The sequence below is a fragment of the Bacillus sp. PS196 genome, assembly GCF_037963555.1.
GTDB lineage: Bacteria > Bacillota > Bacilli > Bacillales > Bacillaceae > Bacillus > Bacillus subtilis.
Genome location: NZ_CP150159.1, coordinates 1,841,403 through 1,897,601, shown reverse-complemented (window position 1 = coordinate 1,897,601; position 56,199 = coordinate 1,841,403). Strand labels below are relative to the sequence as shown.

68 protein-coding genes (2 of these 68 running past the window's edge) are annotated in these 56,199 nt (G+C 41.2%); 11 read left to right on the top strand and 57 right to left on the bottom strand.

The window, feature by feature from the left end; translation table 11 throughout:
- The 39 genes from NST79_RS09720 to NST79_RS09530 form a co-directional block, all read right to left on the bottom strand.
- Nucleotides 1-626, bottom strand: partial view of a phage tail family protein gene (locus NST79_RS09720; RefSeq protein WP_072693023.1) — the 5' portion only. The gene continues 214 nt to the left of window position 1, outside the view; only the first 626 of its 840 coding nucleotides appear in the window; it begins with the start codon at nucleotides 624-626; the stop codon falls past the left edge of the window.
- Nucleotides 620-5,107: a phage tail tape measure protein gene (locus NST79_RS09715; RefSeq protein WP_212060533.1), complete on the bottom strand. Its 4,488-nt coding sequence runs from the start codon at nucleotides 5,105-5,107 to the stop codon at nucleotides 620-622. Before NST79_RS09715 ends, NST79_RS09720 begins: the two co-directional genes overlap by 7 nt.
- Before the next feature lie 199 nt (nucleotides 5,108-5,306).
- Nucleotides 5,307-5,684, bottom strand: coding sequence for a hypothetical protein (locus NST79_RS09710; RefSeq protein ID WP_212060535.1), 378 nt, complete (start codon nucleotides 5,682-5,684; stop codon nucleotides 5,307-5,309).
- Nucleotides 5,685-5,749: 65 nt separating this feature from the next.
- Entirely contained in the window at nucleotides 5,750-6,361 is a 612-nt protein-coding gene (locus tag NST79_RS09705; RefSeq protein WP_072693020.1) for a major tail protein, read from the bottom strand.
- A gap of 14 nt (nucleotides 6,362-6,375) precedes the next feature.
- The gene (locus tag NST79_RS09700) at nucleotides 6,376-6,768 is read right to left on the bottom strand and encodes a hypothetical protein (protein WP_212060537.1); all 393 of its coding nucleotides are present in this window, start codon (nucleotides 6,766-6,768) and stop codon (nucleotides 6,376-6,378) included.
- Entirely contained in the window at nucleotides 6,765-7,163 is a 399-nt protein-coding gene (locus NST79_RS09695) for an HK97-gp10 family putative phage morphogenesis protein (protein ID WP_212060539.1), read from the bottom strand. Before NST79_RS09695 ends, NST79_RS09700 begins: the two co-directional genes overlap by 4 nt.
- The gene (locus tag NST79_RS09690; RefSeq protein WP_059335735.1) at nucleotides 7,163-7,477 is read right to left on the bottom strand and encodes a phage head closure protein; all 315 of its coding nucleotides are present in this window, start codon (nucleotides 7,475-7,477) and stop codon (nucleotides 7,163-7,165) included. The genes NST79_RS09695 and NST79_RS09690 overlap by 1 nt, the downstream gene beginning before the upstream one ends.
- Nucleotides 7,467-7,769 carry a head-tail connector protein gene (locus NST79_RS09685; protein WP_019846973.1) on the bottom strand — a complete coding sequence of 101 codons (303 nt, stop codon included), beginning with the start codon at nucleotides 7,767-7,769 and terminating at the stop codon, nucleotides 7,467-7,469. The genes NST79_RS09690 and NST79_RS09685 overlap by 11 nt, the downstream gene beginning before the upstream one ends.
- 17 nt (nucleotides 7,770-7,786) lie before the next feature.
- Nucleotides 7,787-8,248: a collagen-like protein gene (locus tag NST79_RS09680; RefSeq protein WP_212060541.1), complete on the bottom strand. Its 462-nt coding sequence runs from the start codon at nucleotides 8,246-8,248 to the stop codon at nucleotides 7,787-7,789.
- A 22-nt stretch (nucleotides 8,249-8,270) separates the two neighbouring features.
- On the bottom strand, nucleotides 8,271-9,566 hold the full coding sequence (locus tag NST79_RS09675) for a phage major capsid protein (protein ID WP_032725456.1): 1,296 nt from the start codon (nucleotides 9,564-9,566) through the stop codon (nucleotides 8,271-8,273).
- A gap of 38 nt (nucleotides 9,567-9,604) precedes the next feature.
- Complete coding sequence (locus tag NST79_RS09670; RefSeq protein ID WP_041057326.1) at nucleotides 9,605-10,231, bottom strand: HK97 family phage prohead protease; 627 nt, start codon at nucleotides 10,229-10,231, stop codon at nucleotides 9,605-9,607.
- A complete protein-coding gene (locus tag NST79_RS09665) occupies nucleotides 10,194-11,474 on the bottom strand; it encodes a phage portal protein (RefSeq protein WP_212060543.1) in 1,281 nt (426 codons plus the stop codon). Before NST79_RS09665 ends, NST79_RS09670 begins: the two co-directional genes overlap by 38 nt.
- A 4-nt stretch (nucleotides 11,475-11,478) precedes the next feature.
- Nucleotides 11,479-11,649: a hypothetical protein gene (locus tag NST79_RS09660; RefSeq protein WP_212060546.1), complete on the bottom strand. Its 171-nt coding sequence runs from the start codon at nucleotides 11,647-11,649 to the stop codon at nucleotides 11,479-11,481.
- Between the two features lie 13 nt (nucleotides 11,650-11,662).
- On the bottom strand, nucleotides 11,663-13,372 hold the full coding sequence (locus tag NST79_RS09655; protein WP_212060548.1) for a terminase TerL endonuclease subunit: 1,710 nt from the start codon (nucleotides 13,370-13,372) through the stop codon (nucleotides 11,663-11,665).
- Entirely contained in the window at nucleotides 13,369-13,884 is a 516-nt protein-coding gene (locus tag NST79_RS09650; RefSeq protein WP_019846969.1) for a phage terminase small subunit P27 family, read from the bottom strand. The genes NST79_RS09655 and NST79_RS09650 overlap by 4 nt, the downstream gene beginning before the upstream one ends.
- Before the next feature lie 227 nt (nucleotides 13,885-14,111).
- Nucleotides 14,112-14,477 (bottom strand): HNH endonuclease, encoded by a 366-nt coding sequence (locus NST79_RS09645; RefSeq protein WP_212060550.1) that lies wholly within the window; start codon nucleotides 14,475-14,477, stop codon nucleotides 14,112-14,114.
- 60 nt (nucleotides 14,478-14,537) lie between these two features.
- Nucleotides 14,538-14,798 carry a hypothetical protein gene (locus NST79_RS09640; protein ID WP_072693012.1) on the bottom strand — a complete coding sequence of 87 codons (261 nt, stop codon included), beginning with the start codon at nucleotides 14,796-14,798 and terminating at the stop codon, nucleotides 14,538-14,540.
- Nucleotides 14,799-14,850: 52 nt separating this feature from the next.
- Nucleotides 14,851-15,165: a hypothetical protein gene (locus tag NST79_RS09635; RefSeq protein WP_088325960.1), complete on the bottom strand. Its 315-nt coding sequence runs from the start codon at nucleotides 15,163-15,165 to the stop codon at nucleotides 14,851-14,853.
- Nucleotides 15,166-15,420: 255 nt separating this feature from the next.
- Nucleotides 15,421-15,828 (bottom strand): hypothetical protein, encoded by a 408-nt coding sequence (locus tag NST79_RS09630; RefSeq protein WP_043858639.1) that lies wholly within the window; start codon nucleotides 15,826-15,828, stop codon nucleotides 15,421-15,423.
- A gap of 158 nt (nucleotides 15,829-15,986) precedes the next feature.
- A complete protein-coding gene (locus NST79_RS09625; protein ID WP_041056299.1) occupies nucleotides 15,987-16,307 on the bottom strand; it encodes a CotD family spore coat protein in 321 nt (106 codons plus the stop codon).
- Between the two features lie 328 nt (nucleotides 16,308-16,635).
- Entirely contained in the window at nucleotides 16,636-16,920 is a 285-nt protein-coding gene (locus NST79_RS09620) for a hypothetical protein (RefSeq protein WP_339225828.1), read from the bottom strand.
- 180 nt (nucleotides 16,921-17,100) lie between these two features.
- Entirely contained in the window at nucleotides 17,101-17,598 is a 498-nt protein-coding gene (locus NST79_RS09615; protein ID WP_339225827.1) for a hypothetical protein, read from the bottom strand.
- A 676-nt stretch (nucleotides 17,599-18,274) separates the two neighbouring features.
- Complete coding sequence (locus NST79_RS09610; protein WP_212059542.1) at nucleotides 18,275-18,901, bottom strand: hypothetical protein; 627 nt, start codon at nucleotides 18,899-18,901, stop codon at nucleotides 18,275-18,277.
- 145 nt (nucleotides 18,902-19,046) lie between these two features.
- On the bottom strand, nucleotides 19,047-19,460 hold the full coding sequence (locus tag NST79_RS09605) for an ArpU family phage packaging/lysis transcriptional regulator (RefSeq protein ID WP_060399192.1): 414 nt from the start codon (nucleotides 19,458-19,460) through the stop codon (nucleotides 19,047-19,049).
- A gap of 85 nt (nucleotides 19,461-19,545) precedes the next feature.
- Nucleotides 19,546-20,301: a DNA cytosine methyltransferase gene (locus NST79_RS09600; protein ID WP_212059540.1), complete on the bottom strand. Its 756-nt coding sequence runs from the start codon at nucleotides 20,299-20,301 to the stop codon at nucleotides 19,546-19,548.
- A 171-nt stretch (nucleotides 20,302-20,472) separates the two neighbouring features.
- On the bottom strand, nucleotides 20,473-20,988 hold the full coding sequence (locus tag NST79_RS09595) for a putative metallopeptidase (RefSeq protein ID WP_212059539.1): 516 nt from the start codon (nucleotides 20,986-20,988) through the stop codon (nucleotides 20,473-20,475).
- A 33-nt stretch (nucleotides 20,989-21,021) separates the two neighbouring features.
- Complete coding sequence (locus tag NST79_RS09590) at nucleotides 21,022-21,561, bottom strand: ERCC4 domain-containing protein (RefSeq protein ID WP_212059538.1); 540 nt, start codon at nucleotides 21,559-21,561, stop codon at nucleotides 21,022-21,024.
- Entirely contained in the window at nucleotides 21,558-21,995 is a 438-nt protein-coding gene (locus NST79_RS09585; RefSeq protein ID WP_212059537.1) for a hypothetical protein, read from the bottom strand. Before NST79_RS09585 ends, NST79_RS09590 begins: the two co-directional genes overlap by 4 nt.
- Before the next feature lie 238 nt (nucleotides 21,996-22,233).
- A complete protein-coding gene (locus NST79_RS09580; protein ID WP_212059718.1) occupies nucleotides 22,234-24,654 on the bottom strand; it encodes a phage/plasmid primase, P4 family in 2,421 nt (806 codons plus the stop codon).
- Between the two features lie 60 nt (nucleotides 24,655-24,714).
- Nucleotides 24,715-25,155, bottom strand: coding sequence for a DUF669 domain-containing protein (locus NST79_RS09575; RefSeq protein WP_059335752.1), 441 nt, complete (start codon nucleotides 25,153-25,155; stop codon nucleotides 24,715-24,717).
- Nucleotides 25,156-25,183: 28 nt separating this feature from the next.
- Nucleotides 25,184-25,381, bottom strand: a complete 198-nt coding sequence (locus tag NST79_RS09570) for a hypothetical protein (RefSeq protein WP_212059722.1) — start codon at nucleotides 25,379-25,381, stop codon at nucleotides 25,184-25,186.
- On the bottom strand, nucleotides 25,371-26,309 hold the full coding sequence (locus NST79_RS09565) for an AAA family ATPase (RefSeq protein WP_212059716.1): 939 nt from the start codon (nucleotides 26,307-26,309) through the stop codon (nucleotides 25,371-25,373). Before NST79_RS09565 ends, NST79_RS09570 begins: the two co-directional genes overlap by 11 nt.
- A gap of 3 nt (nucleotides 26,310-26,312) precedes the next feature.
- On the bottom strand, nucleotides 26,313-26,867 hold the full coding sequence (locus NST79_RS09560; protein ID WP_212059714.1) for a host-nuclease inhibitor Gam family protein: 555 nt from the start codon (nucleotides 26,865-26,867) through the stop codon (nucleotides 26,313-26,315).
- A gap of 98 nt (nucleotides 26,868-26,965) precedes the next feature.
- Nucleotides 26,966-27,193 (bottom strand): hypothetical protein, encoded by a 228-nt coding sequence (locus tag NST79_RS09555; protein WP_212059720.1) that lies wholly within the window; start codon nucleotides 27,191-27,193, stop codon nucleotides 26,966-26,968.
- Complete coding sequence (locus NST79_RS09550; protein ID WP_212059713.1) at nucleotides 27,183-27,458, bottom strand: YqaH family protein; 276 nt, start codon at nucleotides 27,456-27,458, stop codon at nucleotides 27,183-27,185. Before NST79_RS09550 ends, NST79_RS09555 begins: the two co-directional genes overlap by 11 nt.
- Nucleotides 27,455-27,694: a hypothetical protein gene (locus NST79_RS09545; RefSeq protein ID WP_033881116.1), complete on the bottom strand. Its 240-nt coding sequence runs from the start codon at nucleotides 27,692-27,694 to the stop codon at nucleotides 27,455-27,457. The genes NST79_RS09550 and NST79_RS09545 overlap by 4 nt, the downstream gene beginning before the upstream one ends.
- A gap of 12 nt (nucleotides 27,695-27,706) precedes the next feature.
- Nucleotides 27,707-28,018 (bottom strand): helix-turn-helix domain-containing protein, encoded by a 312-nt coding sequence (locus tag NST79_RS09540; RefSeq protein WP_160216210.1) that lies wholly within the window; start codon nucleotides 28,016-28,018, stop codon nucleotides 27,707-27,709.
- A gap of 14 nt (nucleotides 28,019-28,032) precedes the next feature.
- Nucleotides 28,033-28,794: a phage regulatory protein/antirepressor Ant gene (locus tag NST79_RS09535; protein WP_212059712.1), complete on the bottom strand. Its 762-nt coding sequence runs from the start codon at nucleotides 28,792-28,794 to the stop codon at nucleotides 28,033-28,035.
- 106 nt (nucleotides 28,795-28,900) lie between these two features.
- On the bottom strand, nucleotides 28,901-29,137 hold the full coding sequence (locus tag NST79_RS09530) for a helix-turn-helix transcriptional regulator (protein ID WP_059335915.1): 237 nt from the start codon (nucleotides 29,135-29,137) through the stop codon (nucleotides 28,901-28,903).
- 95 nt (nucleotides 29,138-29,232) lie between these two features.
- On the opposite strand from NST79_RS09530, the gene NST79_RS09525 reads away from it, so the two are divergent.
- From NST79_RS09525 to NST79_RS09515, 3 genes are read left to right on the top strand one after another with little or no spacing between them, the layout of a single operon-like run.
- A complete protein-coding gene (locus NST79_RS09525) occupies nucleotides 29,233-29,574 on the top strand; it encodes a helix-turn-helix transcriptional regulator (protein ID WP_059335756.1) in 342 nt (113 codons plus the stop codon).
- Nucleotides 29,571-30,629 carry an ImmA/IrrE family metallo-endopeptidase gene (locus tag NST79_RS09520; protein ID WP_339225826.1) on the top strand — a complete coding sequence of 353 codons (1,059 nt, stop codon included), beginning with the start codon at nucleotides 29,571-29,573 and terminating at the stop codon, nucleotides 30,627-30,629. Before NST79_RS09525 ends, NST79_RS09520 begins: the two co-directional genes overlap by 4 nt.
- A gap of 20 nt (nucleotides 30,630-30,649) precedes the next feature.
- Nucleotides 30,650-31,804 carry a site-specific integrase gene (locus NST79_RS09515; protein WP_212060446.1) on the top strand — a complete coding sequence of 385 codons (1,155 nt, stop codon included), beginning with the start codon at nucleotides 30,650-30,652 and terminating at the stop codon, nucleotides 31,802-31,804.
- Between the two features lie 112 nt (nucleotides 31,805-31,916).
- Here NST79_RS09515 and glnA read toward each other — a convergent pair whose 3' ends face one another.
- The 5 genes from glnA to spoVK all read right to left on the bottom strand — a co-directional run bounded on the left by glnA (nucleotide 31,917) and on the right by spoVK (nucleotide 37,473).
- Nucleotides 31,917-33,251: a type I glutamate--ammonia ligase gene (glnA, locus tag NST79_RS09510; protein ID WP_003231737.1), complete on the bottom strand. Its 1,335-nt coding sequence runs from the start codon at nucleotides 33,249-33,251 to the stop codon at nucleotides 31,917-31,919.
- A gap of 58 nt (nucleotides 33,252-33,309) precedes the next feature.
- The gene (gene glnR, locus NST79_RS09505) at nucleotides 33,310-33,717 is read right to left on the bottom strand and encodes a transcriptional repressor GlnR (RefSeq protein WP_003238341.1); all 408 of its coding nucleotides are present in this window, start codon (nucleotides 33,715-33,717) and stop codon (nucleotides 33,310-33,312) included.
- Between the two features lie 109 nt (nucleotides 33,718-33,826).
- The gene (locus NST79_RS09500) at nucleotides 33,827-35,092 is read right to left on the bottom strand and encodes an aminotransferase class I/II-fold pyridoxal phosphate-dependent enzyme (RefSeq protein ID WP_029317829.1); all 1,266 of its coding nucleotides are present in this window, start codon (nucleotides 35,090-35,092) and stop codon (nucleotides 33,827-33,829) included.
- 17 nt (nucleotides 35,093-35,109) lie between these two features.
- Nucleotides 35,110-36,372, bottom strand: a complete 1,263-nt coding sequence (hflX, locus tag NST79_RS09495; RefSeq protein WP_044052528.1) for a GTPase HflX — start codon at nucleotides 36,370-36,372, stop codon at nucleotides 35,110-35,112.
- A 132-nt stretch (nucleotides 36,373-36,504) separates the two neighbouring features.
- Nucleotides 36,505-37,473, bottom strand: a complete 969-nt coding sequence (gene spoVK / locus NST79_RS09490; RefSeq protein ID WP_003231746.1) for a stage V sporulation protein K — start codon at nucleotides 37,471-37,473, stop codon at nucleotides 36,505-36,507.
- A 640-nt stretch (nucleotides 37,474-38,113) separates the two neighbouring features.
- Between spoVK and cwlC the strand changes: the two genes are divergently transcribed.
- The gene (gene cwlC / locus NST79_RS09485) at nucleotides 38,114-38,881 is read left to right on the top strand and encodes a sporulation-specific N-acetylmuramoyl-L-alanine amidase (RefSeq protein ID WP_038429004.1); all 768 of its coding nucleotides are present in this window, start codon (nucleotides 38,114-38,116) and stop codon (nucleotides 38,879-38,881) included.
- A gap of 63 nt (nucleotides 38,882-38,944) precedes the next feature.
- Here the strand turns inward: cwlC and NST79_RS09480 are convergent, their stop codons facing one another.
- The 9 genes from NST79_RS09480 to NST79_RS09440 form a co-directional block, all read right to left on the bottom strand.
- Complete coding sequence (locus tag NST79_RS09480) at nucleotides 38,945-39,565, bottom strand: hypothetical protein (protein ID WP_212060448.1); 621 nt, start codon at nucleotides 39,563-39,565, stop codon at nucleotides 38,945-38,947.
- Nucleotides 39,566-39,614: 49 nt separating this feature from the next.
- The gene (gene nrdF / locus NST79_RS09475; RefSeq protein WP_003231754.1) at nucleotides 39,615-40,604 is read right to left on the bottom strand and encodes a class 1b ribonucleoside-diphosphate reductase subunit beta; all 990 of its coding nucleotides are present in this window, start codon (nucleotides 40,602-40,604) and stop codon (nucleotides 39,615-39,617) included.
- Between the two features lie 17 nt (nucleotides 40,605-40,621).
- Nucleotides 40,622-42,724, bottom strand: coding sequence for a class 1b ribonucleoside-diphosphate reductase subunit alpha (gene nrdE, locus NST79_RS09470; RefSeq protein WP_014479842.1), 2,103 nt, complete (start codon nucleotides 42,722-42,724; stop codon nucleotides 40,622-40,624).
- On the bottom strand, nucleotides 42,684-43,076 hold the full coding sequence (gene nrdI / locus NST79_RS09465) for a class Ib ribonucleoside-diphosphate reductase assembly flavoprotein NrdI (RefSeq protein WP_128737875.1): 393 nt from the start codon (nucleotides 43,074-43,076) through the stop codon (nucleotides 42,684-42,686). The genes nrdE and nrdI overlap by 41 nt, the downstream gene beginning before the upstream one ends.
- A gap of 242 nt (nucleotides 43,077-43,318) precedes the next feature.
- Nucleotides 43,319-43,549 carry a hypothetical protein gene (locus NST79_RS09460; protein ID WP_003245262.1) on the bottom strand — a complete coding sequence of 77 codons (231 nt, stop codon included), beginning with the start codon at nucleotides 43,547-43,549 and terminating at the stop codon, nucleotides 43,319-43,321.
- 81 nt (nucleotides 43,550-43,630) lie between these two features.
- Nucleotides 43,631-43,903 carry a YmzC family protein gene (locus NST79_RS09455; RefSeq protein ID WP_014479841.1) on the bottom strand — a complete coding sequence of 91 codons (273 nt, stop codon included), beginning with the start codon at nucleotides 43,901-43,903 and terminating at the stop codon, nucleotides 43,631-43,633.
- 195 nt (nucleotides 43,904-44,098) lie between these two features.
- Nucleotides 44,099-44,320, bottom strand: a complete 222-nt coding sequence (gene hfq / locus NST79_RS09450) for an RNA chaperone Hfq (protein WP_003221097.1) — start codon at nucleotides 44,318-44,320, stop codon at nucleotides 44,099-44,101.
- 39 nt (nucleotides 44,321-44,359) lie between these two features.
- Nucleotides 44,360-45,304 (bottom strand): tRNA (adenosine(37)-N6)-dimethylallyltransferase MiaA, encoded by a 945-nt coding sequence (gene miaA / locus NST79_RS09445; RefSeq protein ID WP_033883779.1) that lies wholly within the window; start codon nucleotides 45,302-45,304, stop codon nucleotides 44,360-44,362.
- A gap of 99 nt (nucleotides 45,305-45,403) precedes the next feature.
- On the bottom strand, nucleotides 45,404-45,817 hold the full coding sequence (locus NST79_RS09440; protein ID WP_003231769.1) for a YmaF family protein: 414 nt from the start codon (nucleotides 45,815-45,817) through the stop codon (nucleotides 45,404-45,406).
- Between the two features lie 88 nt (nucleotides 45,818-45,905).
- Between NST79_RS09440 and NST79_RS09435 the strand changes: the two genes are divergently transcribed.
- From NST79_RS09435 to ebrB, 3 genes are all read left to right on the top strand, one after another.
- Entirely contained in the window at nucleotides 45,906-46,181 is a 276-nt protein-coding gene (locus NST79_RS09435) for a hypothetical protein (RefSeq protein WP_029317825.1), read from the top strand.
- Between the two features lie 136 nt (nucleotides 46,182-46,317).
- Nucleotides 46,318-46,635, top strand: a complete 318-nt coding sequence (gene ebrA / locus NST79_RS09430; protein WP_009967307.1) for a multidrug efflux SMR transporter subunit EbrA — start codon at nucleotides 46,318-46,320, stop codon at nucleotides 46,633-46,635.
- A gap of 13 nt (nucleotides 46,636-46,648) precedes the next feature.
- A complete protein-coding gene (ebrB, locus tag NST79_RS09425; protein WP_003245163.1) occupies nucleotides 46,649-47,002 on the top strand; it encodes a multidrug efflux SMR transporter subunit EbrB in 354 nt (117 codons plus the stop codon).
- A 13-nt stretch (nucleotides 47,003-47,015) separates the two neighbouring features.
- Here ebrB and NST79_RS09420 read toward each other — a convergent pair whose 3' ends face one another.
- From NST79_RS09420 to NST79_RS09410, 3 genes are all read right to left on the bottom strand, one after another.
- On the bottom strand, nucleotides 47,016-47,468 hold the full coding sequence (locus tag NST79_RS09420; protein ID WP_003231775.1) for an OsmC family protein: 453 nt from the start codon (nucleotides 47,466-47,468) through the stop codon (nucleotides 47,016-47,018).
- 69 nt (nucleotides 47,469-47,537) lie between these two features.
- Complete coding sequence (locus NST79_RS09415) at nucleotides 47,538-48,245, bottom strand: poly-gamma-glutamate hydrolase family protein (protein WP_003245758.1); 708 nt, start codon at nucleotides 48,243-48,245, stop codon at nucleotides 47,538-47,540.
- Between the two features lie 279 nt (nucleotides 48,246-48,524).
- A complete protein-coding gene (locus NST79_RS09410; RefSeq protein WP_014476869.1) occupies nucleotides 48,525-48,758 on the bottom strand; it encodes a hypothetical protein in 234 nt (77 codons plus the stop codon).
- Between the two features lie 224 nt (nucleotides 48,759-48,982).
- On the opposite strand from NST79_RS09410, the gene aprX reads away from it, so the two are divergent.
- The 4 genes from aprX (at nucleotide 48,983) to NST79_RS09390 (ending at nucleotide 53,118) form a co-directional block, all read left to right on the top strand.
- Entirely contained in the window at nucleotides 48,983-50,311 is a 1,329-nt protein-coding gene (gene aprX, locus NST79_RS09405; protein ID WP_212060450.1) for a S8 family peptidase, read from the top strand.
- Nucleotides 50,312-50,410: 99 nt separating this feature from the next.
- Nucleotides 50,411-51,235, top strand: coding sequence for an MBL fold metallo-hydrolase (locus NST79_RS09400; protein ID WP_128740346.1), 825 nt, complete (start codon nucleotides 50,411-50,413; stop codon nucleotides 51,233-51,235).
- A 78-nt stretch (nucleotides 51,236-51,313) separates the two neighbouring features.
- Nucleotides 51,314-51,670, top strand: coding sequence for a hypothetical protein (locus NST79_RS09395; RefSeq protein WP_003231786.1), 357 nt, complete (start codon nucleotides 51,314-51,316; stop codon nucleotides 51,668-51,670).
- A 230-nt stretch (nucleotides 51,671-51,900) separates the two neighbouring features.
- Nucleotides 51,901-53,118, top strand: coding sequence for a cytochrome P450 (locus tag NST79_RS09390; RefSeq protein ID WP_212060452.1), 1,218 nt, complete (start codon nucleotides 51,901-51,903; stop codon nucleotides 53,116-53,118).
- Between the two features lie 44 nt (nucleotides 53,119-53,162).
- Here NST79_RS09390 and NST79_RS09385 read toward each other — a convergent pair whose 3' ends face one another.
- Nucleotides 53,163-56,199, bottom strand: partial view of a beta-ketoacyl synthase N-terminal-like domain-containing protein gene (locus NST79_RS09385; protein ID WP_212060454.1) — the 3' portion only. It continues 4,595 nt past the right edge of the window; 3,037 of the gene's 7,632 nt are visible here — the last part of the coding sequence; the start codon falls outside the window, past its right edge; its stop codon occupies nucleotides 53,163-53,165.

Below are 56,199 nucleotides of genomic sequence, written 5' to 3'. Positions count from 1 at the left end.
AACGTTACATTTTTACCTGCTGCATTTAACAGAACATTGTAATCATGGTCCAATGGATTTATCTGTACGTCACCGGGATTAAACACAGAGAAACGTTTCTGATTCTTAAAAGAATAGTTCAACTGGTCATTAGGCGGAATGTTCATACCGAAAGTTCGCTTTGCTCTAGTGAAATACTGCTTATCTTTTGTTGTAAAAGTTGATTCCGCCATTCCTGTAATATTAGTGAACTCAACAGAGAAATCATTGTAGGTTTTCTCCTTCTCTTTTTGGATGCTGAAATTCCCGTCACAAGTGACAAGGAAACGACGATTCGGCCAAAGATCAGAAGAGATGTAATAAGGAAACGGCTTAACCAATAGGGCATATAACTGATGTCGGTACATATAAAAATTCTCATGCTTGAGAGCATTTAAATAAAACTCAACATTTATCTTTCTTTCCCCGTAAGTGACATCGCGTGGATGCTGCGGCAAAATCAGCCCGTGCCGCCGAGGGATCGTAATTGTTTCCCGATTAATATTTGGAGCTTCCGGCAAAAAACTTAATACTTCAAATTGAGGGAGTAAGCTGTCAAGGCTTTGCTCCCCTAGTCCATTATTGAAATCAATAAACAGTTTTACCATGCAGGCTTACCCCCGTTTCTATAACGTTTTTTGTTATATCGGTCCGCACTGGTTTGATCAACTCTTGTTCCGTCTATATACGTGTGATTGTCTTTCAAAACAAGCTGCTGTAACAGCTGAATGTTTTGCTGGAGAGCATCTATTTGCTGGCTCATCATGTTGATTTGCTTCTCTTGATTCTCAACCACACGACTCATGTCAACATTTACATTGGTCTGTGGCGCTTTGTCAGCTGTAGCCATTGAAGCTTTTTGAAGCAACACAAGGGCTTTTGAAATCATCCCTTGTTGAAGTGACGGAAGAACACCAAGCTCACGGCCTACACGCGCCCATAAACCGATGTTACGTTCCCGATACGTCGGGTCTGTTGTAATCGTGGTCTCATCAAAGCCCCGTTCGTTTAGAATCGCCCATTTAGAGCCGCCGCGCCCTGGTGAAGTTCCTCCTTTTGCGTAACCCACATACGGGCCGCCGCGAGCCATTGATTTTAAACCAGGGTGATTGGATATATCTCCATAACGCCCTTTGATGTAATTGATGGCAGCTAGTATATTATCAACCGGATTAAAAATGTTATTGTGCCCAGGAAACGCGTTAGATGAAAATGTACTTGGAATAGTCTGCATCAGCCCCCGAGAAGGATGCCCGGCTCTTGCATTTGAGTCAGTAAGGTTTATTGCATTGGGATTTCCGCCAGACTCCTTCATTGCAACGGTGATCAAGCCAGGAAGCCACGAGAATGGTACGCCGGCAATGCCAACAGCTTCCGCTACCCATTTTTGAACATGGGCAGACCCTGTCGCTCCCTTATAGGCATCTGCTGTGAAAAGCCCGGCATCCGGAAGAATGCTTTTTAAAAACTGACCAGCCCCATTTTTCAATGTTTGGAGGATTCCAGTTCCTAATGAGTCCACACCTTTGCCTGACTTAAAAGGGATAAAGCCCTTAAACAAGTTCTTAATCATTTTCTCGGGGCCATTCAAGATCATTTCCATAGCACCCGATGCAACATCTTTCGCTTTATTGACAACGCCCTTCCCTGCTGAAATCGCTCCTTTCACAAGCTTCTTGGAGCCATTAAGGGCGTCTTTGAAGAAGCTCCCGACACCTCCTGCATAACCAGGAAGACCAGTTGCCATAACTTCTTTTGACTGACTATGTGGGAGAACCGATGTACCACGCGGTAGATCCCAAACCTGCGGGCCGCCCATTCCAACCACATAAGTTCCGATGCCTGGTGTATGAGCAAGTTCAAAACCTTCTTCACCGACTAACGCCCTTCCGCCTGGGTGAAAGTCTGTCCCTTTTGCATAAGCTCTGCCTGGCGCTACCTGCATTTCAGAGTTGCCGCTGTACCCTTTAGGCTTCCATTCAGGAATTGTAGGAATGTGCATGAACTCAAGAACAGTATTGATCCCGCCGGTAATTTTATTAACAACACCTGCTAGATCAACGAGAAAAGTATCCCATTTCCCGAGCACTTCCCCTGTCTCCCAATCTACTTCTTTTACATGCCCGGCAGCCTGCATTTTCGCTTCACTTACTACGCCTTTATGAGTTTTTTCAGCCTGTTTCACAACCTGATCTTTTTGGCTCTTCGCAGAGCTAACTGTATCATCATGTTGTTTTTTAGTGATAGAACCCTTGACGTAATACTCTAGATCAGCGTTTTTCACTACTTCTTTATATTGCTTTTCAGCATTCTTGACCACATTGTCTTTTGCTTTTTTGCTGTTTTTAACTGTGGCAGCTGCTTCTTTTGCAGAAAGTTGAGTTTTGTTGTCTTTTAATTTTCCGGCGATAATTGTCTGCTCCTCTTTACTTTTAGTAAGAGCAGATTCAACATGGCTATTCATTTTCTTAATAATCTGTTCTATTTCCTTACGTTCGTCATCTGTGATATCTCGGTGATCTTTAGCAGCATTTTCCCAAATCTTTTTGATGCGTTTGGTATATCCGGATATTTCTTTATGTTTGTCCTTATTGTTGTCTTTTATATTCTGTAATGTTTCTGTCTTCTCTTTTTCAGACATTTCTTTATTAGAAGCATAAAAATCACTTAACACTTTCAAAGATTTATCAGTGCTCTTTTGATAACCGTCAAGTATGGTTTTGCCCATCTTCTCATACTCGGTGGACATGTTATCAGCAATTTTTTTCGTGATCTTTTTGTTGGTTAAATAGTAATAATTAAGCTTGGCACCGACTTTAGTGTTCATGTCTTCATACGCATTAATCGCTTTTGAAGTGGATTCAGATACCTTATCGCCAAAGTCGATCGTTGCTGGTAGCACCCTTTTTTTCAAGTTGTCGTAATACTTAAATCCTGCATCAGCTAAGAGGGTAACACCAGTAACAGCTATTCCGATCGGTCCCCCAAGCAAACTGAGCCCGCCGCGCAAAAGACCGACAACTCCGGTACCTTTTTTAAGAATGTCAAAAAGACCGAAACCACTTTTCGCAAGTTTCATAAAGCCGCCAGCACCTTTTACTGCATTCACTCCAGCTTTTACAATGCCTGATCCAAATTTGACAAGTTCAGGTGCAAAAGAAAGGATCAGCCCGGCTATTGATCCGACTGGTCCGCCGAATAGGCTAAGTCCAAGACCAGCTACACGTGAAGCACCGCCAAGACCACTCATCGCTCTTGTGCTTCTGCTTGTTGTTTGTTCAAGCCGTCCAACTCTTGTTGTAGCAAGTGCAGAGGTTTGATGGAAACGATCCATCCTTGTGGATGCTACTGCCGCAGCTGTTGAAGTGGCAGTCATGCCCGTGGCCGCTGTTCTTGAGGCTGTGCCAGCCGCAATCGCCTCAGCAGAGTAAACGGTTAGGCTTGTAGAAGCCCGATTCACATTCCCGGTTAAATACGCCCCAGCTGTGCGAAGCATATTCCAACCAGCAGCCATTTTCGGAATTGCACCTAATGTGAGCAGGAAAGCACCACCTAAGAGCGAGAACACGGTAACCGCCGCACCTGTAATGGCAATTGTGCTAGCCACTGAAGAAGGCAAGGAATCAAACCATGTGACAGCGCTTGTAATAACGTCTGTTGTAGCACGTATCACAGGGATGAATTGATTTCCAAGTGTAATAACAGCATTATTTGTGGCCGACTTTAGGTATTCAAATGATCCGGCCAGGTTGTCCATTTGCTTATCGGCGATTTTTTCTGCCGTGCCGCCGCTGTTCTCCAATTCTTTTGTAAAGTCTTGGAGTTTATCCTTTCCAGCGTGCATTAAGGTAATGAATCCTGAAAGAGCATGCTGGCCGGCAAGCTGTTTGGCAATCCGGATTTTTTCCGTCTCTGTATAATCTTTCGTTTTCTCGGTGATTTGTCCCATGATATCAGCTAACGGCCGCATTTTCCCGGTTGAGTCGGTTACTTTAAGCCCCAGCTCTTCAATTGCGGATGCTGCTGGCTTTGGAGGCGCAGCCAAGCGAGTTAGTGTAGACCTTAATGCCGTTCCGGCCATATCAGCTTTAATTCCGCTGTTCGCCATGATGCCGGTTGCCGCGGCCAATTCTTCCATGCTTACGCCCGCAGTTTTTGCCGCCGGGGCCGCATATTTCATGGTTTGCCCAATCTCTTGGAGAGTAGCATTCGAATTGGTAAACGTATAGGCCATAACGTCGGCAACACGGTTTGTGTCTTCTGCTTTGATATGGAACTCAGTTAGGATGTCTGAAACAATATCAGCTGTGACACCTAGATCGGTTTGTCCAGCTGCCGCAGTTGCCAATAAACCAGGCATTGCACCAATGATTTGATTGGTTTTATAACCGGCCATCGCTAAATACTGCATCCCTTCAGCTACTTGCCCATCAGTGTATTGTGTTACGGCCCCAAGATGACGGGCAGTTTCAGTAAGCGCGGCCATTTGGTCATCCGTTGCATTTGCTAACGCTGCAACCCGGCTCATTTCCTTTTCAAAGCTTGCTGCAGCCTTTACAGTTGCCCCGATGCCAAGAGCCCCAACGGCTCCTATAGCTGTCAGTGCTTTCCCTGTTTCGGTCGCAGAATTATAGACAGCATTTAACTCTTTCGATACTTCCTGTGAATCTTTCTTGAAGACAGAAAAAACGCCTGCTGCTCGCTTTCCACTTGCAGAAGTATTTTCAAATTCTTTAGTAACCTGCTGCAGTTCTCTTCCTAAATTTTGATGAACAGCAATTGCATCATTTAAGCGGCGAGCTTGGATTTGTGTCTCGCGGTTGTCCTTTCCTTTTTGACGGGCCAATTCATCATATCTCTGACGGTGTTCTTGAACTAAACGGCCTTGAATCTTATATTTATTGTTTAGCCCTTCCATTTGCGACTGAAGGAGCTTCGTTTGGTCACCGGTATTTTTATAAACACTGGCGGCCGCCTTCATTTCTGAGTTCGCCAGGCGCATCTGCCTTTTTAAGCCTTCAATGCCACGGTTAAAGCCCGTATCGTCAATACCTACTTTGACAATCATATTTCCTATTGGTTGAGCCATATGTAAACACCCCGCTTTCCTGGCATAAACTCAATAAAAAAAGACAGGTGAGTACCTGTCTAAAAGATTTGATCAATTGTTACCGTCTTAATTTTTGGTTTATTCTTTTCAGCCAAAACCTCTAAGTAATGGTAAATGTCCATGTTATCTATTTCAGTCATTTTCCATCCTTGTTCAAGCAGTGTGGAATAAATTTCATTTATTTGCTGGATTCCTCGTTCGTAGGTGTATTCTTCTCCATCTTCTCCTGCAAAAAATCTTGATCCACTTCCTCAATTTCTTTGTATCCAGCTACCTCTGAGAGAATTCGGCTGACTTCTTTTGTGACTTCAAATGATTGTAGCCCTTCGGTGAACTCGTCATAAGTGAACTGGTCACGGAATATTTTCACAATAAACTGGATTTGCTTCTCTAATGTTTTGATGCTCTTTTCAAGATCATCTGATGTTTTTTCTGCTTCAGCATTTAATCTCAGCGCTTCAAGAAGTGTCTTTGTATTTGTTCGCGGTGCAATAAAAGTTTTAAACTTTTTTTCGTCTTCAAACCACAATTTGATAGAAATATGTTTCTGAGCCATAATGACTCCTCCTTTTGGTTAAATAGATTTTATCTAAATAAAGAGAAGCTTTTCAGCTTCCCCTTTTATTTCCCAAGATCAGCACTTACATTTTCTTCTGTGTCTTGTTTATTTTGATAGGCGTCCCCAAAAACTGCCTTATAAAAGTGATCTATATCGAATTTTTCTCCATCTTCATCCGCAACGATTTTGAACACGTCGTCCTGTTCTCTATCAACAAATTCCGCTGAAAGTTTGATCGTTTGAAAATCCGTTTTATCTTGTTTTGTTTTCCATTCATCACCCGGCAAAGAGAATCTCCCTTTTACCAAGCCCACATGACGAGACTTGCCGTTTGCTTTAGGTCCTTGAAACGTCATCGCAACCCAAGGAGGAATGATATTTTTCTTAAACAAGTACAATCCGTTTTCATCTTGTTCAATTCCAAGTAATTTAGAAAGAATCTCCATTGGCAGATCCCGCATTTCAATATCTAATTTAGTTGAACCAGTTGAAACTGCAAGATCGACAAGTTTGTCATCCGCATATTGTTTTTCTGTGGATGTTTCTGTTTCAACTTTCATATTGATTGCAAATTCATAGTCAAGAATTTCCGTGGTAACAAAAAATTTACCCACCTTTTTTAAAGGTGCGAATTTCACATTCTTTAAACCTGTAACTGAACTGTATTCAGGCATCTTAAAACCTCCAATTATAGTAAAATGTTCGCCTCGAACCGATATCCTTTTCGAATAAGACGTTCTTTTTGTAAAAATTCATTGATTGGGACAGTTGTCTGAAAGTCCATGCCGCCCATTACATCCACAATAGGGGCAAAAATAGGATCACATGAACTATTGTGGTACACATCAATCTGATAAACGGCGCTGTCTTGTATCGGCTTCCCATCAGCCCATTTAGTTGTCCTGTAGTCTATCTCCTGAACCACAATGTAAGGAGGAGAACTTTCAATCCCTTCTGGTACGGCCAGTTCATAAATATTTGCAGGATCAATCAATAATAAAAGCGCCGGATGGGTTTCCAGCGCTTCAAATATCTTGTCCTTTAATTGCATTGATCTTTCGATGAGGTTTAAAAGACTCATAGCTTATACCCCGCCTTTATGACCTTTTCCATAGCATCAAGCATCTTATCATTCGCCTGGATCATACTGTTTCGAAAAAAAGGATTTGCTGCCTGATGAATGGTACCAAACTCCGGCAAGTGAACACGGAATTTAGTGTCCTTTGTTGGGCCGACAACCGCATATATCTCTCCGTCTTCATCTCGCTTTATCCTGTTTCCAACAATAATGTCCTCGTCTATGTGAGGGTGCCTCCCCCCAATAGCTGACCGCGGAGCATTATCATTGATTACTTCTGCCAATACAGCTCCGCCGGCTTTTACAGTTGCTTTATGGATTTTTTCGTCCTTGCGGGCTAAGTCTGCGAAAGTAGATTCGAGTTCTTTAAAACCTTTCAATTCCAACTCAAAATTCATCAGCTCACCACATTTGCTTTTATTGTAATGAAGTGCCGGCGAGAATAGTTAGGCAAGATCGACTCTATTTCATAAGCTTTTTCACGAAAGATGATTCGCATATGCTCGTCTATGTCTTCGCGATGTCGAATTGTAAATTCCACTGTCTTTTCCTTCTGGATCGCAGCCGCAGCATAATATTCTCGCCCTTTTAAACCTTCAGCTTTAGCCCAGCATTCAATAACCGTTTCCCAGCTGTCCTTTCCATCCACAGGCAGGCGGCCAGCAGGCTTCTTTTTCTGAAATTGAATCCGGTATCTCATGTCATTCAACATTAGGAGCAGCCTCCGGCAATGTATATTTGAGCTGATTTATCATGGTAGTCAGCACGCCATCCAGATTAGAAGTTGTACCGGCAATTTCTCTATTTTCATACCAGTGAGCAACGAATGCATTCACACACATTGCCGCCCTGGCTGATTTATTCGGAAATGTAAGACCGGTAGCAGAAGCAATGTATTCTTTTGCTGATGCAATAAAGTCTAAAATCAAATCATCCTCCAGATCACCATCAACCCGGAGGAACTTTTTTGCCTTTTCTAATTCAACTTTCTCTTCTTCTGTCATTCGACATCACCTGTCTTTCATTCAGCAGAAGTGTTCGGTTTCAGCTCATCAATTTGTTTTTGAAGCCCATCTAATAAGCTTTTTATTTCACTGTTCAAATGATCGAGCATAATACTGCCCGTTCCTATGTTAATGCTGCGGACTGATTTTTCTTGCAGCATTTCATGTGAGATGGATTGTTCACCGATAACAGCAGGATCACCCTTGTCACCCTTTGGACCTTGGGGACCTGGCTCACCTTGTGGTCCAGCATCTCCTTTTGGACCTTGAGGACCAGTATCTCCTTTGTCTCCCTTCGGTCCCTGCGGACCGGTATCCCCTTTAGGACCTTGAGGCCCAGGTTCGCCTTGAAGGCCTTTTACATAGAGAGGATTTTGTTCGCTGTTGTCCGCGATAGAGACATCCGTAATCGGTTCCCCTGATCCATTGTCTCTTGCTGATGTTTTTGCTCCGTTACTTTCATTTAAAAAATCTTCCATGTTAAATCAATCCTTTCATTTTTTATTTACCTAAGTCCGCAGATTCAGTCGATGGTGTTTCCACTTGTGCCTCTTCTCCAACAACAAGGTCAGTAACGATGACGGCAGCTTCTGGATCAACAACTTTCCCGTCGAAACGCTCAATACCTCGGAAATATGTTTGGTCAGTGAGGAATGCGTCTCCGCCCACGTCAGTTGATTTAATTTCAAATTTTTCACGGTCAAACATGAAATAAGCACGTTCAAAATCACCGAAAAGAATATGAGTCTTTTGTGTCTTGTCGTCAGTTACAATTTCGTCATAAACCTCAACCGGTCGTCCGAACAAAAGGAAGCTGTCTTCGTCTCTAGGATCTTGAGCTAAGATTCCTCTGCCGTTTTTATCTTCAATGTTTGCCAGGGTTTCAAACGCTTCAGTATTCATAACCCACTTTGCATTTTTACGATATCCGCGTTTAATCTGGTTTTTAACCTTACGTAGAAATTTAATCGTAATTACAGAAGGCGCTTTAAGAGTTTTATATTTTTCACTAGTGATAATCCCCTCAACATTTGTTTCGCCGCCTTTTCCATAAAAGACTTCATCATTTTCTGTCACTACAGCAGATTCAGAGAGCCAGTCCACGATCTCACGAACAAAGTTTACAAATGAATCATTTAATAGCTCGCTAGAAACAGGCATAAATCCGGCGAACTTTTTGACGTTGTACCAGATTTGTTCGAATTCCATGTTTTTCAGTTCTTTAATTTGTTCTTTCTCGGCTGTATTATAGAGTTTTCCAGCCACACCCTTTCGGACTGTATAACTCCCTGATGGGGCAGTTTTTGGCACAACGCGAACCAGATTCCGAACAGAGTTTAATTCCTTGATGGATTTTAAAATCTCTTTTGAAATATCGTCCGGAACAGTATATCCGCCGTCTTTATCACTTCCAGCAGACAAAGAGCGATTTTCTTTTAGAACACGCTGCATCATGCTTCTTTCTTCTTCGCCAAGGTCATGGCTACGTCCGGTCAGCACTTTAAACCAAGCATCCCGGTACTCTTTTGTAGCTGTTAAAATATCGCGCTGTTCGGGTTCTTCATCGGGCTTTCGTTCGAATTCTGGTACAAAGTTTCGTTCTTCACCCAATGCCGGCAGTTCCAAGCCACGCTCTTCTGACATAAGCTCGATTTGTTTTTGCAGCGCCTTGGCTTCATCAAGCATGCTGCGGGCTTCTTCGGACTTCCCTTCATTTAAAAGATTGGATGCCTCTTGTTTTTTCTGTGTGAATTTTTGTCTCAATTCACGTTCTTTTTTCGTCATAGCAACTGTCATTCGTATTTCCTCCTTGAATTTAAACATAAAAAATAGACCTAAATTGTCAGGTCTAAAAGTTCAAGCTCCATTTTTAATTTTTCCATTGGAGCAGCACGCATTTCTTTTAACTGCTCCACTTTAGCCAAGCTTCGTTCACTAACAACGGCCTCCGTATCGCTATATGCAGGTGTTGTGACCAGAGATATATCAAAGATTCTATCTATAGCATTGATTCGCCGTTCATAAACTCCTTCTTCATCATTATGCTGCCACTCATCCGGCTCTCCATTTCTGTAATCCAAAGAAAAAGCAAAAGAACACTGATTAACGACTCCGCTTCTAACATTCACCATTAAATCCTTCGCATACGACGTGTCTGTAGGGATAAAACGGAATTTGAGACCTATTGCATCTGTTTCTAGTTCAAGCCTCCCTACGTCCTCAGAAACGGTATTTCTCGCTAAGGGATAATCCTGACGATGATTAAAAAGCGCGACTACGTTAGAAAGGTCTGTAGAATCCAGGGCGTTCCGGCTGATGATTTCTTTAAACCATCCTCCCAACGGCTCGGACCATTTTTCGAATTTCAAAGCGTACCCCTCAATAAAATGCCTTTTCTCTTCGCCTTCACCGGCAGAGCGTAACTCAATTTTCGTTGTCAGATGACGTACTTCCTTGTTCACTTTTGTTTTCACCCCCTTTAACTGATTTTGCTTTACTCATTTGATATTGCTCAAGCGTATCTAAGAACGTGTAATTTAGAGAAACAAGATGACGGTCTCCATTTTCTATGGCATTTCTCTCTTCTAATGCTCGGATTTCATTAATATTCAAGCCGCTGATGCGTTCCATAATTTCGTAATACTCAGCCCTTGATTTTGCATCACCGCGTAATTCGCTATTAACATTAAATTTGGTATAGTACCCCTTTTTAATATCGTCATCGGTAAACAGCTTAGTAATGAACTCTTGTTCAAACGATACTAACCACGGCTGAAGTGTATTTTTTACATATTCAATAGATTGGTGTTCGATATTGCTAAACGTCGCCCGATCGAGCTCATTGATCTTATGCAAAGGAACTTTAAAAATAGAGGCAATTTGAGCCTTATTAAATTTCATTGATTCTACAAACTGTGCCTCTTGCAAAGGCATTGAAATTGATTGATAATCAAGCCCGGCATCAATAATGGCAATATTTCTCCCTGCATTTACCCTGTCCCATTCTCTCCTTGCTCGGTCCTTTGCGCCTTCCTCTAACAAGGTAGGCACTTTCAGAATGCCCCTGGGAGTAGCATCATTCTTATACAACTTCGCGTTAAATTTTGTAGCAGCTGATTGAGCTCCGACTTGCTCTCTTATAACGCCTATTGGACTTTTACCGTTAATCCCGTCCTCAGTCATACCTTTGAAATGCAAAACCTCGTCAGCATACAATTCCACTCTTTTTGAATTAATGATGGTTTCATACCACAAAATTCCTGTATTCGGGTCCACATAGGGATGAGTATTGGCCGGATTTAATGGTAGCAAATCAGTAATAAAACCATTTTTATCAGGCTTTAAATACGAATATCCATTGCCCCAGGTACATACATGGGTCATCATGAGTTTCTTCCAAGTGAAAGCCGTCATGTATTGATTCGGTTTTAGATAAAGTAATGAAGCAATTGGATGATGCATCCCACTTTTGATATTTCCATTAACCTTTTGGAATGTATGAATTGAAAGTTTTGCAATATCATCGGATAAGACATTCACACAGGAAAACACATCAGGATGAACCAGTGCAGTTGCTTCGCTTACACGCTCGCCGCTTGCCGTTTTGGAGCCGCCAAACATATCAACTATCCACTCTGGTGGATCAGCAAGGTTCCAGGGGTCAGATGCATTTGATCTTTTTGAAAACAATCCTTCTAAAAACAATTAATCACCCCCTTTTCCTGCTTAAAAGCGCTGCATAAAACATAAAAAAGACACCCGTCAGAATAAGACCGATGTTTGCGTTTAAACGATATGCGGCAGTCAGAACAAAAGCAGCTCCAATGATAAATAGAAAATCATTCAAAAAGAGTAGAAAGCCCTTCAATATTTTCTTCACTCTTACACCACCTTTAGAAAGAGAAAGAAGCTGACTGAATATAAGCATTTAAATCAACTTCATTATTAATCTGAGAAGCGCGCACATACGCATTAATTAAAGCTGCTGCCGGATCAATACGCTGAGTTGATTTGGATTTATCAAGCATGATATTCTCCTGGGCGTCTACTTTTGTTACTGCATTACCCATCGCCCATGTTAACAGATCATTTATAGGATGAATGATTTTTTTCGCTTTGACTTTTGCTCTAAAATCTTTTGTTGGTTCAGACAACGTGGCTACGCCCTGCCGTATTTCAACCATTGTGTATCCATCCGCTTCCATTTGCTGAGCAAACTGTGTGGCGTTATATGGATCATAGCCTATTTCCTTGATACGCCAGCCGTTTTCTTTCTCCATTTTCTTAATGTATGCCCTGATATAGTCATAATCAACAACGGCACCATCTGTTGTCGTTAACCATCCCTTTTTCTTCCACAAGTCATATGGGACGTTATCTGTCTTCATTCTTTCATGGAATGTATCCTCCGGCATAAATCCGTGACTTTCTATAGCAAAACTGCCGTCATCTAATGGAAAGATAAAAGATGCTGCCGTTAAATCAATTGTTTTTGATAAGTCAATGCCGACATAGCACTCTCGGTTTTTCAAATCCGGAATTTTATCAGAACCGCAATCTGTCCAGGCTTGCATATCCATATAGCCGTTCTCCCGCATGTTAACCCAGATATTCATGTTCTTTGTCATGAAATTCCGCATTTTCTCCGGGACGGCAAGCGCGACCTCCAACTCTCCGCGCAAATAATTCAATCCATGCTCATTGGCAGCGACAATCGGGTTAGCTTTAATCCAGTTCTTTTCGTCTTTGACGTCATCACCTTTATCAAGCTCATTGATCATCACAAAATACTGTTCATTTTGTTCCACCTTATTCGGGTCCAATATGCGAGACACGTAATCATATTCAACACGATAAGCAGGATTATTCAATTCAAATCCGGCTGTAGTAATAATCAGCATTAACGGCTGAGCACGGGCAGCCATACCGGAAGCCAGGACATCATAAATCTCTGAGGTTTTATGAGCGTGGTATTCGTCGATAATGCCACATTGCGGGTTAAACCCATCGCCAGTTTTTCCGGCATCTTTAGAAAGCGCCTCAATTTTAGACTGTGTTTTAGGGTGTTCAATTTTTCCATATGCAATCCGATATTTTTTCTCCGGCTTGTTCAAAAGGTCAGCTTGCATAATCTGTGCCTTAATTTCGTTCCAACATATTTTTGCTTGTTCTGTTTTTGTGGCGCCAATGTACACCTCGGACATATATTCATCGTTAGCCATTGCCTCATAGGAACCGACACAAGCCAGGCTCTGCGTTTTGGTGTTTTTACGGCCGACCTGCCAATAGACTTTTTTAAATCGGCGATAGCCGGTATCCTTATGCACCCATCCGTACACATTGCCAAAGATGAATATTTGAATAGGCTCAGGCACAATGTTTTCACCCTGCAAAGGGCCTTTCGTATGTTTAAATTGGGTCATCCAGTATAGGAACCGGCGGGCTTTTTCATCATCAAACACATAAGGAAACTCCCTTGTGCCTTCCCGACTCACATCATTTAAAAAACGCTCACAGGCCCAAATGTGTTTTTCACACGCCACAATCTCACCCGATATCACTTCGCGCGAGTAATCAATGAGAAATTGTTTGATTGTCTTCATACGTTTTTAAACTCCTTCTCCGCAGCCGTCTTTTCCCGCTCTTCCTGGGTACGGGTGATAGCAAGTTTTGCCCGAGCAGACGGTGTAAGGCCAAAGTCATTCGCTGCTGATTTCATTTGATCAAAATAATTCTTTTGCCGCTTTAACAAAGGATGCTCTTCACCAACAAGCTTTATTGGGTTGCCGTCTTTGTCTTTTCCTTCTGTATGGACCATGATCCCGTCTTCTTCAATGATTTTAGAAATTGATACATACTGCGAATATGCATTACAATAGGCAGCCAACATGCTGATGTCCGCTTCCGTGATGATTTCAACTTCTGTTAATAGAGCAGCAACCCGTTTGAATTCTTTTTTCCCGACCTTATCCAACCACGTTGGCGGTTTTATATTATCGGATCGCATTTTCATTTTCTTCTCGTGCTCAGCCCGGGCGGCCAGCTCTTCCGTATTCTTTTTATTTGGGTTGCCCTGTATCAATTGAAGCGTCGCGGATTTTGCAGGTCTCGGCATGTTCTCACCTCATTTCACATCAAAAAAGTTGCATTTTTTGCTTGTTTTTTTCACCAATCGTGATACGATGGAATTAACAACAAAACCAGTCGTACCAAGCCCTCTCGGCAATTTCGCCGGGAGGGTATTTTGTTTTTCCGGAACTTTGAAAAGCGGTGTTTGTTTGCAGAAGAGGGGGCGCCGTTCTCCAAACGCTTCCTTTCCAGAGATTTGGATAGGGGGGAGGGTCACTTGCCCTTACTCCCGTGAACCTTGTTGTGACAGGCGTTACACAGGCTTACAAGGTTGTCCAATTCTAATCTTTTCGCCCAATCTTCCTTTACTTCCACAATATGATGCACCATGTCAGCCGGAGTGAAGCAATGGTCTTTCAAACAATGCTGACAAAGATAATTGTCTCTTATCAAAGCAAGTTGTCTTGTTCGTTTCCAATCTGTTGATTTATAAAAACTTGTTATTGTTTTGTTTCTTGAATGTTTGTTGTAATGTTTTGTTTCTTCTTGTTGCTGTGTCTTGTGTGCATCACAGTACCGACCACGCGTGAGGCTGGGGCACCCAGGGGCGGCGCATATTCTTAGGGGCTTAAGGGGCATTAAACCTTATCCTCTATTTCTTCTTTTGTTGAATTGATGTAAGTTTGTCCAATAACATCATCAATGATTGTCGTAATCTTTTCCCCAATCTTTCTCATCAATATCTCCATTAAAATCAGATGCCTCCATTCTTCTTCCATCTATCCAAAGAGTTTCTTCCCCTCGTGTTATCTCTGATACATCCACATCAGCAACTGACACATCTATGTCGTCCCCATATACATAGAAGCCTTGGCTAATCGCCTGGCGTATATCATTCTCTATGGATCTCTTAACCTCTTTGTCCACATGTCCTTTTGCCCTTATTAACAGCAATTTCATGCCAGTTCCTCCTTAAAAATAAAAAGCCTTCCATACCAGAGACAGAAAGGCGTTAATGATTTATTCTAGTATTCTCTTGATCAATCAGCGGTTGCATTAGTATTTTGATTTGAGCATTCACCTTTTCATATTCAGCAAGCAGGCGCTCTGCTTTTTTTAGTCTTTTGGCTTTTCCATATTGGTTTCTTATTGTTCTTATCCTCTTTTGAAGCGATCTAATATGAGGCGTAGTCACAGAGCAAACTGTTTTATGAAGGCATGATGGGCATTGAATGAACCCAATTACTACACTATTTTCTTTTTTGTGCTCGAGTAAAACGATATGATGTTTTTCGCCACATTGTTCGCATTTGCTAAAAGGTTTCATAGTGCTCCTCCTTCCAAGTCTGAACCATATTCTTTCTAAACTGCCACCGCACTCAAGCCGTTAACCGCCAATAGTCTATCCTGAGATTTACCGGAAGCAGTTTACAGAGAATATAAAATCAAGGGGGATTAAGACTGTTTAAAGGTTTCCCTTCCCCCTGAAACGTTCCTTTCCTCCAATGCTCATGTGCACCTGAACACCTTTAGCGGTATGCAACTACCCAAGTAAAAAAGCATCCCCAAAGGATGCTTTACATTAAAATTGATATTTGTGAAAAATAATTGTATAAGTTTCATCATCTCTTTTTACAACTTGATGAAGCAGCAAGGCCTCATTTTGCTTACAATACTTCGCTTCCAATACATTCGAGACTTTTAATAAGTTATCGCTTAGAGAATCTCCCTTGTCAATCTTCAAATCTGAAGCATACCATCCAGAACGGTTACTAATATCTTTTGTCTTATCAATGCTTTTATTAACACGTACGGGATTTAACATGCTTGATTTAGGAAAAGTAGTTCTATACTTTTGATTTATTGCATTAATTATAAGTCTCGTAGATTCGTCGATAGTCATAGCATCTTCAGAAATATCTTCTACTTCAAGATATACTTCAAAGTCCATGCTATCATTTGAATTTTTAATTGTTCCAGAAACTATCATAATACTCACCTCCCACCTTATTATCGGTGAAAGCAGTAATTATGGGAACAATTTGCAGAATTTGTCGAAAAAAAGTTTAAAGATGAGGCAATTAAGTTTGTAAAAGATAATTAATGAAAGAAGCACCGATCAGGTGCTTCTCCCAATAGAATTACAAATCATCTTCTGAATTTTTTAATAAGTTTACAACGTGGTTTTTTTAAATCACAACCACAGTCATATTCTTCTACGAAATTTTCATTTTGTTCAGAATGAGTTACCGGATAAAAATTTTCAATTCTAGTAATATTTTTATTTACATTGGTTATATGAGTTGGATGAACACGTCTAATAGTTCGTACATTTGTAGTGGTATTCACAAGATTTTTAGTAGGTGAAACTTTTGTTTCTGCATGGTTGTTTTCATTGCAGCTATTATGGTTACGACGAGAGCCAAGAATAAAGTCATCTGCATTTCGGTTCCACTCTCTGTTGCTCATGTAATCACTCCTTTCTTTTTCTAATAGAACCTTACGCTGTAGTATATGATTTTTATTTTAGGTTGTCCTAGACTGTTCAACTACGATAGAGAAATCAACATAAGTCATCATGGTCTAATAAGGGGTTAAAATGATAATTTTATTCGAGTTAGAAAGATTACAAATGAAATACAATATAAAAGTTTGAGCCTCCCTTATACTACCTGAATATATTCTTTCTAAACTGCCACCGTACTCAAGCCGTTAACCGCCAATAGTCTATCCTGAGATTTACCGGAAGCAGTTTACAGAGAATATAAAAAAGCACCCCGAAGGATGCTAACATTAATTATCTCAAACGATTATTTAGTCTTTCTAGCAAGTCAATAATTAACACATTTTTTTTATTCAATTCACTTTTTAAAGAATCTACTTCTCTTTTCAAGAGATTAAATTGATTCTCGAAATAATTGTGATTCCTATACATATTCGAATTCCACTTTTGAATATCTATATCTTCTAAAGCAGAAATCGTTTTTTCACACGACTTGCATTTTAAAATAACCATCTTATACGGAGAGTCCGTTTTAACACTTTTTAGTTCATCATGTTTACATTCATTTAAATCAGCCACTTTCTCACCTCCCACCTTATTATCGGTTAAGGATCGTGACAAAGGAACTATTTGCAGAATTTGTCGAACGAAAAACTACTTAAATACATATCCTAAGAAAATTCAATATAAGATCGTGAAACCTTTTGCAATCATCTATTAAAAGATATACTCTATTTTGCTTTTTATTAATATTAAGGTTCAAAAAACAATTGAATCTTTATCTTCTTTATTTCTAATAACCCGATTATTGTGAACAATAATATTTCTAATTCTATTCCAGTGCTTTATTTTATTCCATTCAGGTGTATTTTTTAGGTCTCTAACTTGAACAACCTTAGTTAGATACAAAACAGCTCTTTCAATACCATTTCCTGATATATCTTTTAGATCGATCTTATAACCATGTTTTGTTTTATAAGCATTGCAAATTAAATTAAGAAAGTATTCAAAATCACCATATATTCCAGTAAATAACGCACTGGAAACAGAAGGAATTATAATCGGTTCTATTAATAAATGTTCACCGTTTGAATTGTTTCTAGCATCAACATCTTCTTTTGTTTTTTCATAAAAATACTTAAAGGTTGTTTCGTAATTCTGAAATGTCGACGCAATATCCATATAAACAGCAAACAAGTCACTAGATAAATCATTCCCTTTACTTACAGCATCTTGTACAAATGAAAACTGATCCAAGTTAATCCCCTCCTACCTTATTATTGATGAAAGGAAAGGGCAATGGAATAGTTTGCAGAATTTGTCGAAAAAAATCTAGATCAGTTTAATCTTTTCCCCCTTATGCTAATCGCTAATTAAATATTGATCTCACACATACTCCGAGAGGAAGCCAAGTATAGCAAGATCACACAATGAAATACGACATTGCTATTCTCCCGATACGGACGCCTCAGACTAGCTGCTATCCAGGCTCAGAATGTTCCTCTCGTTTTGGCTTCATTCCTCAACACCTTTGTTCCGTATCCGAATTCGTCTTGATAAGGGAAAGACGCTTCTCCCGTATATTTCGATAAGTTTTATTTATCGTATTTCGTTGATAGGTTAAGTTTATCGGGATTTCAAACATAAATAGTCCCCCTTTTTGTCCCCTAAAATGTCCCCTGTTTTGTCGGGAATTTGTCGGCGATTAATGATTCAAAACAAAAAAAGAACAGGTTTTATCCTGTCCTTTTTGATTCATTTCTTATTATTATCATCTAATCTTAGAACAACAATGCTCAATAAGATCAAACCAATAAACGTACCGTACTTCCCTGTGTCTAAATTTGTGAGTGGAGCTATAAAATATTCAATTATGAATATGATTATAGCAATTGAAACTAATATACGATTCATTTATTATTTAACACCTCGTTTATGCATTTCTCCATGGAACAATAACTGTTGTGCCAATTAACCAATGATAAGATATCCCATACTTACCATTATCAGAAACCTTCTTTATCGCCCATTTACTTGCCCACAATGCTCCAGCAAGAGCACCTGCGTACACAGAGATTCCTGGTAACGTTCTGAGCAATGCTGCGATACCAGCAATGGCTCCGGCTGCTCCATCTGCATCTTCAATGATATTTAAAAAGCTTTTGATTTTACATGAATTCATATTAACCTGTACAATTGGAACCTTAACTCTCACACTCTGCTTTCCTCTGCAAGCCATAGCTGAAGCATCACTGGTTACCTCAGAGACTCTAACCGTAGCCGTATCAACTAACTTTTTTGAGCCCTCTGTTAGTAAATATTGATCAACCTTGATAGCTTCATTTGACGTGCCTTTATCAAGTGTCTTTTGATCAATAAGATATTGTTTGCCATCAAGTTCCATTGTGTAAGTTGAGGCATCCTCAGACTGGTTAATAATCTTCATTCCATTAATAGGTGGTACATTTTCGTTATTCGTAGAGGTTTTCGCAAAAGAAGGTAATGCAAATCCACAGACTAAACTCAATACAAGAATCATGCTTACAATTTTCCTTTTCACTTTTCAATCCCTCCCAAGGCTCAAGGCTATCACAATCAAAATTAAATAAACACCATTTTCCATAAAATAGGTTATTTACTCCTAGAATTTAATGATCAAGCACATCTCAACTAAACTTTATACCCAATTTAATTAAAAAGAGCACTCAGATAATTCCGAGTGCTGTGGCAATACGTAAAATGGCACGCTGTTTTATTTCATAATAGGTGTCCTTCTTCATGCCGAGTTCCATATAGATATGAATGTCTTTTGTTTGGCTGGCTGTTAAGTATTTTTTCTCAATGATCATCCGTTCTTCATCGTCCAGGCTGTTTTCTAACGCCCTTTCCATCTGTTTGACCTTCAGTTCATTTAATATGAAAGAATCTCTGATAGAAGGAAACGGGCTGATGCCAGCGTCAACAGATTCCTTTTTATTCTCAAGCTGTACTTTCAAAGCTCGATAATCTTTGAGTTCTTTGATCACGATTTTACGGACTGCCTTCAAATCCACAGGATGAAGGAATGAAAGTTGTTCTGTCACACCCGTCCTCCTTTCCTCTATTTTTCGCGTTCCCATTTTTGTATTCGGCTCTCCGTGAAACAAATCCACAGAAGGAGAGCAATTGCATTAAACATGAAAAGAGCAGTTATAATAGAGATAATCACTCTGTCGCCTCCTGATCCATAATAGCTTTGAATATCGGGTAAATCTGCTGAGGGACAACTGCGTTTCCTAAAGCTATACTTCTGTCCACCCGATTGGGAAACCCATCATCCACTCCAACAGCTGGGGATTGATGTATTTGCCAGTAAGATGGGGAAACTGATGGCCCAATCCCCCCGGCAAGATTACCCCGTGTGTTCCGTCTGCTTCCGAAGGAGCTAAAGGTCTGATGGGCTTGTAATTCTGACTTGCGGCGGGAGTGGGCAACAACAAATGTCCTGTATCTTTGATGCGGCGCGCCGACACTGACAGCCGGAAATACGAATGTCCTTGCTTGGTAGTCTTCTCTTTCCAAGTCAGAGAGAACTGTGTCCAAGCCCATTGTGATGTGTCCAGCAACGTTTTCTCCAACAACCCAATCGGGTCGTAATTCTTTTGTGAGCCGGTACATTTCAGGCCAAAGCCATCTATCGTCCTTCTCTCCTTTTCTCTGTCCGATAACACTTTCACCTTGGCAGGGGTATCCTCCGGAAAGAATGTTAATTGTTCCACCTGGTTCGATCACTCCTTTTTCCTCTAATAGTTGTCGGTTCATAATGCAAACATCATTGAATACAGGAACACCCGGGAAATTTTTCTTTAAAACCTTCTGGCAGAAGGCATTTTGCTCACAAAAAGCGACTGTTTCAATTCCAGCCCATTCAGCAGCAAGCGAAATACCCCCGATACCAGCAAATAACTCGATGCTTTTCATATCTGATCACCTGTTATTACTTTTGAGCCCACATTCCAACGCATATAACATGGCTTTAAACTTGGTAATCTCATAAGGACCGTATATTTTATTTTTCATAATCAATACAAACTCACGTTCGGTTTCAATGCATGCAAAATCCCCTTGTATAAAGTTTCTAACTACCCCCATTTATTTCACCCTCGATAAACGCTGTACGTCTGAAATAGTCATTTGGTGATCAGCTTCACGTACTGCCTCGGCAAATGTTTCAATACCGGTATCCCATAAACCATGGCGTTCGATAATTTCAGAGAATTCCTCAACATCATGCTCGCGAATTCCCCAGTTGTCTGGATCAGTAGCAGCGCCATACACAGTCACCCATTTACTTTGATCTTTCGGGTCAGGTTCTTCCCATTCTTCTCGAGTAAAATGGCAAAGCTCATGATCTACTAGGGCAGCGCGCTGTTCCTCCGGCATCGTCTTCCATGCAGCTTTATTGATAAATACGAAAAGCATATAATCCGTCATATGACGTTCAAACGCTGTGCATTTCTTTGCCTTTCCTGCCCATTTACTGTTACCGTCACGGAGATAAAAACCTATTTGCTGTTTAGCGTCTTTTAAATGCGGGTGATGCTCGTCAATTATGCTTTCAGCCAGCTGCCGTACTTCCTTCGATTCTTCAAAACCTACAAATGCCATGTTACTTCCTCCCTTTGATTGTTTTATTCAGATTTACACAAGTCCGCCTTTCAGCAATTCCCGGGCCATATAATGAAAGTGATGGTAAATGTAATTTCCGGTAGCGTTAGGGCTAAGAAAAACAGTTGAAAATCCGTAACGAACCTCAAATGTTTTCAAGCTGCCCAGCAGCGCTTTCGGTTCATACTTTGAACGATATTTTCCGTTGAGTATCTTTTGGTACCCTTCCAGGTCTTCCACAAGAAGAGTGAACGGATGCCTAGACGCCCGAATTAATTCATTTTCAAAACGAGAACGGTCTTTAATCGACTGCACCAACTCGTCCACTCCATTTTTCCGTTCAATGGTTGCATTCAAATACATATCACGGCTGATTCCAAATTCATCATTCTTGGGAATCATGGCCGAGTAATCGCCGGTTTTCATTCCTTTGAATTTGATTGCCACTTTCTTTTTACGGAGATAATCAAGAACATGCTGATTCTTTTGCTCTCTCGTATCCACAATAATGATCATGCTGTCCAGAATTTCTTTTAACTCCGTTTCCGAATAGTTATAGTGAATAATTGTCATGCTTTCTTCCCCTTAAAATACGACATGGCCCGATCATAAATTTCTATGGAAAGCCGATCCGTTTCCTCACTTTCAAAGTTAGAAACGGATTCTTTCAGCTCCCTCCAGCCGTTCTCCCAAAAGAGAACAAGCAATTTCATCACCTTCATAACTGATTCATAATCATGATTGAACCAGTCATCTATTTTCCTATTAATTTCTTGATCAATGCCCATGAAATAATTAATGATTTTATCTATTGTCTGTTTCACATTATGTTCATGATCCGAGTATTCGCCTTTCAAATACCGGATAATTCGATTTTTATAAGATTGGACAAACGCCTCAAGCTCCGGATAGACTTTTTCAGGATTCTCAATATAAAGATCTTTTCCATCAAGTATTAAAGGTGATCCCAAAAACGCCATATCAGAGCATATTTTTTTTGGATGCAAATTGCTCACACCTTATTTGATACTTTTTGTTACTTTTTAAGTAACACAGCTCATCCTTACTCTCCCAAGGGATCAAGCCCATCTTGTTACTTTTGTTACTCATCTTTATATTTAAGGCTATATAGTATATATATTATTTTTTATTAATTAATTTTCATGTGAGAGGAACAGGGTTTTTAAGTAACAAAAGTAACACCATATATTAACAAAACACTCAGAACCCTTGTCATACCAATGTTTATAGCTTTTTCCTTTGAATACTTGTGACGTTATTTTTGTTACTTTTTAAATCTGATTTATTCTGATCGTGTTTGAATAGATTTAATTGTTTGTATAAATCTCGGTTTTCTTTTATTAAGCCAATTCCATCAAAATAATTTTTGTTATAGTTACCGCGGTACTTTTTAAATCCTCGGATTTCAAGTTGCCGATAAAACGCACGATTCTTCAGTTCAATCTCATCATTCTCAAAACACCAGTCTTTATAGTCTTTATAAAGCTCCTTAGCCTCTACTTTTGTAGTCGGATGCAGGATGCATCTTTCCTCCATGTATGGTCCGAGAATATCCATATCCTCGCGGTAACCTTCCGTTGCTTTTCTGATCACTTCTGGTTCCTTAAGCCCTTCCTTCTGCCACTTCAAGCAGCCTTCTACTGCCCATCGGAGAATGCCAGGCATTTCTACAGCAAGTTTCTGCGGAAGCTTTTTGTCCACTTTCTCTTTCGGAATGGTGACAGTGAACGGGACAAGTCGGATACGGCGCCAAATACCCTCATCGCTGCCCTTTACAATTGGTTTATGGTTTGTCGTAAAGAACACTTTAAATTCTGGGATAAACTCAAAATACTCCTGGCGCAAGAAACGTGCGGACATCTTTTCGCCCCCGGTGATCTGCTTCACCAACGACTCAGACAGTTGCTGTCCTTCTTCACTCTCAACGGCCGACACAAAGCGCGCACCGTCGAGTCGGGCTATATCATTGTTGATGCTGCTATCATTTTTCTTTTTTATGAATGTGTCGCTGTTTGTTTGCCGGCCATAGTCGCCCAGCAGTTGCTGAACTGTATTGATAAACGTTGATTTACCGTTACGGCCATTACCAAACAGAAAGAACATGACTTGTTCCGTAGTATCCCCGGTCAATGAATAGCCAATAGCTTTTTGCATGAAATCAATAATTTCATAGTTTGGCTGACCTTGTTCATCTATAAAAATGCTTTCTAAGAAAGCCTTCCAGTTTGGGCAATCGGCATCCTTTTGATAAGCCACTGAGGAAATTTTAGTGAATAGAAAATCACGATCATGCGGCAGTAGTTCCCCAGTCTTTAAGTCGATCACACCATTCTCACAATTAAACAGATACTTATGAGAGTCGAGCTCTTGTTTTCTTACAGCAACCATCGGCCGGGTATCTAGGATGGTGTTCATTCGAATATTACGACGCTCGCATTTTTTAGCCCAATCGTTAAGCAGCTTTTTTCTATAGCCGTCTTCCGTGGCTTTCGCTTCTCCGTAAATGGCACGGAGGGTTTGGGCAGTTAATGCCTCGATCTGCCTTTTGCTATCTTCCTCCCACATCTTGCCGTTCCAGATTAACCAATCAAGCTCGTTACAATATCTGATATTCTTGCCATGGTAATATACAAGCCTTTCGGCGTTCCCTAACTCGGTCAGGTGAAAGACCGGCGCCGTGTCTATGATTTCCTCTGTGTCCGCAACATGTGAGGCCTGCGGCTGCGAGAAATACACTTCATACGGCTGTTCTTGCTGTTCCATCAAGTCAGATATTGTGGGACCTGTCGAGTAGATAGCTGCAGCAATAGTCATTTCTCCATATGTAGCCCCGTCTGCTGAATGCTGCCGATCCCACTTTTCGCGAAACAAATTTGATTCACGAAACATGGAATCCATTTTTGATGCGTCCTTATCGGTCCAGAATGCCAAGTGATTACATAAAGCCATATCTGTGGAAGAATGATCTCCATTAATCAGCTGGCCGTTAAACAGGTCCTGAATGCTTTTTCCATTTTTACTGTTGAACATTCTTTCCCAAATTTCTTTATTTGAAAGATTACTCATATCACTTACGGATTGTGTTCGGGTACTGACCGGTTTTGCTTCTTCCTTCTCTGTCAGGTACTTATCAAAGATAGTTTTAATTTCTTCTGATCGTTCCTGAACAGGTCCCACATCAAGACTGTTTCCAGTGAATGTGAAATACCGGCCATGCCTGTATACTTCCAGGCCTTTATCTATATTTTTTCTCCCTGTGCCCGGTCCGCGTAATGGGAGCTTACCCTTCGTGATAATATGAACACCCTCACCACTCGGAGAGTATTCAGTATAGCTGTTGATCGTCTGGATGATTTCCTGAGCGAAAGGAGACAGAACACCATCATTTACACAGTGATCTATATCTATTCCGATGAATGGATCATCTTTAGAAAACATGAAGCCGATGCCGTCAAACTCCTGTTCATTGAAAAACTTCATGATAGTGGCAAAGGTGGACCATGTTCGCTTATTGCTTGATTGAGCCATGCTGCCGTCAATCTGATATGGCACTTTCGTTTTTTTGCCGTTACGCTCTTCCGAACGCCATAGAATCCACTGAGGGGCGTTTTTTAGCTCTTGCGGTATATTTTTAAAGTCGTACATGTATTAACTCCCCTTTAAAAACGAGGGAGCTATACACTCCCTCAAATGTATTTCTTGTGATCAAAATGGTACATCGTCATCGCTCACTGTAATTGAGCCGGTATCCGGCGCCGGCGCTTCTGACGGCTTAAACGCTTTAACTTCTGGATATTTTTTGCCGTTGTGCTCTCTTTCCCCGACAACTAGGCGGATCGGTTTATTGAGGAAAGCATTTGCCCATTCAATATGATCCTTAAATTTCATTCCGTTCGGGAAGCCCGCGGCCTTTGATGCTTGATGAAATCTCCACATTGCATTATCTGTAACAGTGAAATTGTCGTATAGGATTTTCTGGCCCTGGCATGCCTGTTCAACGTCAGAACGGATTTCATAATCTACGACAAGTCGCTTATTTCCGGATGAAGCTGCTGTTTTCTCCTCAAAATTAATAACCGTTGCCTCATATTCTCCTGGTTTAATTGGTTCAAATGCTTCGCCTTTGCTGTGGTCTACTGTAAACATATTTAATTCCTCCAATTTTTCGTTAATTTTATTTGCCGTTTAGTACAGTTACAAGATTTTGAGTAATTGAATCCACTACATGCGGATCGGTGATGTCTTCATTCCGCAAATCATAAATTACACTGTCTATGCCACTATTCAATCTATCAATCTCTGAAATTAACCAGGGCACATCAGATATGGTCGCATGCCCCCGAATCGCTTCGAGCTTTGAATCATTTTTCACCTGGCTCACCTCCAAGTACACTGTTTATTCTTTCAATAGCAGCCCTTGCAAGTTTGATATTCCATTGATCAAGCTTCTGGTTGGCTTTGATTTGGAACTCCTCAATCATTTGCGCAGCCTTTTCATTTTCAGTGATCATCGTTTTGATCTGAGAAATTAAGCCGACGCGCTCTGTTTCTTCCTCCGCCTTTACGTCAATGCCAAGCTCAAGCCACTGATAAAGCTTGCGGCCGACTTCTGGGCTTAGCTTGATTGAAGAGCCTTCAAACATTCGCGTATTGTCTTTTGACGTCTCAGCCATATGATCAATATCAATATTGAAGTTGAGCATAAACTCGTATTCCATTTCATCTTTCTGTACAGGTTTTGTCCCAACCTTACGAGGAGCCATTTTGCCGTTATTATCAGGCTCCACTACATACTCCGTTTTTGTTCTCAATGTCGCTAAGATGTGAACGTCATTTTGTGTTAACGTCTTAATGAGCTTGGTTGTTTCCGGTGCAAGCTTGCCCCAGTTTTGAAACGAGTTGCCGGACATGCTGCCATGTGTTTCAACTATTCCGCCTTCACCCTGCCAGTTGTGTGAGAGTGAATCAATTACGACAACTTCGGCACCGGCGTTCTTAATTGCTTCGACTGCCATTTGGTATCGTTCTGTCGTATACGGCGGTGTAAAATCAATATGCTTAAAGCTACCGATGCGAATATCATCAAACTGTAAATTAGCGTACAGTTTTGCGCGTCGGTGCTCAGTATCGACAACGCCGATCTTTGACCAGATTTCCTCGTCGTTTGCTTCTGGATATGCCTCACGCATCATTCCGTAAGCTACCAGAAGGGCGCCGGCCGTCTTACCGGAACCACTCGGACCGATAAAACCCACAATTGCTTTTTCCTTTTGACGCTGCGCGTCAGTTACTTGAAACATCCCTTACACCTCCACTTTGAAGCTGACTGTTTCCGGCTGCACTTCTACGCCTGGAACAGCTTGTCCATTTGAATCTATTACTATTGGTTTACCTTCAAGCTTGGTGACAGTGAGTGTCTTTTTAAGACCACCCCATGCCACAGATTCTTTTATAAACTCTTCCATACCGGCTTCCTTCACATGCTGCAGAAGTTTTTCCTTGTCCACTTCTTTAGGCGCTGCTTTTGTTGTCCGGCTTTTAGATTTCCCATAAGGTGTGGAAAGTGTTTTTGCTCTCGGGTCTTCCTGCAACTGCTTTGTATGATAGACACTAACCAGGTTTTCAAAGAATGATAGACTTTCAGCTAAAGGCTTAAGCTCCTGCCTTTCCCATTCATCAATACGTTGCTTTTCTGTGGCTGCCAGCGCTTTGATTTCCTTTTCCTGCGACTTAAGTGCAGCTATTTTCCGGAAAGCCCAGTTCAGGCTGTTCATATCAGTAATTTCAAATTGTGGACGGTCCCCCGGCAGTTCGCCGTTATTAATTTCATTTAATTCGAAGTCCTGTAATGGATTCATACGAGCACCTTCCTTTATTTGATTTTGTGAAGAGTTCCATTTAAAATGGAATTGTTTTTGTTTTTTATAAGTCCACATTGCCGTGTGGGCTTTTTTGCTTATATATAAATTCTATTGCGTAAACCACCCGTAAAAATATCCCCTAACGTATGTTGTTTCGCGGTAAAAAAGAGTTCTTTACACGATGGATTCCCCGTACAGAAGGTGTTTTTTACGGAATTATCCACATCCTCATCATTCTGGTCTTCATTATCTTCATACTTCAAATATTCCAAAGGATAACCGTAACGGTTAATTTCGGTTATGATTGGATGCTCAAGATTCATACGCTGACCTCCTGACGATTGAGACATCAAAACCTTTACTTAGCAATTGATTTGCAATTTCATGTAGCTGAACGACTTGTTCAGGATGATGCATCCGTTTGATGTCTTTGAACATTTCAGCAGCCGATAAACAAAGATCAATACATTCATCAAAATTGTTGTTCTCTATTTCATCTGGAAGCAGTTCGTTCAATAGGAACTGTGCGGATGCCAATTTACGTTTAGCTTTGTCCTTATCTGATGCAAGAAATTGATTTAGTTTCATTCTTCAAATCCTTTCAGTTCTAAGTAGACATGACATTGTCTCACCATTTGTCTATTAGAGAAATTAGCAACCTTTAATCGGTTCTTTTTAATCATTTTTTGCTCAAATTCTGCAAAGAAAGCAGCAAGCTTAAGAGCATTTTTCATCTTAGCCTCCTTTTTAAGAATCCGTGGTACAGAGTACTTCATGAAAAATTCGTAAAGTCTTTCTTCAACATGTGCGGGTAGTTCTTTCATTTTGGTCCTCCTTTAATCTCTCGTCTTTATAGACTCAACAACTTCCATATTTTTTCGAATCCATTCTAAAACCATGTCTCGAGGAAATAATATTCTTTCCCCTACTTTAAATTTAGGAAAGTCCTCCCTGTAAATGACATGTGCGTCAAGCGTTTGTGAACTGACGTTAAAAATGTATTTAGCTAGTTGAGCTTTACTGATCATATAAGGAAGTTCATGCTCTTTTCGATTGTCCTCGATTATTGAAGCAGCAACTTCTTGAAGCAAATCATATAAATTGTTTCTAAATGATTCAGAATCAGCTTTCATCGTTAATTCAATCATTCTTATTCACCTCCTTACGATGCACGTTCTTCTCGTTCAATTATCGGAAGTATGCCTTTTTTATTTTTTAGGGTTTCATAGATAAACAACCGGCCTTTCTGAGTCCAATAAGTGTGAAGCTTGCTTTTATCAGAGTCGATTTCGTGAGTCTTACTTTGTGTATAACCTTTATCAGCGTATTTCTGATATAGCAACCAACAGTCGCCCTGCTTAAATTGAATTCCTAACTCATGGAGAAGTTTGTTCATCTTAGTTCCACTCATTCCATAGTCTTTAGCTATCTTGCTGATTGAAAGTAAGGATTTATTCTGTAAAACCAAATCATAGTAAGATGCTTTAGGTTGTAGCTCATTTATCATTTGATTTTTCTGAGCATTTTCCAAAAGAAGATATTCATTCTTTTCTGCTAGGTCAGCTGCAAGCCGTAAAGCTTCTGGTAATGACTGAGGAATGTTGGGCTTAAGTTTGTTTTCCATTTCTTCAAATTTTGTTACATAAGCAGCTGTGAACAAAACACCTTTTTCACCAGTCATTTTGTTTGCAACCATGTCACAGCCTTTACGAGTCAAAAGATAACATAATCGTGTTTCTCCTTTATTGTCTTCATAAGTTGAAGGAACGAAGAATTCTAACGGACGCAATTTTGCGTCGGTTAAAATATCTAAATAACTTTTGATAGCCCTAATTAAGTCTGTATGTCGTTTCCCTGTCAATTTGGCTACCTGTCGACTCTCTACCATCAAATCTCCATTGTTATTAATTATTTTTAAATGCAATTCATTTCCCCTCCATAATGGATAATTTAATTATCCGAAGTAGTAAAAAAAATAGAAAACCGTTGACTAGTGCGATTAAATTATCTATAATCCAAATATGGATAATTTAATTATCGCTTTTGGCATACTTAAGAGACGTATTACAAAAGTAATCCGGAAATAATTTATCTGCCGGTTGATCAAAATAATAACATAATCGAAACATTAGATCTCTGCCAGGAGTAAATGTTCCATTTTCAATCATACGCAGATAGACAGTTGAAATACCGTTTTCTTTTGCCACATACTCTTGTGTGCCTTTGGCTTTGCGACACTTAGAAAAGTATTGGCGTTTTTTGGTCACTTTATCCATCACCTTCCTTTCGGTAGTTCTGATTATAATGGATAATTTAATTATCCGTCAACCCCGAATGGAAAATTTTTTTCTGGAGGACAATTATGAGTTTAGGTAAAAATCTAAAAAAACTTAGATCACAAAGAGGGTTGAGTCAGTACCAAGTGGCAGATAAGTTGGAAATTCAACGTGGAAGATATAATTCATGGGAAAATGATATAGCAAAACCTAGCGTCGAAATGTTAAAGAAGATAGCTGATTTTTATAACGTGGGTGTTGATTTTCTTCTTGGAAGAGATAATAACGAATCTACTTTAAATGAATTTGATGAAGAAGTAAGAACAATTGCAAGAGATATAAACAATTTGAATACTGGACAAAAGGATGCTTTAAAAGCATTAATAAAAACAATGCAAAAACGAGGAAAAGAAGCGATGGATGAATGAAATTTCCTAAAAAAGCTCGGTACACTAAAGTGATGCAGAAAGTCAGTTATTTTTTTGCTAACGAAAATATTTCTGACTTTCCAATAGACCCATTCAAAATAATCAAAAGAAATAAATGGGGATTAATTTCGTATTCTGAATTAGCAGAAATACACGAAATGAGCATCCCTGAAATAATAGAGGCTTTTCAAAGTAAAGATGGTTACACCATTTATGATGGGATAAACCACACAATTGCTTATAACGATACAATTATGATACCAGAAAGAATCCGTTTTACTTTAATGCATGAAATAGGCCATATATATATGAACCATCTTGTTGAACTCGAGGAAACTATACTAAGAAGAAGTAAGATGACTGAATCAAAGTATAGAGTATTAGAAAACGAGGTGAACTCATTTGCTAGAAATGTACTCGCTCCTGCTGTATTAGTTAAACATTTAGACATAAAAACGGAAGCTGAATTAATTAACTATTTCAAAATATCTAAGCGAGCTGCAAAGGTAAGATTAAAATCATTAAGTTTTGATTTATACAATACGTTTATGCCAATGATTAACCTTCAATTAAAATGTTTTAAACAATTTATTTCAACTATAAAAAATTCAATATTTTGCCGTAATTGTGCTCATTCTTTTGTTAATAAATCAGCAAAATATTGTCCTATTTGTGGAAATAACAAACTAATAAATAAAAAGGAGAAAACAGAGTTGATATATAGTGGTTACCAATTAGACAAAAATGGAAGAGCACTTATTTGTCCTAAATGCCAAAACGAACAAGTGAATCACGAAGGTGATATATGTAAAATTTGCAGTGCATATTTAATTAATAAATGCGCCGACACATATCAAACAGATGACACAGGATGGAACTTTGTTCAACAAAGTTGTGAATCAATACTAGACGGTAATGCTCGTTATTGTTCAAAGTGTGGTAATGAATCTACGTTCTATCGTCAAGGACTGTTGCAAGACTGGATTGAAGAAAAACAAAATTACGAAAATAATTCAAACCCATTTCCTTTTACAGTTAATTATAATAATTCTTAAAACTCTCTCAGGAGGTAAATATGGCTACATTCAGAAAAAGAGGAGACAAGTGGGAATATCGTGTCTCCTTTAAAGACCCTTTTACTCTCAAATACAAAATAAAATCAAAGAGTGGTTTTAAAACAAAGAAAGAAGCTCAAAAAGCTGCTGCAGAACAAGAAAAGCAAATAGCTGCAGGATTTGAATTTGATACAGAAACCATGTCGCTTGAGCAATTTTTATTTAGTTGGCTACATGAATACAAAAAAGACACCGTTAGAAAGAATACATATGAACTCCACGAACGAAACATCAAGAATCATATTCTTCCTTACTTCAAAAACATCAAGATTACAGATATTAAACCTATTATGTATCAAAAATTCCTTAACTTTTTAACTGATCAGGGGTACAGCAAACGCACTGTGGAAATTATACACGGTACAATGTTTAATGCTTTTAGTAAAGCTGTCATCATAGGAAAATTAGCAAAAAACCCTTGTTACGGGGCCACAATATCAAATAAGAATGAAAAGAAAAAAGGTACACTCGAATACATGCTTTCTGAGGATATTCCGAAATTTCTTCAGGAAGCATATAAGTATAACTATATTTATTACATCTTTTTTAGAACGCTCATAGAGACCGGTATGCGTAAAGGTGAAGCTGCTGCTCTTCAATGGACAAATATCAATTTGAAAGAGAATTACATAGACATTAAAAACACCCTAGATTTCTCTGCAAAAACAGCTGATGAACTCTTCGGCGAAACTAAAACTTATGAATCCAAAAGAAGAATATCAATAGGCGCTTCCCTTTCCGTTGCTTTACAAAAACATAAGAAGTGGCAATTTGAGAATAAACAAATGTTACAGGATGATTATAAGCATGATCTCAATTTAGTTTTTTGCAGAGTTGACGGAAATTTTTTACCTAAGTCCACCCTTTTTAATGCGTTTAATCGTATTTTAAAGCGAGCTGACATAAATAAAATGCCTATCCACGCATTACGCCATACACATGCTGTCTTACTTTTAGAGTCAGGCGCTGATATGAAATACATTCAAGAACGTTTAGGTCATAAAAGCATGATGGTAACTGCCGATGTTTATTCACATATTAGTAAGAAGCTTGACCAAAACCGAATAAAGGATTATGAGAAATACGTGTCCTCAATTGTGGAGTTAGATTCATAACTTCAAATTTTTTTGGTCATATTTTGGTCAAGGACCAAAAATATCAATCTATTAATCTTATGACCAAAATTTAAAAATCCCCTGACACCAATAGTGCCAAGGGATTGAAAGATTAATACTGAGACATATACTGTTCGCGTTCCCAAGGATGTACTTGCGTGCGGAACATATCCCATTCGATTTCTTTTGCTTCGATGAAGTGTTCGAATAGGTGCTCGCCCAGCGCTTTGACCATGACTTCGTTTGATTTGAATTCTTCTAGTGCTTCCGCAAGTGTTGCTGGAAGGTCAACGATTCCGTTTTCCATGCGCTCTTCTTTGCTCATCACATAGATGTTGCGGTCGATTGGAGCCGGCGCTTCCAGTTTGTTTTTGATTCCGTCTAATCCTGCAGCAAGCAATACGCTAAGTGCAAGGTACGGGTTAGCAGCTGGGTCTACGCTGCGTACTTCAACACGTGTGCTGATACCGCGGGAAGCCGGGATACGGATAAGCGGGCTTCTGTTTTGCGCGCTCCATGCTACATAACAAGGTGCTTCATAGCCAGGAACAAGACGTTTGTAAGAGTTTACTGTCGGGTTTGTTACTGCTGTAAAGCTTGTTGCGTGCTTCACGATACCTGCAATGAAGTGTTTCGCTGTTTCACTTAACTGAAGATCTGCGTTTTCGTCAAAGAATGCGTTAACACCATTTTTGAAGAGTGATAGATTACAGTGCATACCTGAACCGTTCACACCGAACAATGGTTTTGGCATAAATGTCGCATGCAGGCCGTGTTTGCGGGCAATTGTTTTAACAACTAGTTTAAATGTTTGGATGTCATCACAAGAGCGGACTGCTCCAGCATATTTAAAGTCGATTTCGTGCTGACCAGGTGCTACTTCGTGGTGAGACGCTTCGATTTCAAAGCCCATCTCTTCAAGCTCAAGTACGATATCGCGGCGGCAGTTTTCTCCTAAATCAGTTGGAGCTAAGTCGAAATATCCGCCTTTGTCGTTTAGTTCAAGCGTTGGCTCGCCTTTTTCGTCCAATTTGAATAAGAAGAATTCAGGCTCAGGTCCAAGGTTAAAATCACTGAAGCCGAGGTCTTCCATTTCTTTCAGAATCCGTTTTAAGTTGTTTCGCGGGTCACCTTCAAAAGGTGTGCCATCCGGATTGTAAATATCACAGATGAAACGTGCTACTTTACCTTTTTCAGCTGTCCATGGGAAGATAACAAATGTATTTAGATCTGGATACAGGTACATGTCTGACTCTTCGATACGAACGAATCCCTCAATAGAAGAACCGTCAAACATGACTTTATTATCAAGCGCTTTTCCAAGCTGGCTTACAGGAATCTCAACATTCTTGATTGTTCCAAGAATGTCAGTAAATTGAAGACGGATATACTTCACGTTTTCTTCTTTTACTAATTTTTCGATATCTTCTCTAGTGTACTTTGCCATTTGGTAAAATTCCTCCTCTTAAAAGGTAAATGTATATAGCAAAACAGTTGCTAACGGATTAATGAAAGAAGCGGGACATGTCGCCTTGACGGAATGTATTCCCTCTTTGAAAACGGCCGGCTTGCATGAGCTCGTTTTTCAGGAGCTGTCTCAGTTCGTCATCGGACAGATCATGTTTCATTGGTTTTTTCGTCTTCTCGTTTTGTTTTTGTTCTGGCTCGGCTTCGGCTTTCGCCAGAATCTGTTTAATTCCTGCCATGTTTACACCTTGTTCTATCAGGTGCTTGATTTCTAACAGTTTATCTACATCATGAAATGAAAATAATCGTCTATTTCCTTCACTTCTGGCTGGAAATATCAGTCCATTTTCCTCATAATATCGAATTTGTCTTGCTGATAACTCAGTTAACTGCATGACAATTCCTATTGGAAATAAAGGCATTGAGCGGCGAATATTATCACTCATCTCAATTTCCTCCTTTTCTTAACTTAGTTTCATTATAGGTGATGTTATATTATGTGTCAATACGATGTAAGGATTCTTAACATCAAATCCAGAGAAATTTTTAAAAAATTTAAATTAATTGCTTTTCCATCAATGAATCCACTGCACTGCATATGGCATTCTTCACATGCGAATAGGTTAATCCTCCCTGAACATACGCTACATACGGCGGGCGGATAGGGCCATCAGCTGATAATTCGATGCTTGCTCCTTGAATAAACGTGCCTGCTGCCATAATGACATCATCCTCGTATCCAGGCATGTAGGCTGGATACGGCGTCACATGAGCATTGATTGGCGATGCAAATTGAATAGCCTGGCAAAAAGCAATCATCTTTTCTCTGTCAGAAAACTCAACGGATTGTATTAAATCCGTTCTTTTCGCATCCCATTTCGGGTTTGAAGTGAAGCCGAGTTTTTCAAGGAATCTCGCTGTAAACACCGCTCCCTTTAGACTTTGAGACACAACGTGAGGCGCCAAAAAGAAGCCTTGGTACATTTCTTGGAGCGAGTAAAGAGATGCCCCCGCTTCTCTGCCGATGCCGGGTGACGTCATACGGTATGAGCAAGCTTCAATCCATTTCGCTTTTCCGACGAGGTAGCCGCCTGTTTTCGCAAGGCCGCCGCCGGGATTTTTAATGAGAGATCCCGCCATCAGATCGGCTCCGACATGGCAAGGCTCAAGCTCTTCCACAAATTCTCCGTAACAGTTGTCCACAAAGACGATCAGGTTTTCATTGATTTCTTTTACAAAACGGATCATTTCTTTTATTTCACTAATTAAGAAAGAAGGGCGATTCGCATATCCTTTTGAGCGCTGAATGCCGATTACTTTTGTCTTCGGATTGATCGCAGCGGCGACTGCATCATAGTCTATCTTTCCGTCTTTCGTCAGATCAACCGCATTATAGCCGATTTGAAAATCCTTTAACGAACCAGCGTTTTCTCCACCCCTGACGCCCACAATTTCCTCGAGTGTATCATACGGCTTGCCCGTGATATAAAGGAGCTCGTCCCCCGGTCTGAGGACACCAAACAAAGCAATCGAGATGGCATGTGTGCCTGAAATGATTTGCGGTCTTACAAGCCCCGCTTCTCCGCCAAACACATCCGCATATATGCTTTCAAGCGTGTCTCTTCCGATATCATCATAGCCGTATCCAGTAGACGGCGTGAAATGAGTGTCGCTTACTTTGTGTTTTCTATAGCTTTGAAGCACTCTCCACTCATTTCGCTCGCTGATTTCTTCTATTTGTTTATGAATGCCGGCAATGTCCGCTTCCACTTCCATTGCCGTTTTCTTCAATAATTCTCCGTGTGTTAATGTGTCAAACATGTCTTTATATTTCCTTCCTACATATACTTCTTTAATTCACCGATGATACTTTGCTCTTCTTGGACATAGCCGGATATGTCATACTGTTCATTTTCTTCATTAAAATAGAAGCGGTCTACCATCGTTTCCGATTTGATTCTGGAAAGGAGCTTCCCTTCACTTGCCGGCACATGTGCTTCAAAAGACGTTAACAGTTCTTGGCGCAAATAGCGCTGAATCGCTTCTTTAAAGGCTGCAGCGTCGTCCTCAAATTTCGCACTGACCATAATGTGATCCCTTCCGGCGGTCGGTATAAAATCAGGCAGTTTTTGATCACGTTTATTGTAAGCCGTCAGCATCGGGATATCATCTGCTTCAAGCTCCTCAAGCAGCCGAAGCACTGTTTTTTCATGTCCCGCATAATCCTCATTTGAAGAATCAATTAAATGCAGAATTAAATCCGCTTCTTTTACTTCCTCAAGCGTTGAGCGGAATGCAGCAATCAATGTCGTCGGAAGATCCTGAATAAATCCTACTGTATCTGAAAGAAGAACACTGTAGCCGCTTGGCAGGACCATTTTTCTGGTCATTGGATCGAGCGTGGCAAACAGGAGGTCTTCTTCATAGCTGTCAGCACTCGTCAGGCGGTTGAACCATGTTGATTTCCCTGCGTTTGTATAGCCGACAAGCGCAATTTGAAGCACACCGTTTTTCTTTCTTCTTTCACGGTATCGGCTTCTATGGCGAATGACAGTGGAAAGCTGTGTGTTGATTTCATGAATGCGATTTCTGATATGGCGGCGGTCGGTTTCCAGTTTCGTTTCCCCGGGACCTCTTGCCCCAATTCCTCCGCCTTGCCGGGAAAGGTTGATCCCTTGTCCCGTCAGACGCGGCAGTGCATATTGCAGCTGAGCCAGCTCAATTTGAAGTTTGCCTTCTCTCGTTCTCGCCCGCTTTGCAAAAATATCTAATATCAATTGCGTGCGGTCAATCATCTTCACTTCAATTGCTGTTGCCAATGACTTCAGCTGACTTGGCGACAGTTCATCATTAAAGATGAGGAGATCAGCTTCAAGCTCTTCCACGAGTGCCTTCAGCTCTTCTACCTTCCCTTTTCCTATATATGTAGCGGCGTCAGCCTTGTTCCGTTTTTGTGTGACGCTGGTCAGTACTTTTCCGTCTGCTGTTTTCGTCAGAGATGCTAGCTCTTCCATAGAATTTTCAAAATGCTCATCCGTGATATGCGGCAGCTGACATCCGACTAAAATGGCTTTCTCCTGAATCGTTTCTTGTTCGTTCAAATGGATGTTCCTTTCTTTTGCATATTGGGCAGTAGTATTATCATACCAAACCCTGCATGTGTATACCACAAATCGATTGCTTTGAAAAGCGGAAATACGAGCAAAAAACAGACCTCTCAAAAACTGAGAGGTCTATGCAGATCCAGATGCTTCTTCTTTAATGGAAAGATCTTGGCTTTTGATGGTCATCAAGTCGCTTTTTAAGTATTGGTCTCCCATTAAAAGCCTCATGGCTTGTGCTCTGATCGATTTTTCGATCACATTTCTGACAAAACGTCCATTGCTGAATTTAATGGGGCTTGTCGTGCTTTTCACTGTCATTAAGTAATCTTTCAATTTCCATTCAGCTTCTTGACTGAGCTGGTATTCCCTTTCATCGATCATTCGTTTCGCAATCTCCATGAGCTGTGTCACAGAGTAATCCGGAAAATCAATGGAGATGGGAAATCTTGATTGGAGACCGGGATTTAACGAGAGAAAATGATCCATTTCCCGTGAATATCCGGCGAGTATCAAAATAAACTCATGCTGTTTGTCTTCCATATGCTTTACAAGTGTGTCGATCGCTTCTTTCCCAAAGTCCTTTTCGCCGCCTCTTGCCAGCGAGTAGGCTTCGTCTATAAACAAAATGCCACCTAATGACTTTTTGATTAAATCTCTCGTCTTTTGGGCGGTGTGTCCGATATACTCCCCGACCAGGTCAGCCCGCTCCGCTTCTATTAAGTGGCCTTTTGACAGGACATTCATTTCAAAGAACAGCTTGCCGATGAGCCGTGCAACCGTCGTTTTTCCCGTTCCCGGATTTCCTTTAAACATCATGTGCAGCGCTTGCTTTCCAACCTTCAAGCCTTGCTCCGCGCGTTTTTGGTTCACAAAAATCCAGGCGTATATTTCCTTGATGTTGCGTTTCATTTCCTCCATCCCAACTAATGCGCTCATCTCTTTTTCGATTTCCTTCAAAATGCCGTGCTTTGCTTCGTTTTTTTGCAATGCAGCCTGATATTCCGCCTCTGCCTCAGCATTCGTCAGCACCTGCTTTTGCCCGTTCAGAATAATGTTGATCTGTCCGTTGTTTTTATAAGTCACAGCGCGCTCCAACATCTTCACCTCTCTGTTCTCTCTATATGATATTCAAGCGGATGCCGATTGTGACAAACGCCTATCATGTGTCGAAACAATTGCTTTTTTCGGGAACAATAAGGAATCCTGCGCTTTCCCGAGAAATACTTTATTTCTTATTGTATTCACGGACATGGGGTGGACAAACCATGATATTTTGTTTTTAATCATTTTGTCAGAGTATTATAGTGAGCTTCTTTCTCATTATTTTCTCCATTCGCCAATCCTTTTTTCATGCAACGGGCTGTTTTTTGTATGAAGCGTATTACCCGCCGTAAGATACCTGAAGTGTTTTTCTTTTTTTCGATTTATAAAGTGGTGTCTTTAATGAAAGGAGCTTTCCTCATCAATTTACGTTTTAAATGCTTGATTTAATATGAACGCAAAGCTTAAAACCAGCAGGAATCAGTGCAGGTTAACCGAACCCATAGTACATACAAACATATGGCGTATGCACAGATTTCATGTCGGACCGTATCTGTTGTCGCTTCATGTTGAATTGTGCGCTTTCCCGAGAAATAATTTCCGGATGTGAAAGGGTTATTTCCTCATTTTTCAGTTGAATGATAATCGTACAAGCAGAAGCCGTGTTTTTTCATATCCTGTAATGAGGTGATGAAAAATGGTTAAAATTTTTATTGATCCTGGCCATGGCGGGTCTGATCCAGGCGCAACAGGTAATGGCCTTCAGGAAAAAACGTTAACCCTGCAAATCGCTTTAGCCTTACGTACGATATTAACTAATGAATATGAAGGCGTTTCTCTGCTGCTGAGCCGGACAAGCGACCAATATGTCAGCTTAAACGACCGGACAAATGCCGCAAATAACTGGGGAGCAGATTTCTTTTTGTCCATTCACGTTAATTCCGGGGGAGGCACAGGTTTTGAAAGCTATATTTATCCAGATGTAGGAGCCCCGACGACGACTTATCAATCGGCAATTCACTCTGAAGTGATACAAGCTGTCGACTTTGCCGATCGCGGCAAAAAAACAGCGAACTTCCACGTCCTAAGGGAGTCGGCAATGCCTGCCCTCTTGACCGAGAACGGCTTCATTGATACTGTTTCCGATGCAAATAAGCTGAAAACGAGCAGTTTTATTCAAAGCTTAGCGAGAGGACATGCAAACGGGCTGGAGCAAGCCTTTAACCTTAAAAAGACTTCCAGCTCAGGGTTATATAAGGTTCAAATCGGCGCATTTAAAGTCAAAGCGAATGCCGACTCACTCGCAAGTAATGCCGAAGCCAAAGGTTTTGACTCGATTGTCCTTTTAAAGGACGGATTTTACAAAGTGCAGATTGGCGCATTTTCATCCAATGACAATGCAGACACCCTCGCTGCCAGAGCGAAAAATGCCGGCTTTGACGCTATTGTGATCCTAGAATCATAGCCGAGACTGGGACGAGCGTCTCATAAAAAAACCCGGCTCCTCATCGCGAGAAACCGGGTTTTTTTATTCAAGAATATCAACAACAAACTGTGACCATGTTTCCAGACGGTTGTAGATGTCATCCTGTTTTAATTCAGAAACTTTCATCCATTTACCCGCAATTTGTTCTTTCTCCTTCACTTCCACTTGTGCGCTAGGCTTTAATTGAAGCGCAGAAAGAATACCGATATGCACTTTGCCAACACTGTTTTCATCATCATTGATCAATCCCAGTGTGACAATCGCCTGTTTATCTTCTTCATTTATTTGCAGTTCTTCCTCAAGCTCACGGTCTGTGTTCAGCTTTAAGACTTCAGCAAATGAAGCTGCCCCTTCGATGGCGTTCATATGGCCGCCAAAACCGAGAGAAAGCTTGTTGTGCAGACGTGATTCACCGCCGCCAGCCAGCCGCTCGTAAAGAAAAACTTCATCTTCACGCTTAATGACGACATAAGGTATCGGCTGCTTGAAACGCGGATCTTCTTCTGCGTCCCCTCTTCTCATTTCACGATAGGCCGCTTCAATCTGAGCCATGATTTCGGCTACTCTGCTATCTTCACTGTACACGCCCTGGAAGGTTAAGCTTTCTTTTTTAAACACATCATCGCGCGGGGCAACTAAAATCATTTCGTCCATTTTTCCCATGGGTACTGCGTCCTCCTCATTTGAACCTTCAAGCCGAAAAGAGCAGATATTATATCTGCTCTTTTTCATCTTCAAAATAAAAGTCATCATCTTTGAGCGGCTCAACTGTCGCTTTTTTATAGCCATTCCCCTTCATAGAGAAGAAGTCATGCGATTTTGTTTTTGTGTTTAATCCGTTTAAAACGATCGGATTAATGTCTTCCTCTTCGAAGTATGGATCAAATCCAAGATTCATCAGCGCTTTATTCGCATTATAGCGGATGAATTTCTTTACATCGTGTGAGAGTCCGACTTGATCGTACAAGTCCTCTGTATACTCAAGCTCATTTTCATATAACTGATTCAGAAGGTCAATCGCAAATTCACGAAGCTCTGCTTTTTTCTCTTCTGTCTGTTTATTATAAATTTCCTGAGCAAGGAGACCGACATACACGCCGTGAATCGCTTCGTCACGAAGGATCAGGTTAATGATCTCACCGCTTTGCATCAGTTTTCCTTGTCCGTAGAAATATAACGGATAATAGAAACCGCTGTAGAAAAGGAAGCTTTCCAGATAGACGGAAGCAACCATGGCTTTGAACAGTGAAATTTCATCATCTTTTTGAATGGCTTTGTAAAGCCCGACAATCATTTGCGCTTTTTTCTGCAAATATTTATTTTGTTTAACCCATTCAAATACTTCATTGATCGTTTCAGTCGGTGCAAGGGTCATGAAAATATTAGAGTACGACTTCGCATGGACAGCGTTCTCCATCATCGCCATAAAGTTCAGCACCGCTTTCCGCTGGTGGCCGTCTACGTGTTCAGCCACGATCGGCATCCCCGTATTCCCCTGCTCTGTATCAAGAAGCGTAAGTCCGGCCAGTACCTTCATATAAGTGTCCTGCTCATTTTTTCCGAGGTACTTCCATGTGAGGAGATCGCCGTTTAAAGCAATCTCTTCCGGAAGCCAGAACTGTTTCACGTTTTGGTTATAGAACATTTGGGTAAAATCGTCTTCATGCTTTGACCAGTTTGCTGCGTCATAAATTTTTGTCACTATAAACTCTCCTTTAATCAAACAACACAAGAAAGGCAGCTGTCTTGCCCAGTATCTTTCGTTCTTGCATAGTAAATGGTTTTAATACCTCTATGATGTGCATACAGATCGATTCGGTTTAAATCACGGGTCGTCATTGTGTCTTTTAAGAACAATGTAAAGCTGATTCCCTGATCAATGTGCTGCTGGATAGTGGCGATCATATCCACAACCTTGAACATATCCATATCGTAGGCTTCTTTATAGAAGAACCAGTTATTAGATGCAAGCCCAGGCATTGGGTAGTACGTTTTTGAGTTGCCGTATGTTCGTTCTTCAATGCGTTCCATAATCGGCATAACAGACGCCGTACTTGATTGAACGTATGAGATAGAGCCTGTCGGCGCAATGCATAATCTGTAGCTGTGATACATACCGTGTTCAGCCACAAATGCTTTTAGCTTTTTCCAGTCCTCTGTCGTCGGGATATGCATACCTTCAAACAGATTAGCTATTTTTTCATATTTCGGTGAGAAATCAGTAGAAACGTATTTGTCAAAGTATTCACCTGTCGCATAGGTTGAGCCTTCATATTGATCAAACGTTTCACCCTTCTCTTTTGCGATTTCCGCAGAACGCTGGATGGAGTAGAAGTTCACCATCATAAAGAACGTGTTTGCAAAGTCACGCGCTTCCGGACTTTCATACGCAATGCCGTTTTGCGCAAGGTAGCCGTGAAGGTTCATAGCACCGAGGCCGATTGATTTCATCGCTTTGTTTGCCCGTCTTACAGCAGGCGCATTACGGATGTCAGTTGTTTCAGACACGTGTGTTAAAGAGTCTGTCGCAAGCTTGACTGTCTTTTCGATTGATTTATGCTCCATGACATTTAGAATGTTAAGCGAACCCAGGTTGCAGGAAATATCCAGACCGATTTCATCTTCTTCATCATAGTCTGTGTATGAAGAAACTTGAGATGCCTGCAGCACTTCAGAGCAAAGGTTAGAAAATTTGACCTTGGAAATATGGTTATTCGCATGCACTTTATTGACGTTATCTTGGAACATGATGTATGGATAGCCTGATTCAGAACGAAGCATCGCCAATTTTTCAAGCAGTTTCCGCGGGTTGATTTTTTCCTTTTTCACCCGAGGGTTGTCGACAAACTTGTCGTACATTTCGTTCATGTCCATCTCATCCATGTGCTGGCCGTACTCTTTATAAATCGTGTGCGGGTAGAATACATAAGCCGCTTTGTCCTCGCGTGCAAGCTCAACGAACTTATCCGGAATGACAACACCGATCGAAAGCGTTTTGACACGCACATCTTCATCCGCAGAAATCTTTTTCGTATCAAGAAAATCATTGATATCGCGGTGGAAAATGTTTAAATACGCCGCGCCGGACCCTTGTCTTTGTCCCATTTGGTCAGCATAACGGAACGCGTTATCAAGAAGCTTCATGACGCCTACAACGCCTTTTGTGGCATTTTCAACATCTTTAATGGCTTCACCTTTCGCGCGAAGCTTGGACAGGTTAAGAGAAACCCCGCCGCCAAGCTTAGAAAGCTGCATGGAGATATCGATCGCTCTTGAAATGTCATTTAAGGAATCATTGACTTCCAGCAAGAAGCAGCTCACAAGTTCACCGCGGCGTTTTCTGCCGGCGTTCAGAAATGTCGGTGTGCTCGGCTGATATTCTTGATTGATCATCAGGTTTACATATTCTTTTGCTTTCTCAGTGTCGCCGTTAGCGAAGAACAGCGCAACAATTGAGATCCGGTCCTCATAACGCTCGAGGATTTTTTTCTTGTCATTCGTTTTCAAAGCATAGTCATTATAGAATTTAAACGCACTCATGAAGGAAGGAAAACGAAACTTCTTAGCGTAAGCTGTCTTAAACACTTCTTTAATGTCTTCAAAAGAATAAAGGCTTAAGAATTCCTCTTCGTAGTATTGGTTTTCAACCAAATAATCCAGCTTCTCTTTTAAATCGTGAAAGAAGACTGTGTTTTGATTGATATAATCTACAAAATAGCTATGTACAGCCTCTTTATCCTTGTCAAACTGGAATTTTCCATCTTTTTGGATCATGATTTCGTTATTTAACTGGATCCATTTTGGCACTTGATTTTGTGACAACTCTTTCTACCTCCTGAGTAAACAATTCAACGTCTTTAGATGTGCCGCTGAGTTCAAATTTGTGCAAGATCGGCACCTGATATTGTCTTGAAATGGTATCGGCGCTTTTTGCAAAGTTATCGCCCCATACTTTGTTGCCGCTCGCAGCGACTCCTAATAAGAGATGGGCGTATTTTTCGAGAAATGATTGTGTTGATGCCGGTACCTGGCCGAAGTTTGTCGTGTAGGTGACCAAAACAAACGGAGTGTCCACGTGGTCCATTTCGTCCACCTTGCGTATCTGATGAAAGCCTGTTTTATTCACAAACCGCTGAACATTCCCTGTTTTCGAATCAAATATGATTTGTACCACGTTTTATCACGACCTATCAAAAAATATGAATCTCTCATCACTAACACTATATATAGTATACTACCCTCTAGCAAAAACACAATATATAGATTCGTTTTTATGAAAAATTCATATTTTGATCAAATCAGGCAAATGGACAGACTCATTAGGGCCCAAAAAAGAGAGCAGAACGAGAATCATCTCTCGTCCTACTCGGGGTGTCGTTTTTAGCCGATGTATATCATAACATGAAAAAAAACTGCTTAGTAGTCTAGATTTTTTTTTCTTAAGCTATCACAGCATTTTTCGCTCTCTACTGTTTCTTCTATTTCAACATCCGCGCCGATCTCTTCTAAAACCGCCTTCAAAGCAGTGATAATTGACGCTTCTCTGATTAATTCTTTTCCGTTCACAATGATACTTGTTCCGTATTCATAGCAAGAATCATCTTCGCAAATTTCTTCCCAATGATTCACGATCACTTTATGCTTCATGTTTTCACCCTCTGTTTGATCTGTGTCTGTATTTAGTTTAGCGGCTGGCATCCGCTTTGTAAATTCGAATGCTTGTGAATTTTATTCAAGCTCATCATCCGCGTATTCTTTCTTCAGCTTTACCTCATTGCGGGACTCATTATACTCATAAATTTTGATATAGCCGTCCTCCATCACGCCAAAATGGTTATGTTCAAGTGGAAACGAGGTGGGCTGAGGCGTTTCATAGTCTGAATTGCCGCTGTCTGTTTCAATAATGGTATCTTGATTCCCGCACGCCCCGAACAGTAAAAAGACAGCTATCCATACAAGTGCAATCCTGATTCGTCTCAGTTCTGCTTCACTTTCAAACAAGGTCGATCACCCCCAAATTCATTTTATACATAATATACCATTTTCACTTCCGTATGTTGTTCTCATAAAAAAAGACCGTGCCTTGGCATGGTCAGCTTACACAAAAAGCTTGGAGCAAAAGTGGATGCATGTTAAAAATGGCCACCGGGAACCCCCGGCAGCCTTTCCTCATGTCTTGACATGGCATTTTTTGATCTATTCGAGTTCAAGCTGGACGTTTTTTTGCGGCGCAAACGTTGAGATCGCATGTTTATATATAAGCTGCTGCTTACCTTCCGATTCCAACAATACGGTAAAGTTATCAAAGCCTTTCACCTGGCCCCGCAACTGAAAGCCGTTCAGCAAAAAAACAGTGACATACGTATTTTCTTTCCGGATTTGATTCAAAAACTGATCCTGAATATTAATCGGTTTCATGTTTCGTCCTCCTTGATTCTCTATATCATACAGTTTCGATTAAAGTTCGAGTTTTCCTGCTATATGTGTGAAAATTTCCTTTTTTTTCAGCTCCATATCAACAGGCGGTGTCATATCGAACCATGTGACCTGCATTTTGTTGCGAAACCACGTCAGCTGGCGTTTCGCATACCGCCTCGAGTTCTGCTTTAGCTGTTCGACAGCATCGGAAAGTGTCACAAAACCGTCAAAATATGCATACAGCTCTTTATAGCCTATCGCCTGTATTGATTGACAGTCTCTCACGTTCTTGTCGTATAAGCGTTTCACTTCCGGAAGAAGGCCTGACTCCATCATCAAATCGACCCGCTGATTAATTCTTTCGTAAAGCGTGTCTCTATCCATTGTCAAGCCAATTAACACTGCATTGTACAGAAGTTCTCGTTTTTGTTCCTTCAAATGCTGGGACATCGTTTTTCCGGACGTATGTAAAATTTCCAGTGCGCGAATGACTCTTCTTGTATTATTCGGATGAATCGCAGCTGCTGCCTCGGGATCTGCTGCAGCAAGTTTGGCATGAAGAAAGTCAGCGCCTTCCCGCTCAGCGGCCATTTGCATGCTCTCTCGAAACACGGGATCATTTGCTTCTTCCGTAAATGTATAATCGTAAAGCACAGATTGTATATAAAGCCCTGTACCGCCGACAATCACCGGAAGCTTTCCTCTATTTGCAATCTCGCTGATTTTATTTCTTACTAAGCTTTGATAATCGGCAGTAGAGAAAGAGTCTTGGGGATCTAAAATGTCAATCAGATGATGGGGCACTCCCTCCATCTCCTGTTCGGTAATTTTAGCTGTTCCAATATCCATCCCTTTATAAATCTGCATCGAATCTCCGCTGATAATTTCCGCGTTTAAGGATTTGGCTAGCTGAATACTTAAATTGGTTTTCCCCACTGCCGTCGGTCCGACTAAAATGACAACGGGCTGCTTCGTATTATTCAATATGTATCACTCTCTTTTATAAATCTCCCCCCATTATAGCATTCAACATGGACAACCACCTATCCATTTTGCCCTTTTTTTGCATCGGTAAACATCCTTCTACCAGCCGAGCGGCTCATTGCCGACAATTTCCCTTGTCTTTCCTTTCAGGGTATGACGATGCGTTTTTCTTCTGTCATCTCCGGGATCGTACACAACCCCTCCGTACTGGATCTCAATCGGCTCGTTATAGGCCAGATACGTCGTTTCTTCGATTTCATGATAATGTGTGCCATCTGCTAAGGGAATCGCCGGCCCTGAGATTCCGTAATACCGATGAAAATGGCCGTTTTCAAATGAAGTGATCCCTGTATAGTAATGTGTATGCTGATCGGTATTTGATCCGTTTGCCGGCTGAGTAAACCCTTCAATGAGATGATAATGGCCCTGTTCTCTCGTTGTTTTGACATGATAGGCATGTGCGTGGGGCGGTGCTTTTGACCAGTCAGACTGATACAGGCCCAATGTGTTCACATCCTCCTTTTTCTCGATTCGCCCAATCAAATCCGGGCAGGGTGAATACACTGCATCATCTACACTTTATTACAGGAGGAAAGAAAACATGAACGAGTTAGAGCATTTCAGCCCTGAAGATACAAGAATATTTGGAAGACCGTTCGGATTCGGGAGACCATTTGGGTTTGGAAGACCGTTCGGGTTCGGTTACGGGTTTGGAAGACCCGGATTTGGTTATGGGTTTGGCCGGCCATTCGGATTTTTTGGAGGACCGTTTATCGGCGGCCTTGCAGGCGGGCTTATAGGAAGCGCTTTATTTAATCCTTATTTTTATGGCGGATACCCCTATTATCCGTATGCCCCGTTCCCTTATTATTATTAAACGCAAAAGGCCCCTTAAAAAGGGGTCTTTTTAAGTGTGTGAAAATGAATCTCTTGACTCATACATAGGCATACACTAATATTTTTCTAGCTGAAGTTTTTTTTCTAATCTAAAAATATAGTGAGGAGAATTCATGATGTTGATAGGATATATATTCCTCACGATTGCCATATGTTCGGAATCGATAGGAGCAGCCATGCTGAAAGTATCTGATGGCTTCAAAAAGTGGAAGCCAAGTGCTTTGGTCGTTATTGGCTATTCCCTCGCCTTTTATATGCTGTCCCTGACTTTAAACCATATTCCCCTGAGCCTCTCCTATGCGACTTGGAGCGGGGCAGGCACGGTGCTGACGACAGTGATCGGAGTAAAATGGTTCAAGGAAGATCTGAATGCCAAAGGGCTTATCGGGATTCTTTTATTACTATCAGGGGTCGTGTTACTTAATTGGCCGTAAAGGAGTGATGAAGATGAGAGGATTGCTTTATTTGGCTCTCGCCATTGTATCTGAAGTGTTTGGGAGCACGATGTTGAAGCTTTCAGAAGGATTTACACAAGCCTGGCCCATTGCCGGAGTCATAGTCGGATTTCTTTCTGCTTTTACGTTTCTAAGCTTTTCTTTAAAAACAATTGACTTATCAAGCGCGTATGCAACATGGTCGGGCGTTGGTACCGCGCTTACAGCAATTGTCGGGTTTTTGCTTTTTGGCGAAACCATCAGTTTAAAAGGTGTATTCGGTCTCACGCTTGTCATTGCAGGCGTGGTCGTGCTAAATCAATCGAAAGCCCACGCTGAAGATAAAAAACAGACGGCCTGTGAGTGACCGTCTGTTTTCTTTATTCTCCACCCAGTTTCACAGAGGCTTCAAGCTGCAGCTCGACATTTCCTTGAATTGCACGCGAAATCATGCATGACGACTCCGCTTTTTTACAAAGCTTGTGCGCCAATGCGACGTCGTCTTGTGAAGCATCATGTTTAAGCACGACAGAGGGACGGTGAATGATCTTTTTGTATGTAAAGACTCCTTTTGTGACGTCGACAATGCCTTCTGACTCCATCTGTAAGTCTTCTTTTTCCAGCCCGCTTCTCTCCATCATCGCTGCAAGTGTAATAATGTAACAGGTCGCTGCCGCCCCGAGAAGCATTTCATCTGGGTTGGTCCCTTCTCCCGGGCCATCCATTTCTTTAGGAATGGAAATCGATGTGATCAGGTTTCCGCTTTCGATCGTACCGACATCATTACGGTTACCCGGCCAGTTCGCTTTTAAATAAAAATGATGATCTGCCATTGTTTTGCCTCCTTTTTTATCCTATTTCAGTCTACTGATCTTCTCTTATTTTGTCTTCTGATCTGCTTGTTACGAATACTCTTTTTCCAGGACACCTTTGATCGCACTGACATAAGCATAAAATTCACTGTTCTTTGTGTATTTTCTATTTTTATAATAAAAATCATCAAAAAATGCTTCTCTCTGCTCACGGCTGATTTCCAGCTGGATACTTAGCCCCGTTTCCCCTTGGTTATTAATGTTTTCGGCATTCAATCCAGCAAGACCGCTTTTAGACGACGCTAACTCAGCGGAAAACCCTCTCCGCTCAAGGGCTCTCACAATCATTTTCGCCCGCTTTCGGTCTGTTCCCCCTACAAGGGTATTCTTGTTCTCTCCTTTATATCCGTGAAAAGCCACCACATATTGATGCTCCTTGATTTTCTTTTTTGCCAATGGCTCATCAAAGTTGGTGCTTGTAATGTGCAGTGTTTGGTTATCATGGGACTTCAACCCTTCAAATAGGTATGTAGAGTATTCATTATTGAAATAACGCACAAGCTCACTTACTCCGCCTTCAATTCTTCCGCCATGCGGAGACATAATTAAGACTTTGCTTCCTTTTTTCTCATTATATGAAATATCGTAATCGGCTGGGCTCTCATTCTCTGCCAAGCTGCTGAAATTTGAATATGTATCTGGCTGATTTGATGGTTCTGGTTCCAATGAGTAATGAACATATCTCAAGAACAAGACAATGGCTAAGACTAATATGACATTTAGTAAAAATCTTCTCATGTTTAACTCCTTTCATAAGAATGGCGCGGTTCATTATATGAGGTTTAGCCAATAGGTTTTATCTTACCATTGTATACACAATATCATCAGTGAAAAAGTTCCCGGTTTCAAAAAATCAATTGATTGTCACGGTTATTAGCGGTTCATTTCAAATAAGAGTGAAAAAAGGTTGAGAGGAAAGACAAAAAAGGTAGGAACAACCTCACTTGGCAAATAAATGTATATAGGTTTAAGGAGGGTTTTAGTAACAGGCTGCCCGGTTGCTGAGACGGACAGCTGTTACCGGCCTGCAGAATAGAGATTTTGCTTATTTGTTCTCACAAAATCACAGGAGAGGATAGAGTCCAATAAAAATGTTCTGATCTGTTGTTTCGAAAAACAAAATGCTTTGATTTTCGTTTTGCTTTTCTGTCTCACAATAATCGTTCTTTTACTAATCGTTCCGTCTTTCTTCATATATATAATGCTGATTGGCATTTGGCTTTCCAAAGATCGGTGCAAGTAGAAATTCATACGGTTGCTCTCCCCTTCCCAGTTTGATATGATCACATTATAATACGAACAAACGTTCCTTTTCAATCCCCAATGATTTCCTCAGCTTCTGAATCTATCGTATCTAATGCGAAAGATTCAGAAAAACAAACTCTTGTCTGTCTCTTACAGAGGACAAACAAACTTACCAAACCTATCATCTGTTCATAGAGTATACAGAGAACCTTATAATAGGAGGAAAATACATGTTTGGGTACTCTATGGTACAAATGGTGAGAGCAAATGCTCACAAGCTAGATTGGCCGTTACGGGAAACCGTATTGCAACTTTACAAGCCCTTCAAATGGACTCCTTGCTTCTTGCATAAATTTTTCGAAACCAAATTGCAAAACAGAAAAAAAATGTCAGTCATTATCGAATTTGAGGAAGGCTGTCACGAGACCGGCTTTCAAATGGCTGGAGAGGTGCTGCAAAAAGAAAAACGCAGCAAGCTAAAAAGCCGCTTCAACAAAATCAACTGCTGCAGCGCCGAGGTTACTCCTTCAGCATTACATTCCCTTCTCTCTGAATGCAGCAATATCCGTAAAGTGTATTTAAACCGCGAAGTCAAAGCGCTTTTAGACACGGCAACCGAAGCAAGCCATGCGAAGGAAGTCGTCAGAAACGGGCAAACCCTGACAGGAAAAGGTGTTACTGTCGCTGTTGTCGATACAGGAATCTACCCGCATCCTGATCTAGAAGGAAGAATTATCGGATTCGCGGACATGGTCAATCAAAAAACAGAGCCGTACGATGATAATGGTCATGGCACACACTGTGCAGGTGATGTCGCAAGCAGCGGTGCATCCTCTTCCGGTCAATACCGCGGACCTGCACCGGAAGCCAATCTCATCGGCGTAAAGGTATTAAACAAGCAGGGTTCAGGAACGTTAGCAGATATTATAGAGGGTGTTGAGTGGTGTATTCAATACAATGAGGACAACCCCGATGAACCGATTGATATTATGAGCATGTCGCTCGGGGGCGATGCCCTTAGATATGATCATGAACAGGAAGATCCGTTAGTCAGAGCGGTTGAAGAAGCGTGGAACGCAGGGATTGTCGTCTGTGTCGCTGCCGGAAACTCAGGCCCTGATTCGCAGACCATTGCAAGCCCGGGCGTGAGCGAAAAGGTGATTACAGTAGGTGCGCTTGACGATAACAATACTGCAAGCAGCGATGATGATACTGTCGCTTCCTTCTCAAGCCGCGGCCCGACAGTATATGGGAAAGAAAAGCCCGATATTTTAGCGCCGGGTGTTAATATTATTTCCCTTCGCTCTCCGAATTCTTATATTGATAAGCTCCAAAAGTCAAGCCGTGTAGGGTCTCAGTACTTTACAATGTCAGGAACCTCGATGGCAACACCGATTTGCGCAGGAATCGCAGCTTTAATTCTTCAGCACAACCCGGATCTTACCCCTGATGAAGTAAAAGAGCTTTTGAAAAACGGCACGGACAAATGGAAAGATGAAGATCCGAATGTGTACGGAGCGGGCGCTGTCAACGCAGAAAATTCCGTTCCCGGCCAATAAACATCATCAAAAGCCAGCAATTCTCTCTCAGCAGAACTGCCGGCTTTTTGTTTGAATATTCATAATCATAATGGAAAATAGATGAAGGAAGTGAAGAAAGTGCCATATTATATCTGCAACACATGCGGTGTGCAACATGCACAGACTGTAGATCCGCCCAACTCGTGTCTGATTTGCGAGGATGAAAGACAGTATATTCATCCCGATGGACAAACTTGGACAACCCTTGAAGACATGCGTGAGAAAGGAAACCTTCAAAACATCCTTAAAAAGGAAGAAGAGCATCTTTACAGCATCAAAACTGAACCAGAGTTTGCGATCGGACAAACAGCCCATCTTATCCAGCATAAGGGCTTCAATGTGCTGTGGGATTGCATGACATATCTTGACCAAAAGACAATTGACCAAATCAACGAATTAGGCGGTATTCAAGCCATCGCCTTGTCTCATCCACATTATTACTCTACTCAAGTTGAGTGGGCTGAAGCGTTTCAGGCGCCGATCTATATCCATGAGGATGATAAAGAATGGGTGACAAGGCCAAGCAATCACATTCACTTCTGGTCAGGGGAAACGCTCAACGTGAAGCCGGGACTGGACCTTTACCGACTGGGCGGACATTTTAAAGGCGGTGCTGTTTTGCATTGGAGCAAGGGCAATGAAGGGAAAGGCTGTCTATTGACCGGAGATATCATTACGGTTGCGGCGGACCGAAACTGGGTCAGCTTTATGTACAGCTACCCAAATCTCATTCCCCTTCCCGCCTCCAAAGTTGAAGAAATAGCAGCCAAAGTAAAACCGCTTCAATTCAACCGGCTTTACAATGCTTTTTCTAAAGTTGTCAAAGAAAATGCCGGCGAAGCGGTCCAGCGTTCTGCCGTACGCTATATCAAGGCTCTCAACAGCGAATTGTTTCATACATAAAGAGTGAGGCGGCTCTTTTCCGTGTAAAAGATGCAGCAATTGGGAATAGTATCGTGTAGATCAAAAGGAGGAATATTGATGGCACACACGAATACACAGCTTTCTCAATGGCTGGAATCAAAAGTCGGCCAGACGCTTGATATTAGAAAAGGTGAATTGACCCATGATGAAGAGATATCAGACTTGGATCAGATTGTTCTCCACCTTCAAAAAGTGGCTATACGCAGTACGAATCATCCTGATGATTATGTTGCGAAAGAAGAGCTCGTTTTAGAAGGCGAAGGAACAACATTCACTGAGGACGGAAACGTACCGCTTCCGCAAAATGCCTATGAGATTCCTTTATTAGGTGACATTCATATTCACCAAGAAAACGAAGGATTGAAGGTCGTAACAGATCGTGCAGTATATACAATTGATATCCAGCACAGCTGAAAGCCACTTTCATCAAAATAATACAGCGTAGCGCCTTTGAGCTTTCGTTCAAAGGCGCTGCTTTATATCGAGCCGTTTTTTCACTTTTTTCGTTCTTCACCCTATTGAATGACTCCTAAAATAGATATATAGTTTTAGAGACAGGATTACATTTCAAATCATTCTGTTTTTGGTAAACTAGTTCAGCAATTTGATTCATCTATTTACCCTATTAGGCGAGGAGAATGCAAATGGAAAAATTGATGTTTCATCCGCATGGTAAAGAGTTTCATCACAATCCTTTTTCAGTTTTAGGACGATTTAGAGAGGAAGAGCCCATTCACCGATTTGAATTAAAACGGTTCGGAGCCACATATCCGGCCTGGTTAATTACCCGATACGATGATTGTATGGCCTTTTTAAAAGACAATCGAATTACAAGAGACGTAAAAAATGTGATGAACCAAGAACAAATCAAAATGCTCAACGTTAGTGAAGATATCGATTTTGTATCCGATCATATGCTGGCAAAAGACACACCTGACCATACCCGCCTGAGATCACTTGTTCATCAAGCATTTACTCCCCGAACCATTGAAAATCTGCGCGGCAGCATTGAACAAATTGCTGAACAGCTTTTAGATGAAATGGAAAAAGAAAATAAAGCGGATATCATGAAATCCTTCGCTTCCCCTTTGCCTTTTATTGTTATATCTGAATTGATGGGAATCCCAAAAGAAGATCGGTCACAGTTTCAAATCTGGACCAATGCGATGGTTGATACCTCTGAAGGTAATAGAGAGCTGACAAATCAGGCTCTTCGTGAATTTAAAGATTATATCGCCAAGCTGATCCATGACAGAAGGATAAAGCCAAAAGACGATTTAATCAGCAAACTTGTGCATGCTGAGGAAAACGGCAGCAAGTTAAGCGAAAAAGAGCTCTATTCGATGCTGTTCTTGCTCGTTGTAGCCGGCCTTGAGACGACTGTTAACTTACTCGGCTCAGGCACACTCGCATTGCTGCAGCACAAGAAGGAATGTGAGAAGCTCAAGCAGTATCCTGAAATGATCGCTACAGCGGTTGAAGAATTGCTGCGATACACCTCACCTGTCGTTATGATGGCAAATCGGTGGGCCATTGAAGACTTTACATATAAGGGGCATTCGATCAAAAGAGGAGACATGATTTTTATAGGCATTGGATCTGCCAATCGCGACCCGAATTTTTTTGAAAACCCCGAAATATTAAATATAAATCGGTCGCCTAACAGACATATTTCTTTCGGTTTTGGCATTCATTTCTGCTTAGGAGCGCCTCTTGCCAGGCTGGAAGGCCACATTGCATTTAACGCACTTCTGAAGAGATTTCCTGATATTGAACTTGCGGTCGCACCTGAAGACATTCAATGGAGAAAAAATGTCTTTTTAAGAGGATTAGAAAGTCTCCCTGTTTCACTTTCAAAATAACATTCAAAACGCCCCCTTTTAAAAGAGGGGACGTTTGTGTTTTCTCAGCGCTTCACCAATTCATCTGTTTCTTTTTCTTCCCTCGCTTCATGTTTCTTCCGGAAAGCCTTAAGGAAATTCGCATTCACTACTCCCCTGTTTGAATAGATCTTTTCGCAAAATTCTAACATGGCTGTTGACGCTTTCGGTTCGGTTAATATCATGAAGTGGTTGCTTGAATCGACATCCACCAGGTGGAAATGGGGAATTTGCCGCTCCCATTCCTCCCAATAGGCAGCTTGATCAAACGGTTCTTTTTCATTTGATAAAGTGAAATAAGTGTCTAAATCACCAAAGAAAGACCTGCTTTTGTTGCGGAAATAATAACATTTTACCGTCTCAGGATCAGGGAGAGGCTTAACAGTGTACGACTCCATATCATAGGCGCGCTGTGTTTTCATCATTTGCTGAGCCTGCGCACGTATTTGCTTATCTGGTTTGTTTAGCCCTCGTTCTTTTGCCAAGTCAATCAACTCAGACAGGAATTCTTCATCCTCTAAGCTTATGTCCACCTCTTCACGGCTGATGAGAACATCCGTAAGTTTTTCCCGTTTCGCAATCGATGCCAGCATCGTATTAATTGTTTGCAGCATTGACGTTTTCATAGATGCCTCATTCTCTTTTGTCTCAGAACGATATGGGGAGTCAATCATCACCATGCTTTTGACAGCAAGGCCTTGGCTTTGCAGCTGGCGAGTGACTTCATATGCAATCATCCCGCCTAAGGAATATCCGCCTACATCATAAGGACCTTCAGGCTGTATGGATCGAATGATCTCTATATAATAGGAAGCCATTTGTTCAATTCCGTGCAAAGGAGCAGAATCAGTCATGAATCCTCTGGCTTGAATGCCGTAAAAAGGGCGCTGGCTCTTTTGTGCAAATTGCTGATAGATTTCAACTCCTCCTACTCCGCCATGGAACCAAAAGACAGGGCGCCCCCGCTTGCCGTCATTTAACGGTATCAATTCCGGAAACGTGCGAGCTTGATCATTTTGTAAGGATGTATCCTCCTTTTTCTTTGCGATCAAGTCCATCATGTCCTGAACAGTATGGCATGCTTGAAGCTCCGTCAAGGCAATGAGAGGGTCCACCTTTGATTGCAATTGCTGTAATAACTGTATGCAAGAAATTGAATCAAATCCATACTGCTGCAATGGCTTATGAGGCTGTAGTTCATCCGGAGCCATCCCTAGTACATTTGCTAATATGTGATGATCGCTGCTGTTGTTGATACGCTCATCCTGTGAAACAGAAGGCGTATTCTCTACTGCTTGAAAGCCGTTCCAGCAGCTTCTCTTTTCAAATGGATAGGTTGGCAACGGTATTCTGCGGGCACCTTTTCCTTGATAAAGCTTTTCCCATGGGATTTGCACCCCTTTTGTCCAGCAAAACGCGATCTTTTCAAGGTTATTTTCAGACAACAAAGTCTCGATCACCATTTCTCTTAATGGACCATCCAGCAAGGCTTCGAGATCTGACGAGCCATTTTCTGCATTTCCGCTAAAGACAGGTACAGAACTCTTCAGCTTATCGCCTTTTTCTGCTAAGCAGGCTTGCAAGCCGATTACCAGTTCTTCTTTACTGCGGACAACGAGCGCCAGGCGGTCTTCCATTTCCTCTCGGCCGGATTGGAGTGTATAAGCATAATCTTGTAATGACAGTGCTTGTTGTTTATTCACATAGTCAAGCTGCTGTTGAACAATTGCTTTTAGCCTGTCTTGATTCTTTGCAGAAAGAACCACAATGTGGGCACCATTCTCACTCATACTAACCGGTGGTTTTGGTAAAGGAATATATTCTTCTAAAATGACGTGCGCATTTACGCCTCCAAAGCTATAGCTGTTGATACTCGCTCTGCGCGGAAATTTTTTGCCTGCATCGTCACTTAAATCCCTCCATTGCTGATTCTCGGCAGTCACTCGGAAACGGGTGCCCTTTATTGACACCTGGTCATTCAAAGACGAAAATCCGGATATGCCTGGTATTGTTTGATGCTTCATCGCCATGCTGACCTTCATAAGAGCAGCCATGCCTGAGACGAGTTCACCGTGTCCGATGCTCGGCTTTAAGCTGCTGATATAACATGGCGCTTCCTCCCGTACTTCCTGTGGAAGGTCCAATTCGAGCTGACTGCAGCCAGACTTTAACGCTTCTATTTCTATCGCGTCTGCCAATGGAGAGGCGATCCCATGCGCTTCTATATAGGTCACCGTTTTGGGATCAATTTGCGCTCCTTGATAAGCCTTCAGCATTGCATCCTTCATGCCGGCCGGATTTGGCGCGTGAAGTGACATTCCCCTGCCGCCATGCGATACCCCTGAACCTTTAATAACCGAATAAATATGATCAGAATCTTCAATGGCTTTTTGCAATGGTTTAATGATGAGAACTCCTGCTCCTTCACTTCTGACAAAGCCATTTGCATCTGCTTGAAAGGATTTGGCCTGTCCTTTCTCACTCAAATAGCCCATTGAGTCGAAGCCAATAAAGCCTTTTGGTGAAAGCAGCAAATTCACAGCCCCGACAATGGCTTGCTCACATTCACCGTTTCGAATGGATTGTATAGCTCTGTGCAAAGCCACTAGAGCTGAGGAACAGGCAGCTTCATAATATTCACTTGGCCCTTTTACATCAAGTGCATAGGATATACGGTTTGGAATTAGGGAAGGAACCACAGCTGTATCCGTATTGCCGGCTGCGACAAATACTCCTGTCGGGCGGCTGGATACAACCTGCCCTGTTAAGCCTGCATCTTCCATCGCCTTCCATGCATGTATCAAGAGCAGAAACTCCTGTGGGTCCATATTCGCCGCTTCTTTAGGCGATATGCCAAAAAACAGGGGATCAAACTCACCTATTCCTTCTATAAAACCGCCCCATTGAAGGCTTGATTGCCCTTCCTTATCGGCTGCGGCATATTTGCGCCAGTCCCAGCGTTCTTTCGGCACTTCAGAGACACAGTTCTTTCCTTGGATAAGGTTATCCCAAAATTCCGTTACGCTGTTTGCTTTCGGAAACTGTCCCGACATGCCGATAATG

What these genes read in the sequence shown, in the direction of transcription:
- NST79_RS09715 (WP_212060533.1), bottom strand. Translation starts at nt 5,107, where the DNA reads ATGGCTCAACCAATAGGAAATATGATTGTCAAAGTAGGTATTGACGAT.
- NST79_RS09710 (WP_212060535.1), bottom strand. Translation starts at nt 5,684, where the DNA reads ATGGCTCAGAAACATATTTCTATCAAATTGTGGTTTGAAGACGAAAAA.
- NST79_RS09705 (WP_072693020.1), bottom strand. Translation starts at nt 6,361, where the DNA reads ATGCCTGAATACAGTTCAGTTACAGGTTTAAAGAATGTGAAATTCGCA.
- NST79_RS09700 (WP_212060537.1), bottom strand. Translation starts at nt 6,768, where the DNA reads ATGAGTCTTTTAAACCTCATCGAAAGATCAATGCAATTAAAGGACAAG.
- NST79_RS09695 (WP_212060539.1), bottom strand. Translation starts at nt 7,163, where the DNA reads ATGAATTTTGAGTTGGAATTGAAAGGTTTTAAAGAACTCGAATCTACT.
- NST79_RS09690 (WP_059335735.1), bottom strand. Translation starts at nt 7,477, where the DNA reads ATGTTGAATGACATGAGATACCGGATTCAATTTCAGAAAAAGAAGCCT.
- NST79_RS09685 (WP_019846973.1), bottom strand. Translation starts at nt 7,769, where the DNA reads ATGACAGAAGAAGAGAAAGTTGAATTAGAAAAGGCAAAAAAGTTCCTC.
- NST79_RS09680 (WP_212060541.1), bottom strand. Translation starts at nt 8,248, where the DNA reads ATGGAAGATTTTTTAAATGAAAGTAACGGAGCAAAAACATCAGCAAGA.
- NST79_RS09675 (WP_032725456.1), bottom strand. Translation starts at nt 9,566, where the DNA reads ATGACAGTTGCTATGACGAAAAAAGAACGTGAATTGAGACAAAAATTC.
- NST79_RS09655 (WP_212060548.1), bottom strand. Translation starts at nt 13,372, where the DNA reads ATGAAGACAATCAAACAATTTCTCATTGATTACTCGCGCGAAGTGATA.
- NST79_RS09650 (WP_019846969.1), bottom strand. Translation starts at nt 13,884, where the DNA reads ATGCCGAGACCTGCAAAATCCGCGACGCTTCAATTGATACAGGGCAAC.
- NST79_RS09645 (WP_212060550.1), bottom strand. Translation starts at nt 14,477, where the DNA reads ATGCCCCTTAAGCCCCTAAGAATATGCGCCGCCCCTGGGTGCCCCAGC.
- NST79_RS09640 (WP_072693012.1), bottom strand. Translation starts at nt 14,798, where the DNA reads ATGAAATTGCTGTTAATAAGGGCAAAAGGACATGTGGACAAAGAGGTT.
- NST79_RS09635 (WP_088325960.1), bottom strand. Translation starts at nt 15,165, where the DNA reads ATGAAACCTTTTAGCAAATGCGAACAATGTGGCGAAAAACATCATATC.
- NST79_RS09630 (WP_043858639.1), bottom strand. Translation starts at nt 15,828, where the DNA reads ATGATAGTTTCTGGAACAATTAAAAATTCAAATGATAGCATGGACTTT.
- NST79_RS09625 (WP_041056299.1), bottom strand. Translation starts at nt 16,307, where the DNA reads ATGAGCAACAGAGAGTGGAACCGAAATGCAGATGACTTTATTCTTGGC.
- NST79_RS09605 (WP_060399192.1), bottom strand. Translation starts at nt 19,460, where the DNA reads ATGGGAACGCGAAAAATAGAGGAAAGGAGGACGGGTGTGACAGAACAA.
- NST79_RS09600 (WP_212059540.1), bottom strand. Translation starts at nt 20,301, where the DNA reads ATGAAAAGCATCGAGTTATTTGCTGGTATCGGGGGTATTTCGCTTGCT.
- NST79_RS09595 (WP_212059539.1), bottom strand. Translation starts at nt 20,988, where the DNA reads ATGGCATTTGTAGGTTTTGAAGAATCGAAGGAAGTACGGCAGCTGGCT.
- NST79_RS09590 (WP_212059538.1), bottom strand. Translation starts at nt 21,561, where the DNA reads ATGACAATTATTCACTATAACTATTCGGAAACGGAGTTAAAAGAAATT.
- NST79_RS09580 (WP_212059718.1), bottom strand. Translation starts at nt 24,654, where the DNA reads ATGTACGACTTTAAAAATATACCGCAAGAGCTAAAAAACGCCCCTCAG.
- NST79_RS09575 (WP_059335752.1), bottom strand. Translation starts at nt 25,155, where the DNA reads ATGTTTACAGTAGACCACAGCAAAGGCGAAGCATTTGAACCAATTAAA.
- NST79_RS09565 (WP_212059716.1), bottom strand. Translation starts at nt 26,309, where the DNA reads ATGTTTCAAGTAACTGACGCGCAGCGTCAAAAGGAAAAAGCAATTGTG.
- NST79_RS09560 (WP_212059714.1), bottom strand. Translation starts at nt 26,867, where the DNA reads ATGAATCCATTACAGGACTTCGAATTAAATGAAATTAATAACGGCGAA.
- NST79_RS09555 (WP_212059720.1), bottom strand. Translation starts at nt 27,193, where the DNA reads ATGAATCTTGAGCATCCAATCATAACCGAAATTAACCGTTACGGTTAT.
- NST79_RS09550 (WP_212059713.1), bottom strand. Translation starts at nt 27,458, where the DNA reads ATGAAACTAAATCAATTTCTTGCATCAGATAAGGACAAAGCTAAACGT.
- NST79_RS09545 (WP_033881116.1), bottom strand. Translation starts at nt 27,694, where the DNA reads ATGAAAGAACTACCCGCACATGTTGAAGAAAGACTTTACGAATTTTTC.
- NST79_RS09540 (WP_160216210.1), bottom strand. Translation starts at nt 28,018, where the DNA reads ATGATTGAATTAACGATGAAAGCTGATTCTGAATCATTTAGAAACAAT.
- NST79_RS09525 (WP_059335756.1), top strand. Translation starts at nt 29,233, where the DNA reads ATGAGTTTAGGTAAAAATCTAAAAAAACTTAGATCACAAAGAGGGTTG.
- NST79_RS09520 (WP_339225826.1), top strand. Translation starts at nt 29,571, where the DNA reads ATGAAATTTCCTAAAAAAGCTCGGTACACTAAAGTGATGCAGAAAGTC.
- NST79_RS09515 (WP_212060446.1), top strand. Translation starts at nt 30,650, where the DNA reads ATGGCTACATTCAGAAAAAGAGGAGACAAGTGGGAATATCGTGTCTCC.
- glnA (WP_003231737.1), bottom strand. Translation starts at nt 33,251, where the DNA reads ATGGCAAAGTACACTAGAGAAGATATCGAAAAATTAGTAAAAGAAGAA.
- glnR (WP_003238341.1), bottom strand. Translation starts at nt 33,717, where the DNA reads ATGAGTGATAATATTCGCCGCTCAATGCCTTTATTTCCAATAGGAATT.
- NST79_RS09500 (WP_029317829.1), bottom strand. Translation starts at nt 35,092, where the DNA reads ATGTTTGACACATTAACACACGGAGAATTATTGAAGAAAACGGCAATG.
- spoVK (WP_003231746.1), bottom strand. Translation starts at nt 37,473, where the DNA reads ATGTTGGAGCGCGCTGTGACTTATAAAAACAACGGACAGATCAACATT.
- cwlC (WP_038429004.1), top strand. Translation starts at nt 38,114, where the DNA reads ATGGTTAAAATTTTTATTGATCCTGGCCATGGCGGGTCTGATCCAGGC.
- NST79_RS09480 (WP_212060448.1), bottom strand. Translation starts at nt 39,565, where the DNA reads ATGGGAAAAATGGACGAAATGATTTTAGTTGCCCCGCGCGATGATGTG.
- NST79_RS09460 (WP_003245262.1), bottom strand. Translation starts at nt 43,549, where the DNA reads ATGAAGCATAAAGTGATCGTGAATCATTGGGAAGAAATTTGCGAAGAT.
- hfq (WP_003221097.1), bottom strand. Translation starts at nt 44,320, where the DNA reads ATGAAACCGATTAATATTCAGGATCAGTTTTTGAATCAAATCCGGAAA.
- NST79_RS09435 (WP_029317825.1), top strand. Translation starts at nt 45,906, where the DNA reads ATGAACGAGTTAGAGCATTTCAGCCCTGAAGATACAAGAATATTTGGA.
- ebrA (WP_009967307.1), top strand. Translation starts at nt 46,318, where the DNA reads ATGTTGATAGGATATATATTCCTCACGATTGCCATATGTTCGGAATCG.
- ebrB (WP_003245163.1), top strand. Translation starts at nt 46,649, where the DNA reads ATGAGAGGATTGCTTTATTTGGCTCTCGCCATTGTATCTGAAGTGTTT.
- NST79_RS09420 (WP_003231775.1), bottom strand. Translation starts at nt 47,468, where the DNA reads ATGGCAGATCATCATTTTTATTTAAAAGCGAACTGGCCGGGTAACCGT.
- NST79_RS09415 (WP_003245758.1), bottom strand. Translation starts at nt 48,245, where the DNA reads ATGAGAAGATTTTTACTAAATGTCATATTAGTCTTAGCCATTGTCTTG.
- NST79_RS09410 (WP_014476869.1), bottom strand. Translation starts at nt 48,758, where the DNA reads ATGAATTTCTACTTGCACCGATCTTTGGAAAGCCAAATGCCAATCAGC.
- aprX (WP_212060450.1), top strand. Translation starts at nt 48,983, where the DNA reads ATGTTTGGGTACTCTATGGTACAAATGGTGAGAGCAAATGCTCACAAG.
- NST79_RS09395 (WP_003231786.1), top strand. Translation starts at nt 51,314, where the DNA reads ATGGCACACACGAATACACAGCTTTCTCAATGGCTGGAATCAAAAGTC.
- NST79_RS09390 (WP_212060452.1), top strand. Translation starts at nt 51,901, where the DNA reads ATGGAAAAATTGATGTTTCATCCGCATGGTAAAGAGTTTCATCACAAT.